Genomic DNA, 56,844 nt, shown 5'->3' on the forward strand with positions numbered 1-56,844 from the left:
CGAAGTCCCGCGCTTCTGCTTCCATGAACGACTGTCGGTGGCCGGCAATTGCCGTATGTGCCTCGTCGAGGTGAAGGGCGGTCCGCCGAAGCCGCAGGCTTCTTGCGCAATGGGCGTGCGCGACATCCGCGGCGGCCCGAACGGTGAGCTTCCGGAAGTTTTCACCAACACGCCGATGGTCAAGAAGGCCCGCGAAGGCGTGATGGAATTCCTGCTGATCAATCATCCGCTGGATTGCCCGATCTGCGACCAGGGCGGCGAATGCGACTTGCAAGACCAGGCCATGGCCTTCGGCATCGATAGTTCGCGCTATCAGGAAGACAAGCGCGCCGTCGAAGACAAATATATCGGCCCGCTCGTCAAGACCGTGATGAACCGCTGCATCCACTGCACGCGCTGCGTCCGCTTCACGACGGAAGTCGCCGGCATTTCCGAACTCGGCCTGATCGGCCGCGGTGAAGATGCTGAAATCACCACCTATCTCGAGCAGGCGATGACCTCCGAGTTGCAGGGCAATGTCGTCGACCTTTGCCCGGTCGGCGCGCTCACCTCGAAGCCCTTCGCCTTCACGGCCCGTCCGTGGGAACTGAATAAAACCGAATCGATCGACGTCATGGACGCTCTCGGCTCGGCCATCCGCGTCGACACCCGCGGCCGCGAAGTCATGCGTATCCTGCCGCGCGTCAACGAGCAGATCAACGAAGAGTGGATCTCCGACAAGACCCGCTTCATCTGGGACGGCCTGAAGACGCAGCGCCTGGACAAGCCCTATGTCCGCAAGGACGGCCGCCTGCAGGCCGCGACCTGGAGCGATGCCTTTGCCGCCATCAAGTCCGCAGTTGCCGCGACCAGTGGCGACAAGATCGGCGCGATTGCCGGCGATCTCGCTTCCGTCGAGGAAATGTACGCGCTCTCGGAGCTGCTGAAATCGCTGGGATCGGAAAATCTCGACTGTCGCCAGGACGGGACGGCGCTTGATCCGTCGCTTGGCCGCGCAAGCTACATCTTCAATCCCACCATCGAGGGCATCGAAGCTGCCGATGCGCTGCTGATCATCGGTGCTGTGCCGCGTTTCGAAGCGGCCGTGTTGAATTCGCGCATCCGCAAGCGCTGGCGCAAGGGCAAGTTCCCGATCGGCGTGATCGGCGAACATGCCGACCTGCGTTACTCCTACGACTATCTCGGCGCCGGTCCGGATACGCTGGCCGATGTCGTCAGCGGGTCTCACGCCTTCGCCGACGTTCTGAAGAATGCGCAAAAGCCGATGATCATCATCGGCCAGGGCGCGCTCATTCGCGAAGACGGCGCTGAAGTGCTGGCGAATGCCGCCAAGCTCGCTGCCGCTGTCGGTGTCGTGAAGGACGGCTGGAACGGCTTTGCCGTGCTGCATGCGGCAGCTTCCCGCGTCGGCGGCCTCGATCTCGGCTTCGTACCGGGCGCAAAGGGCGTCAATGCTGCGGCGATGCTGTCCTCGATGGACGTTCTGTTCCTGCTGGGCGCCGATGAACTCGACTTCACCCGCAAAGGCGCGAAGTTCACCGTCTACATCGGGTCGCACGGCGACAACGGCGCGCACAATGCCGACGTCATTCTTCCGGCCGCCACCTACACCGAAAAGTCGGGCACCTGGGTCAATACCGAAGGCCGCGTTCAGATGGGCAATCGCGCCGGTTTCGCGCCGGGTGACGCCCGCGAGGACTGGGCCATCATCCGTGCCCTTTCCGATGTGCTCGGCAAGAGGCTTCCCTTTGATTCGCTGAGAGAATTGCGCTCCAAGCTCTATGCCGCGTTCCCGCATTTCGCCGGCATCGACGAGATCGCAGAAGGCGATAGCGCCCAAATTGTCGCACTCGCGAAAAAAGCCGGCGCGATGGGCAAATCCGGGTTTGCTTCGCCGATCAAAGACTTCTATTTGACGAACCCGATAGCGCGTGCCTCTGCCGTCATGGCCGAGTGCTCGGCATTGGCCCGCAACAATTTCCAGGCTGCGGCAGAGTAAGGGCAGAGGACTATGGATTCATTCGTTTCGACCTATCTTTGGCCGGCGCTGATTATCATCGGTCAGTCCCTGCTGCTCCTGGTCTGCCTGCTGATCTTCATCGCTTATATCCTTCTTGCCGACCGCAAGATCTGGGCGGCGGTTCAGTTGCGCCGCGGCCCGAACGTCGTCGGTCCCTTCGGCCTGTTCCAGTCCTTCGCCGACCTGCTGAAGTTCATGGTCAAGGAGCCGATCATTCCGGCCGGCGCCAACAAGACCGTCTTCCTGCTGGCCCCGCTCGTCTCGGTGGTCCTGGCGCTCTCCACCTGGGCCGTCGTGCCAGTGGCGCATGGCTGGGTCATCGCTGACATCAATGTTGGCATTCTCTACATTCTGGCGATTTCTTCGCTCGAAGTGTACGGCATCATCATGGGCGGCTGGGCTTCGAACTCGAAGTATCCGTTCCTCGGGGCGCTGCGTTCCGCAGCGCAGATGGTGTCCTACGAAGTCTCGATCGGTTTCGTCATCGTTACCGTGCTGCTCTGCGTCGGCTCGCTGAACCTGACCGATATCGTCATGTCGCAGCAGACCGGCCTCGGCACCAAGCTCGGCCTGCCGAACTCGTTCCTCGACTGGCACTGGCTGTCGCTGTTCCCGATGTTCATCGTGTTCTTCATTTCGGCGCTCGCTGAAACGAATCGTCCGCCATTCGACCTTCCGGAAGCGGAATCGGAACTGGTTGCCGGCTTCATGGTCGAATACGGTTCCTCGCCGTATATGATGTTCATGCTCGGCGAATATGCCGCCGTCGTTCTGATGTGCTCGCTGACCACGATACTTTTCCTCGGCGGCTGGCTGCCGCCGGTCGATATCTGGATCCTCAACTGGGTCCCGGGCATCATCTGGTTCCTGCTGAAGTCGTGCCTCGTCTTCTTCATGTTCGCGATGGTCAAGGCGTTCGTGCCGCGCTACCGCTACGACCAGCTCATGCGTCTCGGCTGGAAGGTGTTCCTGCCGCTGTCGCTTGCCATGGTCATTATCGTTGCATTCGTGCTGAAGCTGACGGGATGGGCATGATGATGTCGTTCCTCGCTTCAAGCAGATTTGGAGGTTAAGATGGCCGGATTTTCCAACGCCGTCAGCTCGCTGTTCCTCAAGGAATTCGTCGGAGCATTCTTTTTGTCGATGCGCTATTTCTTCAAGCAGAAGGCGACGATCAATTATCCCTTCGAAAAGGGGCCGGTCAGCCCGCGCTTCCGCGGCGAACATGCGCTGCGCCGTTATCCGAACGGTGAAGAGCGTTGCATCGCCTGCAAGCTTTGCGAAGCCATCTGTCCCGCTCAGGCCATCACCATCGAAGCCGGGCCGCGCCGCAACGACGGCACCCGCCGCACGGTACGTTACGACATCGATATGGTGAAGTGCATCTATTGCGGCTTCTGCCAGGAGGCTTGCCCGGTCGACGCTATTGTCGAAGGGCCGAACTTCGAATTCGCCACCGAGACCCGCGAAGAACTTTATTTCGACAAAGCGCGGCTTCTGGAAAATGGCGACCGCTGGGAACGCGAAATCGCGCGCAACATCGCGATGGACTCGCCGTACCGCTGAGCGGAATTTTGAATATGCCGTGACGGGCGGCCGAGATTGTCGCCGTCGCGGTGGAATAGAGACCGGGGCTTTGCCGGACATTTGTCCAGCCAAGTCCCATCGGGCAGGGACACTCCCGGCTGCCCGGGGGAAGACGAAAAAGGCACCAACATGGGTCTGCAGGCTCTTTTTTTCTATATCTTCGCCTTTGTCGCGGTGGCGTCGGCGTTCATGGTTATCTCGGCGCGGAATCCGGTCCATTCGGTCCTGTTCCTCATCCTGGTCTTCTTTAATGCCGCCGGCCTCTTCCTCCTGATGGGGGCGGAATTCCTGGCGATGATCCTGCTGGTCGTCTATGTCGGCGCCGTCGCGGTTCTCTTCCTTTTCGTCGTCATGATGCTCGATATCGACTTCTCCGAGCTCAGGGCAGGCATTCTGGAATATGCGCCGATCGGCGCGCTGATCGGGATCATCCTTGCCGCCGAGCTGATCGTCGTCATCGGTGGCAGCGTGATTTCGCCTGTTGTCGCCAAGTCGGTCGCCATGCCGATCCCGGCGATAACGACCCGCACGAACACCGCCGCACTCGGCGACGTGCTCTATACCAACTACGTTTACTTCTTCGAGATCGCCGGTCTTGTGCTTCTGGTCGCGATGATCGGCGCGATCGTGCTGACGCTGCGGCATCGCACTCACGTCCGGCGCCAGAGCATTCCGCAACAGGTCGCCCGCACGCCCGCGACCGCCGTCGAGGTGGTCAAAGTCAAGCCGGGGCAGGGCGTCTAAGGCGCGGCACGAGGGTCAAAGGAACAAGAATATGGTCATCGGACTTTCCCACTACCTGACGGTCAGCGCCATCCTTTTCGTGCTCGGCGTTTTCGGTATCTTCCTGAACCGCAAGAACGTCATCATCATCCTGATGTCGATCGAGCTCATCCTGCTTGCGGTCAACATCAATATGGTCGCCTTCTCGTCGTTCCTCAACGATATCGTCGGCCAGGTCTTCGCTCTGTTCATTCTGACCGTCGCCGCTGCCGAAGCGGCCATCGGTCTTGCAATTCTCGTCGTCTTCTACCGTAACCGCGGTTCCATCGCAGTCGAAGACGTCAACGTGATGAAGGGCTGATACAGCTATGTTTTTATATAAGGCTATCGTCTTTCTTCCCCTGATCGGCGCAATCATTGCCGGCCTGTTCGGCCGCGGGATCGGTGCCAAGGCTTCGGAATACGTGACCAGCGGCTTGATGATCATCGCCGCGGTTTTGTCCTGGATCGTTTTCTTCACGGTCGCGCTCGGCCACACCGACGGTCCGATCAAGGTGGAAGTGCTGCGCTGGATCCAGTCCGGCGGCATCGACGTCTCTTGGACGCTGCGCATCGATACGCTGACCTCGGTGATGCTGATCGTCGTGAATACGGTTTCAACCTTAGTTCACGTCTATTCGATCGGGTACATGCATCACGATCCGCATCGTCCGCGTTTCTTCGCCTATCTCTCGCTCTTCACCTTCGCCATGCTGATGCTGGTGACATCCGACAACCTCGCCCAGATGTTCTTCGGCTGGGAAGGCGTCGGTCTGGCCTCCTATCTGCTCATCGGTTTCTGGTTCAAGAAGCCTTCGGCGTCCGCGGCTGCGATCAAGGCCTTCATCGTCAACCGCGTCGGCGACTTCGGTTTCGTGCTCGGTATCGCCGGCGTCTTCGTTCTCTTCGGCTCGATCAACTTCGACGTCATCTTCGGCAATGCCCAGAGCTTTGCCGCAGGGCAGGGCGGTCAGCCGGGCGATATCGTGCTCAACCTTTTCGGCATGCATCTTGATCGTGCACATGCGCTGACCGGCGTCTGCCTGCTGCTCTTCATGGGCGCCATGGGTAAGTCGGCACAGTTCCTGCTGCACACCTGGCTGCCGGACGCTATGGAAGGCCCGACCCCGGTGTCGGCGCTCATCCATGCCGCGACCATGGTTACCGCCGGTGTCTTCCTCGTCGCCCGCATGTCGCCGATCTTCGAACTTTCGCCTGACGCCCTGACCTTCGTTACCGTCATCGGTGCGATCACCGCTTTCTTCGCTGCGACGGTCGGTCTGGTGCAGAACGATATCAAGCGCGTCATCGCCTATTCGACCTGTTCGCAGCTCGGTTATATGTTCGTCGCACTCGGCGTCGGCGCTTATGGGGCGGCCATCTTCCACCTGTTCACGCACGCCTTCTTCAAGGCTCTGCTGTTCCTCGGTGCCGGCTCGGTCATTCACGCCGTCGACGGCGAGCAGGACATGCGTCACATGGGCGGTCTTTATCCGCACATCAACAAGACCTTCTGGATGATGTTTGTCGGTACGGTGGCGATCACCGGCGTTGGCATTCCCTTCACGCATATCGGTTTTGCCGGCTTTATTTCGAAGGATGCGATCATCGAGGCTGCCTATGCTTCGCACAGTACAGTCGCTGGTTTCGCGTTTACGCTTCTGGTCATCGCAGCACTGTTCACCAGCTTCTATTCCTGGCGCCTGATGTTCATGACCTTCTTCGGCAAGCCTCGCGCTTCGCACGAGGTCATGCATCACGTGCATGAATCGCCGAACGTCATGCTGATCCCGCTCTATCTGCTGGGCCTTGGGGCTCTCATCGCCGGCATGGTCTTCAGAAGCGATTTCGTTGGCGAGGCCTATGGCGAGTTCTGGAAGACTGCGCTGTTCACATTGCCGACCAACCATATCTTCGAAGAGATGGAACATGTTCCGGCTTGGGTGAGCATCAGCCCGTTCATCGCCATGCTGCTCGGCTTCGTGCTGGCCTGGTACATGTACATCAAGTCGCCGGAGACCCCGAAGGTTCTCGCACGGCAGCATCGCGTTCTCTATGAGTTCCTCTTGAACAAATGGTACTTCGACGAGCTCTATGACTTCCTCTTCGTTCGTACCGCCAAGGCGCTCGGTCGCTTCCTCTGGCAGAAGGGCGATATCGGGGTCATCGATACGCTCGGCCCGAATGGTGTCGCAGCCCGCGTCGTCGATGTCACCAACCGCGTCGTTCGCCTGCAGACCGGTTATCTTTATCACTATGCCTTCGCGATGCTGCTCGGCATTGCGGCCCTCGTTACCTGGATGATGCTCGGGAGTTCCCTCTGATGACCGATTGGCCTATTCTTTCAACGGTCACCTTCCTGCCGCTGGTGGGCGTCCTTCTCCTGCTGTTCATGCGGGATGACGGACCCAATGGCCGTCGCAACATCCTGAACGTATCGCTGCTGACCACGATCTTCACATTCGTCGTGTCGCTCTTCGTCTGGATTGGCTTCGACAATGCCAATCCGGGCTTCCAGATGATCGAGAAGCATGACTGGCTCAGCTCCGGCATCAGCTATCATATGGGCGTCGACGGCATTTCCATGCTGTTCGTCATCCTGACGACCTTCCTGATGCCCTTCTGCGTGCTGGCAAGCTGGCTCTCCGTAGAGAAGCGCCTGAAGGATTACATGATCGCCTTCCTCGTCCTCGAGACGATGATGGTTGGCGTCTTCACGTCGCTGGATATCGTGCTGTTCTACGTCTTCTTCGAAGCCGGTCTCATCCCGATGTTCCTGATCATCGGCGTTTGGGGCGGCAGGGATCGCGTTTACGCCAGCTATAAGTTCTTCCTCTATACGCTGCTCGGCTCGGTGCTGATGCTGCTCGCCATCATGGCGATGTACTGGCAGGCCGGCACGACGGATATTCCGACGCTGCTCGCCTACAAATTCCCGGCGCAGATGCAGACATGGCTATGGCTGGCTTTCTTCGCCTCCTTCGCAGTGAAGATGCCGATGTGGCCTGTGCACACCTGGCTGCCCGACGCGCACGTTCAGGCGCCGACGGCGGGTTCGGTCATCCTTGCCGGTATTCTTCTGAAGCTTGGTGGCTATGGTCTGATCCGGTTCTCGATCGGCATGTTCCCGAACGCGTCGGAATATTTCGCGCCACTCGTCTATGCCCTCTCGGTGATCGCCATCATCTACACCTCGCTGGTGGCGATGATGCAGGAAGACATGAAGAAGCTGATCGCCTACTCTTCGGTCGCGCATATGGGCTATGTCACCATGGGCATCTTCGCGGCCAACCAGCAGGGCGTTCAGGGCGCGATCTTCCAGATGCTGTCGCACGGCATCGTCTCCGGCGCGCTCTTCCTTTGCGTCGGCGTGATTTATGACCGCACCCATACCCGCGAGATCGCGGCCTATGGCGGCCTCGTCAATAACATGCCGAAATATGCCGTCGCGATGATGGTCTTTACCATGGCCAATGTCGGTCTGCCCGGCACCTCCGGCTTCATCGGCGAATTTCTGACCCTGATCGGCGTCTTCCGCGCCAACACCTGGGTTGCATTGTTCGCTGCCACCGGCGTCATTCTTTCAGCCGCTTACGCGCTTTGGCTCTATCGCCGCGTCATCTTCGGCGCGCTGGAAAAGGAAAACCTCAAGAAGCTGCTGGATCTGTCGCCCCGCGAACAGCTCATCCTTTATCCGCTGATCGCGCTGACGATCTTCTTCGGCGTCTATCCGGCTCCGATCTTCGATGCGACGGCCGCTTCGGTTGATCTGCTCGTAAACAACTACACCGCAGCCCTGCACGCCGCGCAGAATGTTGCGCTGTCGATGAATTGATGACGGGACTTATTCGACATGACTGCTGACACAATTCTTGCAAGCCTGCATCTTTCCATCCCGGAGCTTATCCTCGCGGTCGGTGCGCTTGTGCTGCTCATGATCGGCGTCTTTGCAGGCGAACGGTCGGGACCGACGGTCACCGGTCTTGCCATTGCGGTTCTCGCGGTGGCCGGTCTCTGGATCATCTTCGTGCCCGGCGAAGGCTTGGCCTATGGCGGCGCCTATCTCGCTGACGGCTTCTCGCGTTTCATGAAGGTCGTTGCCCTGGTGGGCTCGATCGTCGCCATGTTCCTGAGCATGGGACATGCGCGCGAGCAGCAGCTCGATCGTTTCGAATTTCCCGTGCTGCTGCTGCTGGCGACCCTCGGCATCCTGCTGATGATCTCGGCGCATGACCTGATCTCGCTTTACCTGTCGCTCGAGCTGCAGTCTCTGGCGCTCTATGTCGTTGCTGCCATCAACCGCGACAGCGTCAAGTCGACGGAAGCCGGTCTGAAGTATTTCGTGCTCGGTGCGTTGTCTTCGGGCATGCTGCTCTATGGCATGTCGCTGGTCTATGGCTTCACCGGCCACACGACCTTCGATGCGATTGCTGCGGCGCTCAGCGCCGAAACGCGCTCGCTCGGCCTTGTCTTCGGTCTGGTCTTCGTTCTCGCGGGCCTCGCCTTCAAGATCTCCGCTGTGCCGTTCCACATGTGGACGCCGGACGTCTATGAAGGTGCGCCGACCCCGGTCACCGCCTTCTTCGCTGGTGCCCCGAAGGTCGCGGCCATGGCGATCCTGACTCGTATCGTCGTCACCGCTTTTCATCCGGTGCTTGCCGACTGGCAGCAGATCATCGTCTTCATCTCGATCGCATCGATGCTGCTCGGCGCCTTCGCCGCAATCGGCCAGCGCAACTTCAAGCGACTGATGGCTTATTCCTCCATCGGTCACATGGGCTATGCGCTGGTCGGCCTTGCCGCCGGCAACAAGACCGGCGTTTCCGGTGTCATGCTTTACATGGTCATCTACATGGTCATGACGCTCGGCTCCTTCGCGATCATCATGGCGATGCGCCGCAAGGACGGCCGCCAGGTGGAAAACATCGACGACCTCGCCGGTCTTTCCTCGACCAATCCGTTCATGGCGGTCGTGCTGACGGCGCTGATGTTCTCGCTTGCCGGCATCCCGCCGCTCGCCGGCTTCTTCGGAAAGTACTTCGTCTTCGTCGCCGCCATCCAGGCTCATCTCTATGCGCTCGCCATCATCGGTGTTCTCGCATCCGTCGTCGGCGCCTATTATTATCTGCGCGTAATCAAGGTGATGTGGTTCGATGAAGCCAAGGACGAGTTCACCCGCACGGCCGGTTCGTTGCGTTTGGTCTTCGGCCTTTCGGGTCTCTTCGTCGTCACCTACGTCTTGTTCGGCGGCGCTATCGGCGGTGCGGCCGATCTTGCCGCCGCAACGCTGTTTTGATGGCGTCTGACATGAACAGCCGGAAGTCGCTCGCCGACTTCCGGCACGATGCCCTTTCAGAGACTGCGTCGACCAACAGCGAATGCCTGGCGCGGGCGCGGGCAGGCGATGCCGGCAATCTCTGGGTGACTGCGGATCGTCAGACAGGCGGTCGCGGGCGCCGCGGGCGCCCTTGGGTGTCCGAACGCGGCAATCTCTATGCTTCCCTTCTTCTGATCGATCCGGCTCCGATGGATCGCCTCGGCTCCCTGCCGCTGGCTGTGGCAATTGGCGTGCACCAGGCGGTGCGCGGCGTGCTGCCGCTGGCTGCAGAGCCTGTGGAGGTCAAGTGGCCGAACGATATCTTGATCGGCCGCAAGAAGACCTGCGGCATTCTGATCGAGGGAGAGGCGCTTGCCGATGGACGCTATGCACTGGTGATCGGCATTGGCATCAATATTGCCGTCAAGCCGGAAAATCCGCTCTATCCGGTCACCTGCCTGCATGAGCATGGCTCGGCAGTTTCGCCGGAAGAACTGTTTGCGCATCTCTATGCGTCCATGGCCGAGGCGTTGGCGGTCTGGAATAGCGGCAAAGGCATTCGGGAGGTGACCGCACGTTGGCGCGAGGTTGCCTGCGGCATCGGTGAAAAGATCACCGTAAACCTGCCGGACCGTTCGATTTCCGGCCATTTTACCGGAATCGATGATAATGGCTTGTTGATGCTCGATACCGGTGACGGCAAGATTTTGCCGATCGCCGCGGGCGACGTTTTTTTCAGATCGTAGGTAAAAGATAGATATGGCAAACCAAGACGAACTGGTGTTTTTGCCACTCGGCGGCGTCGGCGAGATCGGCATGAACCTCGCGCTTTACGGCTATGGCGCGCCCGAGCATCGCCAGTGGATCATGGTCGATTGCGGCGTCACCTTTCCGGGGCCGGACCTGCCGGGTGTCGATCTCGTGCTTCCCGACATCCGTTTCCTTGCCAAGGAACGCAAGAATCTCAAGGGCATCATCATCACGCATGCGCATGAGGATCACTATGGTGCACTGAACGATCTCTGGCCGGGCCTGAACGTCCCGGTCTATGCGTCGGCCTTCACTGCCGGTCTGCTGGAAGCCAAGCGCGACTATGAGAAGTCGATGGGCGAAATCCCGATCACGCCGTTCAAGGCCGGCGATCGTATCAATGTCGGCCCGTTCAGCATCGAAGGCGTCGGTGTCAATCACTCGATTCCAGAACCAATGTCGCTGATGATCCGCACGCCGGTTGGCAATGTCATCCACACGGGCGACTGGAAGATCGATCATGAGCCCTCGCTCGGGCCTGTGACCGACGAGGCGCGGTTCCGCCAGCTCGGTGATGAAGGCGTGCTGGCGCTTATGTGCGATTCCACCAATGCGTTGCGCGATGGTGTCTCGCCCTCGGAAAAGGATGTTTCCGAAAGCCTGCGCAAGATCATCGAGGATGCCGAGGGCCGGGTGGCGATCACCACTTTCTCCTCGAATGTCGGCCGTATCCGCACCATCGCCGAGGCCGCCGAGGCCGCAGGCCGCGAGATATTGCTGCTCGGTAGTTCGCTGAAGCGCGTCGTCGACGTCGCCCGTGACATCGGCATCATGGAGGGAATCAAGCCGTTCATCGCCGAAGACGAATATGGCTATATCCCGCGCGACAAGGTCGTCGTCATCCTGACCGGCAGCCAGGGCGAGCCGCGCGCTGCGCTTGCCAAGCTTTCGCGTGACGAAATGCGCAACGTCGCGCTTGCTGCCGGCGACATCGTCGTTTTCTCATCGCGCGCCATTCCCGGCAATGAGAAGGCCATTCAGGATATCAAGAATGGCCTCACTGAACAGGGCGTGCATGTGGTGACAGATGCCGAAGCATTAGTCCACGTCTCTGGCCATCCGCGTCGTAACGAGCTGCAGAGAATGTATGAATGGACGCGGCCGAAGGTCGTGGTGCCGGTGCACGGCGAAGCAACGCATCTGACCGCCCATAAGGAGCTGGCCGAACAATCCGGCATTTCCATTGTGCCGCGGGTTCGCAATGGCGACATATTGCGGCTGGCTCCGGGGCCGGTCGAGGTGATCGGCGAGGCGCCGCACGGCCGTATCTTCAAGGATGGCACGCTGATCGGCGATTTCGACGAGATGGGCATCGGCGAGCGTAAGAAGCTCTCCTATGTTGGCCATGTCGCCGTGAATGTCGTGCTCGATGCGCGTTATGATATCGTCGGCGATCCCGATCTCGTTGCAATCGGCCTGCCGGCCTATGACGATGAGGGCGAGGATATGGAAGACACGCTCTTCGACGCCGTTGTCAGCGCCATCGAAAGCATCCCGCGCGCTCGCCGCAAGGATATCGACATGCTGCAGGAGGCCGTGCGTCGCGCCGTGCGCGCCACTGCCAACCATGGCTGGGGTAAGAAGCCAGTCGTGACGGTGTTTGTCACGCGCGTGACCGGGCAATAGGTTACCATCCGGTTGGGGAGGAGGGAGAGCCATGCTCGGGCGCATCAATCACATCGCGATTGCCGTCCCTGATATCGCCGCCGCATCCGCCATCTATCGTGACACGCTCGGCGCCAAGGTGTCGGCGCCGCAGGCCTTGCCAGAACACGGTGTTACCGTCGTTTTCGTCGACTTGCCGAACACTAAGGTAGAGCTGTTGGAACCGCTCGGCGACGCCTCGCCGATATCGGCTTTCCTCGCGAAGAACCCTGACGGCGGCATGCACCATATTTGCTACGAGGTGGACGATCTGCTGGCCGCACGTGACCGGCTTGTCGACGCCGGCGCTCGCGTGCTTGGCAACGGCGAGCCGAAGATCGGCGCCCATGGCAAGCCGGTGCTTTTCCTGCACCCGAAGGACTTTTTCGGGACTCTCATCGAACTTGAGCAGAGCACATCCCCTTAGATCGGAGTGGATATAAGGAAAAGCCCGCGCATATCCAAAAGCGCTGCTGCCGTGTGACATTAGAGCGCTGAGCGGCGCTTTGAAACGCGGGAGCTTTGGTTCTATAAGATGACTGATGCATGTCGCGCAAAAGTGTGCCGCGGTTTTGCGAGAACGGCATGCAAAAACAAAGAGCTAAAGCATGGGAGCGAATCTGAAAGATCGCGACGAGCTTTAGAATGAGGAGAGGGCAGGCGCTTTGCGGCCTGTCTCGAAGGGAGCATAATGGCCCAGCAGATTTTTGCGACTTGCGCCGTCTATTTCGTTATCTGGTGGATCACGCTCTTCGCCGTCCTGCCGTTTGGTTTGCGCACCCAAGCCGAAGACAATCACGTGGTCCTCGGCACAATCGAAAGCGCGCCGACGAAATTCCGCGGTTTGAGGGTGGTACTGATCACGACGCTGGTATCCGGCGTGATCTACGCCGCATGGTATATCAGCTCGCACTATCTGGGTTTCGGCTTTAACTCGATCCCGCCGATTATTCCACGCTACGGCGGCTGACGTTTATTTCAAAATTATATGCAACTTTTAGACGAATATCATGCGCTTATTGAATAGCCTGCAATTCGTCATACTATTGTCATTTGTCTGAGGCAAAGAGGCTGCGCAACGGCGATTATCCAGTTGCGTTTAGCTTGGCTGCGGTTCGACAAGACTTCAAAGCCTTCCCGCTTAAAAAGCTGACGATGAAATGAAATAGAAAAGCAAAAAAAAACAAGGCTATAAGCCTTGTTTTTAAGTATCGCGTGATCCTTATCCGTTGCCGGGGCTGCGAACGAGCGCGCCTAAGATCTGATCCTCCCAAGACTTGACCGCGAAACGACAAGAATTAACCTTCTTGCCTCTTTTGTGAGCTAAAATTAGCTCAAAGATTGAGCTTTGTCATCTGTTTTTTTGCATTTTTGCTACAGTCGCGCAGAATTTTTCTGTTGACAGATTTTTCCGTCAAATCCTTATAAATGTGCATTTTTTCGAATTCATAGAAACATATGAGGTTCGCTCGCGCTGGTGGTGTTCGCTAGGTTTACTCGCGCTAAATGCGGGTTTCTTTCCTGCGCCGAAGCAGTTATGAACGCCTCCAGAAGTTAATTTCTAACGATTCCGCTGGTGCGGAACGTCAAACCATCTGGAATAAGCCCATGCGTCTGTCTCGTTACTTCATGCCCATTCTGAAGGAAAACCCTAAAGAGGCTGAAATTGTTTCTCATCGGCTGATGCTGCGTGCTGGCATGATCCGCCAGCAATCGCAAGGCATCTATTCCTGGCTGCCGCTGGGCAAGCGTGTTCTCGACAAGGTCAACAATATCATCCGCCAAGAGCAGAACCGTGCCGGCGCCATCGAGCTCTTGATGCCGACGTTGCAGTCTGCCGAGCTCTGGCAGGAAAGCGGCCGCTATGACGCCTACGGCAAGGAGATGCTGCGTATCCAGGACCGTCAGGAGCGCCCGATGCTCTATGGCCCGACCAATGAGGAGATGGTCACCGACATCTTCCGTTCTTACGTCAAGTCCTACAAGGACCTGCCGTTGAACCTCTATCATATCCAATTGAAGTTTCGCGACGAGATCCGCCCGCGCTTCGGCACCATGCGCTCGCGCGAGTTCATGATGAAGGATGCCTATTCCTTCGATTTGACGCTCGAGGAGGCCGTACACTCCTATAACAAGATGTTCGCCGCCTATCTGCGCACTTTCAATCGACTGGGCCTAAGAGCCATTCCGATGCGCGCTGACACCGGCCCCATCGGCGGCAATCTCAGTCATGAATTCATCATTCTCGCCGACACCGGCGAATCCGAGGTCTTCTGCCACCGGGATTTCGTCAATTTCGACATCCCCGCGGAAGACACGAACTTTGATGACGTCGCAGGCATGAAAGCCATCTTCGACAAATGGACGTCGGTTTATGCGGCAACCTCCGAGATGCACGACGAGACGGCCTTCAAAGCCATTCCGGAAGGCGAGCGCCTCTCGGCCCGTGGCATCGAGGTCGGCCATATCTTCTATTTCGGCACCAAATATTCCGAGCCCATGGGCGCGAAAGTGCAGGGACCTGACGGCAAGGAGCACGCCGTCCACATGGGTTCTTACGGTATTGGTCCGACACGCCTTGTTCCCGCCATCATCGAGGCATCGCATGACGAGAACGGAATTATCTGGCCGGCCTCGGTCGCACCGTTTGATGCCGTCGGGATCAATATGAAGGCTGGCGATCAGGCCTGCGACGCGGCTTGCGAGACGATCTATGCGGCGCTCTCGAAGGCCGGCAAGGACGTCCTGCTCGACGATACGGATGATCGCGCCGGAACGAAATTTGCTACTGCCGATCTGATCGGCGTGCCCATGCAGATCATCGTCGGGCCGCGTTCGGTCGCGAACGGCGAAGTGGAAGTCAAGGACCGTAAGACCGGCGCTCGCGAAACGATGACCATCGAAGCGGCGATCAATCGGCTGGCTGGCTGATAAACGATAGGATGAGAAGCGAATGGCGGCAGAGGCGGCAGTGAAGCAGCAGGACAAGGCTTTCAAAACCGGCCCGTCATCGCGTCCGTTCTCCGGCTTCGAACGGCTTGTCGCCTGGCGTTATCTGCGCGCCCGGCGCAAGGAGGCATCGATCTCGGTCATCGCCGGCTTCTCTTTGGTCGGCATCATGCTCGGCGTCGCGGCATTGATCATCGTCATGGCAGTCATGAACGGTTTTCGCGCCGAACTCTTCAAACAGATTCTCGGCTTCAATGGCCATATCGTTGTCCAGCCTGTAGATTCGCCGCTGAATGATTATGCCGCTCTGGCGCAGAGACTCGCCGCCGTCCCTGGTGTCACCATGGCCCTGCCGTTGGTCGAAGGCGAGACGCTAGCTTCCGGGCGCGGCGGTTCCGGTACTGGAGCGCTCGTGCGCGGCATCCGGTCCGAAGATCTCACCAAGCTCAAAACCGTTTCGGACCACATCGTCAACGGCGACATGGTAGGCTTCACCGCCGGCCAGGGCGTTTTGGTCGGTTCGCGCCTGGCACGGCAACTGGGTCTGACGGTCGGCGACCAGATTACACTGACTGCGCCGGACGGCGACGTGACGCCCTTCGGGGTCAATCCGCGCGTCAAAGCCTATACGATCTCCGGCATCTTCGAAGTCGGCATGTCGGAGTATGATTCCTCCGTGATCTTCATGCCCCTGGAGGAGGCGCAGCTCTTTTTCAATGTCGAGGGGATCGTCGAGAAGATCGAACTCTTCGTCAGCAATCCGGATGACGTCGACGCGCTGAGGCCGAAGATCGAAGCGGCGGCGGGACGGCAGGTCTTCCTGACCGACTGGCGACAGGTGAACGAGACCTTTTTCTCGGCGCTGCAGGTCGAGCGCAATACCATGTTCATGATTCTGACGCTGATCGTCATCGTCGCGGCGCTCAATATCATTTCCGGCCTGATCATGCTGGTGAAGGACAAGGGAAGCGATATCGCCATATTGCGGACCATGGGCGCGACATCGGGGGCGATCATGCGCATCTTCTTCATGACTGGCGCTGCGATCGGCGTGGTCGGCACCGTCGCCGGCGTCGCGCTTGGCGTCGTCGTCTGCCTCAACATCGAATCCATCCGTCAGTTCTTCTCCTGGATATCCGGCACCGTGATCTTCAATCCCGAGGTCTACTTCCTCAGCAAGTTGCCGGCGGAAATGAATCTCGGCGAGACTCTCTCGGTGATCGTGATGGCGCTGACGCTGTCCTTCCTCGCCACGATCTTTCCGGCCTGGCGTGCCTCGCGGCTCGATCCGGTGCAGGCGCTACGGTACGAATAAGGAATTCCACATTTGATCAAGCGCAACGTCGTTCTCCAGCTCACGGGCGTGGAGCGTCATTACGGGCAGGGCGAAACGCGGCTGTCGATCCTGAAGGGCGTCGATTTCGCCCTGACCAGCGGTGAGATCGTTGCGCTGGTTGCGCCGTCGGGAACAGGCAAGTCGACGCTTCTGCATGTTGCTGGCCTCCTCGAGCATCCCGATGGCGGCGAGGTGACGATCAATGGCCACGCCTGCGAGGGACTATCCGATGAAAAGCGTACAGCCGTCCGTCGCAGCGAGATCGGTTTCGTCTATCAGTTCCATCATCTGCTGCCTGAGTTTTCCGCGCTGGAAAACATCATGATGCCGCAGTTGATTTCCGGCCTCTCCAAGAAAGAGGCGAGCGCCCGCGCTGCCCAACTTCTCGACTATATGCGCATCGGCCACCGCGCCGATCACCGCCCGGCCGAGCTTTCCGGCGGCGAGCAACAGCGCGTTGCCATCGCCCGCGCCGTTGCCAACGCGCCGCTGGTGCTTTTGGCCGACGAGCCGACCGGCAACCTCGATCCCGATACGGCGCATTACGTCTTCGACGCGCTTGAGGCGCTGGTGCGCCAGTCCGGGCTTGCGGCGCTGATCGCCACGCACAATCATGAGCTGGCGGCACGCATGGACCGTCGCGTGACGATCCACGATGGCAAGGTCGTCGAATTCTGAAGGTGTCATTAAGGGACGATCAGCCCGCCGCGATAATCCAGTTCATACGCCTTGCGCCCATTCACTAGAATGACCTCATGGCCGATAAAATGGTCGCAGCCACCGGTGCTGCGATCGACATAGTGGCCGAATGAGTGAGCGAATTCGTAGCCGCCGAGAAAGCGTTTCTCATCAAGGTAGAGCCGCATCAGCGCCGCCTTGATGACCATCCCTGCGGCCGTTGCGTCGATCAGATCACGCTCGACGATCCGTCCGAAATAATTCATCGCCCAGACCGGTTCGTCATCGAGCCAGATCAGCTCCTGTCCGGCGAAATCCGTGCCGCCGAAATAGCTGTCGAGATACCGCCAGCGGCCGCTGGCATAGCCGATATCATGCGAACCGCTACGACAGGACGGCAGTCTCTCGCCATCGCCGACATAGGTTTCTGCCTTGGCAGCAACAATAAAATCGTTCAGCTCGGCAAGATCCGGCATGGGCCCCCTCCAATCATGATGAGGGATCAAAATGCCATGAGTATCGGTACAAGTAAAGAACAAATAGAGAACAAACAAAGGGAGCCACTACGGGTTTTCCCCGCAACCTTTGTGACCGATGTCGTCGTTCCAATCCTCGATCTTGATGGTTTTGGCTTCGGCCTTAAGGTCCTTGCCGCCCTTCGTCGCCTTGCCGGTCAGGACATTGTAGTCGCAGCTATAGCTGCCATCAGGATCGAGATTGTCTCGGTAGTCATAGGTGAAGCCGGCAACGACAAAGGCGTTGTTGCGGAAGGCGAGGGTGAGCGTCTGATGCCAGCGATCGCGCCCAATCGCGTCGTTCTGAGACATAACGGCGATCGAACCGTTCGGCATAGCCGCGATCGACGGCTCCTGGCCGAAGATACCGCCCGGCTCGCCGCGGCCCCATACCTTATCGGGCGCGGCGGCCAGCAGCTTGAGCAGCTGATGTTCTTTGTCGCGGAGATAAATGTAGATGCCGATCGCGGTCTCGTCGTCTGGCGGGGCCAATACCAGCAATGCGAGGTCCGGCTTACCGTCCTTGTTCCAGTCGCCGACCGCCGCGTCGATGATGCGGTCGGGCGCAATGGTATTTTCGGCATGAGCCGCCGATGTCACCGAAAGTAGAATGAGAGCGCAGGCAAGTGATTTCATCGTGATCTTCCCTCTGCGGTTTCATAGCCCAGGGTTGTGTCTTCGTCCATCGATACGCTCCAAAACATCGATGATGAAATTTATTGATGCAGCTATTGACTCTCGAACATAAATAGAACAAAAAAGAAACATAACGAGTAAGGAGCGCGTAAATGACCGATATCATTCGAGACGTTGCAGCATTCACCTCCATCGTCATGTTTGTCGCCAGCTTTTCCCTCATCATGATGGCGATGTGAATTTTATCCCCACGGGTGTCGCGATGCGCCCGTGATTCCTGAGGTCAACTTCTGGACTTTATCATCCGCTATGCCGAGAATGCAGCCGATTCATTTGGGCATGCGGAAAGGCATATGATGGCGGATATGGTGAGCAGCGGCGCAACGGGTGCGCCGGTCGGAGACACGCCGGAATTCGTGCATCTTCGCGTCCATTCCGCCTATTCGCTGCTCGAAGGCGCACTGCCGCTGAAGAAGATCCTCGCCAAGGCGGCCGGCGACAGTCAGCCGGCTATCGCCATCACCGATACGAACAACCTTTTCATCGCGCTGGAATTTTCCCAGAAAGCGATGGATGAGGGTCTGCAGCCGATCATCGGCTGCCAGGTGTCGATCGACATGGAAGATGGTGTCGAGGGCGAGAAGCGCGGGCCGCAACAGGCACTCGCCAAGCTGCCATCCATCGTGTTGCTTGCCGCCACCGAGCGGGGCTATGAGCGGCTGGTCGATCTCGTCAGCCGCGCCTATCTCGGCGGCGAAGGCAATCAGGCTGTCCATATCACCGCCTCCTGGCTGGAGGAGATCGGCACGGACGGCATGATCGCGCTCACCGGTTCGCTCGGCGGTCCGGTCGATATGGCGCTGAAGGAGGGCCACGCGCCGCAGGCGCTGTCGCGGCTACTGACGTTGAAAAGTCTGTTCGGCGACCGGCTCTATGTCGAATTGCAGCGTCACGGCACCTATGATCGCCGCCACGAACAGAAGATGATCGCGCTCGCCTATGAGCACGAATTGCCCCTGGTCGCGACCAACGAGGCCTTCTTCCCGACGCGAGACGATTACGATGCCCATGATGCGTTGATGGCGGTCGCCCACAATGCCATCGTCTCGGACGATACCCGCTTTCGCCTGACGCCGGATCATTATTTGAAGAGCCGCGCCGACATGGCGAAGCTCTTCGCCAACCTGCCGGAAGCCTTGGAGAACACCGTCGAGATCGCCCGGCGCTGCTCTTTCGTGCTGAAGACACGCAAGCCGATCCTGCCGCGCTTCACCGGCGCCACCGACGATCCGGAGGAGGCCGAGCGCGCCGAGGCGGCTGAACTGCGCGCCCAGGCGGTCGAAGGTCTCGACCGGCGTCTCGCCTCGCTCGGCATGGCATCGGGCTATGCGGAGAAGGACTATCGCGAGCGGCTGGAATTCGAACTCAGCGTCATCGAGCGCATGAAATTCCCCGGCTACTTCCTGATCGTCGCGGACTTCATCAAATGGGCCAAGCAGCACGACATCCCGGTTGGGCCGGGCCGCGGTTCGGGCGCTGGTTCGCTGGTTGCCTATGCGCTGACGATTACCGACGTCGACCCGCTGCGTTTCTCGCTGCTGTTCGAGCGCTTCCTCAATCCGTCGCGCGTATCGATGCCGGACTTCGATATCGACTTCTGCCAGGATCGCCGCGAAGAGGTGATCCGCTATGTCCAGGCCAAATACGGCCGCGAGCAGGTGGCGCAGATCATCACGTTCGGCTCCCTTCAGGCGCGCGCTGCCCTTCGCGACGTCGGCCGCGTGCTGGAAATGCCCTATGGTCAGGTCGACAAGATCTGCAAGCTGGTGCCGAACAACCCCGCCAATCCGACACCGCTCAGCAAGGCGATCGAGGAGGAGCCGCGCCTGCAGGAGGAGGCCGACAAGGAACCGGTCGTTGCCCGTCTGCTCGATATCGCCCAGAAGATCGAGGGCCTCTATCGCCACGCCTCGACGCACGCCGCGGGTATCGTCATCGGCGACCGGCCGCTGTCGAAGTTGGTGCCGATGTATCGAGACCCGCGCTCCGACATGCCGGTCACCCAATTCAACATGAAATGGGTGGAGCAGGCCGGCCTCGTGAAGTTCGACTTCCTCGGCCTGAAGACTCTGACGGTCCTGAAGACGGCCGTCGATTTCGTCGCCAAGCGCGGCATCACGCTTGATCTCGCCAGCATTCCGCTCGACGACAAGAAGACCTACGACATGCTCTCGCGCGGTGAAACGGTCGGCGTGTTCCAGGTGGAAAGCGCGGGCATGCGCAAGGCGCTGATCGGCATGCGCCCCGACTGCATCGAGGATATCATCGCGCTGGTGGCGCTTTATCGTCCGGGTCCGATGGAAAACATCCCGGTCTACAATGCCCGCAAGCATGGCGAAGAAGAGATCGAATCGATCCATCCGACGATCGATTATCTCCTGAAGGAGACGCAGGGCGTTATCGTCTATCAGGAGCAGGTGATGCAGATCGCCCAGGTCCTCTCAGGCTATTCGCTCGGCGAAGCCGATCTTCTGCGCCGCGCCATGGGTAAGAAGATCAAGGCCGAGATGGACCAGCAGCGCGAACGATTCGTCGACGGCGCCATCAAGAATGGCGTGTCGAAGGGCCAGGCGGACGTTATTTTCGACCTGCTCGCCAAATTCGCGAACTACGGCTTCAACAAATCGCACGCCGCTGCCTATGCCATCGTCTCCTACCAGACGGCCTATATGAAGGCGCATTATCCGGTGGAGTTCCTCGCCGCCTCGATGACGCTCGATATGGCGAACACCGAAAAAGTCAACGACTTCCGCCAGGACGCCAAGCGCCTCGGCATCGAAGTCATCGCGCCATCGATCCAGACCTCGTTCCGTCATTTCGAGACGGGTGAGAACCGCATCTATTATGCGCTGGCCGCCATCAAAGGTGTCGGCGAATCCGCCGTCGACCATATTGTCGAGGTGCGCGGCGACCAGCCTTTTGCGGGCATCGAGGATTTCTGCCTGCGCATCGATCCGAAGCAGATCAATCGCCGTGTGCTGGAAAGCCTGATCTGCGCCGGCGCCTTCGATTGTTTCGACATCGATCGCGCGCAACTGATCGGCGGACTGGACCGGATCATGGGCTATGCGCAAGTCGCGCAGGAAAACAAGCGAAGCGGTCAGTCCGACATGTTCGGAAGCGCCGCTTCGGGGCCTGAGAAGATCTCATTCCCGCCGTTCACTCCTTGGTTGGCTTCGGAAAGGTTGCTGCGCGAATTCCAAGTGTTGGGCTTCTACCTCACCGCCCATCCGCTCGACACTTACAAGAACGTGCTCAACAAGATGCGCGTGCAGACTTTCGCCGATTTTTCGGCGGCAGTGAAGCAGGGCGCCAGCAATGGCCGCTTGGCCGGCACGGTGATTTCCAAGCAGGAGCGCAAGACGCGCACCGGCAACAAGATGGGCATCTTCGTTTTCTCCGATGCCTCCGGCCAGTTCGAGACCGTGTTGTTTTCGGAAGTGCTCAATCAATATCGCGACGTGCTGGAGGTCGGCAAATCCTTCGTCATTACGGCACAAGCGGACGAGCGGCCGGAAGGCATCGGCCTGCGCCTGCAAACGGCGCAGTCGCTGGAGGAAAAGTCGCTGCAGATGCAAAAGGCGCTACGCGTCTATGTCCGCAATTCCGGCCCGCTGAAAGCGGTGGCAGCCCACCTCAACGCCAAGGGCGACGGCCTGGTCTCCTTCATCGTCATCAAGGAGGAGGGCAAGCGCGAAGTGGAGGTGGCGCTACCGGAGAAATACCGCATCACGCCGGAAATCGCAGCCGCGTTGCGCACCGCGCCCGGTGTGATTGACGTCGAGCTGGTCTAAAGCTCGTCGCGCGCACTTTTGCGCGACATGCATTAGCCGCTTTTCCCAAGCGCGCCACGATTGGTGATAGTGATGAAATCGGTGCCGTTGCCCGTTTCGGGGCCGATGCCGGTGTCGGAAATCGTCAGCGAGGAACCTGCCGTCAGCAGGTCCTGGATTTTGCGCCTGACGTCATCGGGTATGGTGATGCGGTCGAGTGCGCGGTCCGCGGCGTCGAGCGATTCTGCCTGTTCTTCGCTGGTAATGCCGAACCGCTTTTTCGTCTCCTTGGAAAGATCGTCTTCCAGCGTTACGCCGAACCAGTCCGCCTTGCCGTTCACCTTGTCGATCGTGTGGGCGGTGAAGAAATGTGTGCCGAGCGCTTCCTGCGGCTCTGCGATGATGGCGGGCGCTTCGAATAGCGGTTTGAAATTCTGCCGAACCATGATTTCGCCGTTCGGCGGCTCGCCCTTGCCGGCGAGGGCATAAACGGCCTTCATCAGCGCCGGGCTGACGAGCCCACCCGATGTCGTGATGTTGTGAGCCTTCTTGAAATCCCCGATCGCCTGCACCGTAGCTGGCCCGAGCATGCCGTCCGGCGTCCCGGTCGCAAAGCCCATGTCGTTCAGGATGCCCTGCAGATCGCGGACATTTTCCCGCAGTCCCCGGCGGGTGATGAGGATGCCGAGCGGCGCCTGATCGACCGGCGGCGACTGTATGGCCTCTGGCATGGGCAGGGAAGCGACATCGTTTGTGGCGACCTGCACCGGCTGCGCTTGCGGCAGGAAGGCTGCTGTCGACGGGCGCAGTTCGATATCGGAGAACAGGGCAGCGGCTGGTGCGACTTCTGGCTGGAACAGCATGGCATGTTCGAAAGGCTGCGGCACCAGCGGCTGATCGGCGATGACGACATGCACGCCGCGTTCCGTCATCTGGTAGAGCATCTTGGCAAAGGCCTTGGGCATGCGCACGCAGCCGTGCGAGGCGGGATAGTTCGGCACTGAATTGGATTCATGCAGGGCGATGCCGGACCAGGTCAGCCGCTGCATGAAGGGCATCGGCGACGCCGAATAGAGGTTGGACTCGTGATAGACCTCTTTTTCCAGAATGGAAAAGATGCCGCTCGGCGTCGTGTGACCGCGCTTGCCTGTCGAAACCTTGGATGTCGCCACCACTCTGTCGCCGTCATAGACGGCAAGCGACTGCCGGTCCTTCGATACGACTATCTGCAATGTGCGGGCATCTTCCTGGCCGAAGGCAGGATGAACGAGAGCTGTGGCCGAGAGCAGGCCAAGCCCGAAAAGGAAACGCGGCTTCATATACACATACCAAAACGCAATACTCGTATCGCCCGACGTTAGACGTCGAAGTTTAAGGAAGACTTGCAGGCAAGCCGTCCACTTGAATAGCTTTTTTGCCGATTCAGCAGCAAAGGCCTGTCCGATAGGCGCAATTGCGACAGGAAGTATTTTATGTAAATCTTAAATTGTAGGATGCGGAGTGGGGCGGGCATTCGACATGCATGTGGACGTGATCGAAAAGCTGGAAGATCTGCGGGGGCTGAAAGACAACTGGGATCGGATCTATGAGATCGACCCGGAAGCGCACTGTTTTTTATCCTGGACCTGGATATCGAGCTGGTTCGCCTCTCGTTCCCTCGCCTGTCTCGTGCTGGCGGCAAGGGAAGATGACGGGGGCGCCTATGCGGCCTTCTTCCCGCTCCAGCTTGGTACCGGGCTCGATAGGGGCAACGGCTTTTACAATACCATCGTCATGGGCGGCTCCTATTTTGCCCCATATACGGGTATCCTCTGCGATCCGGCCCATGCCGATGCTGCGGTTTCAGCCTTTGCCGATCACATTCACACCCTTCATTGGAGCAGCCTGCATCTCGACGATATCGATCGATCCTCCACGCGCATCGAGTCCTTTATCGAGCGCTTTCCGCCGACGGACTTTGTCGGCGACAGGGTCAAGCGCCCGGCACAGATAACGGATGCGGCCGAAAGGATCGATCCGGAGATCCACGTCCATGTGACGCTGCCTGCGGATTTCGATTCATTCCTTCACGAGAAACTGCATTGGCGGGCGCGGCGCAATATCCGCCACTGCCTGCGAAAGCTCGAAGGCTCGGCGGCACTGCGGATAACGCATACCGAGACAGCAACCATCGACGAGAACCTTGCGACGCTGCTGAGCCTTTGGGCGAAGCAATGGGGATGTCGCAATCACGCCTATATGCGCTACATCCTCGACAATTCCCAATCGGTTCTGCCGAATTGCTTTCGCAACGGCGATCTTTTTCTGCCGGTTCTATGGCGGGACGGGGTAGCAATAGCCGCTTCCGCCGTCCTTCTCGATCGTCCGCGTAAGAGCCTGATCTGTTTTCTCATCGCGCGTGATGTCTCGATCCGAGACCTGTCCCCGGGCTTGACGCTGCATGCCTATACGATCCGCTGGGCGATAGAGAACGGTTTTCGAATCTATGATCTCGGAGCCGGCAATTATGAGCATAAGTATATTTTCGGCTCCGTCAGCCGGCGCATCGAGCGCTATCGGATCGACACAAGGACGGGGCGGAATCTGGGCGAGCGGCTGGACGAACATTGCCTCCCCTTCGTGCTTGCCCGCATCAAGAGCCTGTACGCCGCCGGTGATCTGGCGGATGCCGAAATCGGCTGCCGGCAGGTTCTTGCGATCGAACCCGAGCGAAGTGAGGCGCTGTCACTCTATCGCGAAGTCGTGGCCTCACGGACGCTCTGGCAGGCGATCTCGCCCGATGCTCCTGCGGATATCAGCTCGGACGATCAAGGAGTGATCGACCGCGCCGAGGCGGAAAAGCAATGTCGCGCCACCATCGCCGAAAATCCGGGAGATTTCGATGCCGTGCATCGGCTGAGCATACTTCTATTACTGCGCGGCGAGGCCAGGGAGGCGGAGGCCGAGATCGGGCGGGCGCTGGAGCTGCGTCCCGACTCCGCTGCGGCCCATTGCACATATGGCAATATCCTCGCCGCGGTTAGGGATTTCGAGGGCGCTGTCGTCCGCTACGAACGCGCAATAGCCCTGGAGCCAGCCCATGCGATTGCCTATAACAACAAGGGCAACGCATTGCGCCGTCTGGGGCGCACGGACGAGGCGCTGGCAAGCTATGAAAAAGCGATTGCGATCAGGCCGAACTACGAGCAGGCGATTGCCAATCGCGCCGCACTTTTCGACGAAGAGACCGATATGCTGCCGGCCGTAATTCAGCTCTCGCGTTTGCCGCCGAATGTGTAGCCAGTTTCGACCGTCTTGTTGCCGAACTTTTCCCTGAGCTTGTCCATCGCCGCTTCCGCCGCGGCGCGGCGCGTCGCCTGTTCGTCGATGAGATCAGGCGGATCGGCGCGGGCGGCGTCGCAGAGATCGGTGACGCCGATGCCGATCAGGCGGAATTTCGTGCCGTCGGTTTCATGTTCGAGCAACCGCAGGCCGGTGCGGAAAATGCGGTCGGCGAGCTGGGTTGGATCTTCCAGGCGACGGTTCCGGGTACGGCTTTTGAAATCGGCCGATTTCAGCTTCAACACGACAGTCTGTCCGGCAATGCCGCTGCGCTTCAGCCGGCGCGATACTTTTTCCGAGAGATCGCGCAGGATAGGCACCAGATCGTCATGGCGGGAAATGTCGTCGAAGAAGGTCGTCTCGGACGATACGCTTTTTGCCGCATCGTTCGGATGCACCGTGCGATCGTCGATGCCGCGCGAAAGGCGGAAGAGCCGCTGGCCGATGACGCCATAGCGGCGCATCAGGTCGCCTTCCTCCATGGTCTGCAATTGGCCGATGGTGCGGATGCCGTCGCTTTCCAACGTCGCCGCAAAGGCCTTGCCGACGCCCCAGATGGTGGTCACCGGACGCGGCTCCAGAAACGATAGTGCCTCCTGCCGTCCGATGACCGAAAAGCCGCGCGGCTTCTGCAGGTCGGAAGCGACCTTGGCGAGGAACTTGCAATAGGAAAGGCCGACCGAAATGGTGATGCCGATCTCGCTTTCGATACGCTTGGCGAATTTCGCCAGGATGCGGGCCGGCGGATCATGGTGCAGGCGCTGCGTGCCCTCGAGCTCCAGAAAGGCTTCGTCGATCGAAAGCGGCTGCACCAGCGGCGTCAACTCCTGCATGAGCGCACGTACCTCGCGGCCGACGCGGACATATTTCTCCATGTTCGGGCGGATGACGACCGCCTGCGGGCAGGCCTCCAGCGCCTTGAACATTGGCATGGCCGACCGGACGCCGTGAATGCGGGCGATATAGCAGGCGGTGGAGACGACGCCGCGCTTGCCGCCGCCCACGATGACCGGCTTGTCGGCCAAGTCCGGATTGTCGCGCTTCTCGATCGAGGCATAGAAGGCATCGCAATCGATATGGGCCAGCGTCAGGCCATAAAGTTCGCGGTGATAGACAAGGCGCGGACTGCCGCAGGCCCGGCAACGCGTGCGCTCGGCCGATTGCTCGCTCAGGCAATCACGGCAAAAACCGGAAACTTTGTCGGGCGCGCTGGTCATGAAAATAGAACAAAAATTGAACATCGCTACCTTATGTTTTAAGCTCGTGAGTCTCAAGACGGAAAAAGCGGGGAGGAGATGTTGGAGGAATTGAAAGCCGTGCCTTTGACGGCGGATCGCTGGGGCGATTTCGAAACGCTCTTCGGGCCAAGTGGTGCCTGTTATGGCTGCTGGTGCACCCATTTCCGCGTTCCGACATCCGACCGCAAAACGATGGATGGCGGAGCGAAGAAAGAATTCATGCAAGCCCGCGTCGCCGCAGGTCCGCCGCCCGGCCTTCTCGGCTATATCGGTGGGCGCCCCGTCGCCTGGACGCAAGTCGGACCGCGATCGGAACTGCCGCAATGGAATTCTCCGAAAACCGTATCGCGGCCGCTCGATCTCGGCGACGCCGAAGACAGCTCGGTCTGGGCCGTCAGTTGCTTTTTCATGAATTCGCGTGATCGCGGCAAGGGATACAGCCATCGCATGCTGTCGGAGGCGGTGAATTTCGCCAAGGCTTCCGGTGCGCGCATTCTCGAGGGCTGTCCGATCGAACGGACGAAACAATCAAAATCCGTCGGCCTCTATGTCGGCTCGCTCAACATATTCGAGGCGGCCGGATTTTCTGAGGTCGCGAAACGAAAGGACGGGCGCCCCCTGATGCGCCTTGTCCTCTGATGCCGGGGCGGGCGAGCTTAGCGGGCGATATGGGCGCGGATCAACGGCGCCACCTCTGCCCAATGGTTCGCCTGGGGAATATCGGCAGCTACAGCCGGCGCCATGCGATGGACGATCGAATCCGGCTTCAGGTTGATGAGAAGGCAGCTTGCGAGATGGTCGCGGACCGAATGCAGATTGTGCGCCATATCGTCGACGAAGGCGACGGGCAAGGTGCGCTTGCCGTGCAGCGCCTGCACGATCGGTCCCTTCGGCTGCAGCGAGGCGAGCAGCGGATAGGCGAGGCCCAGCCTGTCGAGAAGACGGCGGCGCTGCGCGGAGAATTGCGGCGGCATGGCGGTGAGAAAGACGATATCAGCATTCTTGGAGAAGCCGCCGAGGGTGTCGATGGCGTGATCCAAGGGTGTCTGCCACTGCTCCTGCGCTTCGAAAAAAGCGTCGATCAGGCGATGAACTTCCGTTTCCTCCAGCGCCGCGCCGCTTGCTTTCGAAATGATGTTGCCGGTCAGCCGAAACGAGCGCGGCAGGAATTCATGGCCTTCACTGTCAAGAAAGGTCAGGAAGGGCGCAAAGAAGTGCAACACGACATCATCGACGTCGCAGACGATCAACGGCCGGTCGCCGAGCCGGACATGGGATGTGTCCAATTCGACCGGGGCGTCCATCGTCAATATTCCCCTGAGGAAAGACCTGGTGGCGAGAAGTGCGCCGAGGCGGCGGCAACCGTTTCCGGCGCGATGCCGCTTGCCTCACAGAACGCAAGCAATGTCGGCTCGTGGTTCATCAGAAAATCCAGCATGCCGGCAAGAAAAGCGGGTTCGTTGATGGCATTGCGCACCTGTGCCGGTTCGACACCGGTCAGGGCCAGGAAGCGGCCGAACATATCCGGCTCATTGGCCAGCCAGCCAAGTACGGCAATTGCGGTTTCCTGCGGATCGGCGGCCGCCACCTTCGAGTTCTTGAAGTTACTTTGCATTTTGAGGGGTAAGTTACCTATTTTTCAACCAAATGCCGCTAGCGTCGGATTCAAGTATTTCTGGAATCGATTTCAAGCGACGTTATATTTTCATAGAATGGATGCAATACCGGATGCAGGGACAGCTCTCCATGCCTAAGCAGGTGATGATTGTAGAAGACAACGAGCTGAATATGAAGCTCTTTCGCGATCTTATCGAGGCGTCCGGTTACACCACGATCCACACGCGGAACGGCATGGAAGCGCTTGATCTCGCTCGTAAACATCGCCCCGACCTGATCCTCATGGACATCCAGCTTCCGGAAGTTTCCGGGCTGGAGGTGACGAAGTGGCTGAAAGAGGATGATGATCTGCACGTCATCCCGGTGATCGCGGTCACCGCCTTTGCGATGAAGGGCGATGAGGAGCGAATCCGCCAGGGCGGCTGCGAAGCCTATGTCTCCAAGCCGATCTCGGTTCCGAAATTCATCGAGACCATCAAGACTTATTTGGGCGACGCTTGAGCGCGGGGAAAAACTTATGACCGCGCGTATACTGGTTGTCGACGATGTTCCCGCAAACGTAAAGCTGCTCGAAGCAAGACTGCTGGCCGAATATTTCGACGTGCTGACGGCGGAGGATGGGTTGAGGGCGCTCGCCATCTGCGAGAGCACCCAGGTCGACCTCGTCCTGCTCGACATCATGATGCCCGGCATGGATGGGTTCGAGGTCTGCGAGCGGCTGAAGTCCGATCCGCGCACTTCGCATATTCCTGTGGTCATGGTCACGGCGCTGGATCAGCCGGCCGACCGTGTGCGCGGTCTGAAGGCTGGCGCCGACGATTTCCTGACTAAGCCGGTCAACGACCTGCAGCTCATTTCCCGGGTCAAAAGCCTGCTGCGCCTGAAGACGCTCAGCGACGAGCTGCGCATGCGCAACGAGACGGCGCGCAATTTCGGTATTGACGACCTCCTGCGCGTCGGCGAAGGCCGCGCCGACGAGAGCGGCCATGTGTTGCTGGTCGACGGTCGCGCCAATTCGCAAGAGCGTATCATTCGTGCTCTGAAGCCGATCGCCGAGGTGACGGTGACATCCGATCCGCAGGGCGCCTTGTTGGAGGCCGCGGAAAAGCCGTTTGAACTTGTCGTCGTCAATTCGAATTTCGATGATCACGATCCTCTGCGGCTTTGCTCGCAGCTCCGCTCCCTGGAGCGCACGCGGTTCCTGCCGGTGCTGCTGGTGACGGAGCAGGGGGCTGACGAGATGATCGTCCGGGCGCTCGATCTCGGCATCAACGACTATATTGTCCGCCCGCTCGATCCGAACGAACTGGTGGCCCGCTGCCTGACGCAGATTCGCCGCAAGCGCTATAACGACCGCCTGCGTGCCAGTGTGCAGCACACGATCGAGCTTGCCGTCACGGATGCGCTTACCGGGCTCAACAACAGGCGCTATCTCGACAATCACCTGAAAATCCTCTTCAACCGTTCGTTGACGCGCGGACGGCCGCTCTCGGTCTTGATTACCGATATCGACCGCTTCAAGCAGGTGAACGATACCTATGGCCATGACGCCGGCGATGAAGTGCTGAAGGAATTTGCCGCCCGTATTCGCTCCACTGTACGCGGCGCGGATCTCGCCTGCCGGTATGGCGGCGAGGAATTCGTCGTGGTCATGCCGGATACGCCCCCAGAGATTTCAGCCGCCGTTGCCGAGCGCCTGCGCGCTGCCGTAGAGACCGCGCCCTTCACGCTGCGAGAGGCAGGGGTTGCGCTCAATGTCACTGCCTCCTTCGGCATTTCGTCCCGTTTGGAGACGGTCGAAACACCCGAGCAGTTGATGAAGCAGGCCGATCGTGCCCTTTATGAAGCCAAACATTCCGGCCGCAACCGGGTTGTCGCGGCGGCGGCTTGATCAAAATTACGCTATGGCGGCCCATTAGTATTCATGGGCTTTTGCAAGTTTTGAACAGTGATTACAGATTTGTAATCTTTGTTCCGCAGCGGCGCATGCAGATTTCCACAGGAGAATAAGCTCTATAGTTGCTGTAGTAAGTTCGTAGAAAATACTTATTATATTTGACGGAAATCCCATGTATAATGGGTATTTGTTGTGATAAATTTGCAATATATAAAATATAATTGGAGAGAATCTGCGAGTATTTCATGAATAACATGATTGTCATTATGTTGTGAAAAGGTGGTTAAGTATCTGTAGTCAGAATTTGCTACGCATACGATAGTTACCTCTTTGTTTTTGGGATCTACTCGCTTTCAGATTGTTGTTTTTTCAGATCACAAGAACCGGATGGCGGCGGGAATTTTAACCATTCGGGCAGACGAGAGCTTTTTATCATTAAGAATTTGTTGATTTTCTTTCGATTTCGCGCAAATTTAGTCTCATACAAGGACAGGCCCGCAAGGGCGTGGGAATACCCCATGATGCTCAGGTCCGCCGCATCTCCTGGGTCGTGGGGTCGGTCGGCTGGCAAGCAATTTTAAGCGGTTCCTCGTGCCGTTTTGCAGGCTAGCCGACCCCCAATTCGAAACGCCGCCTTCTAAAGGAAGTGCGGCGTTTTTCGTTGTTGATATCAGAAAGTTTAATTTTAGCTCCATCTGTTTTTTTGATGCCTTTATGAGGTTTTGCACAGAAAAAGAAGCCGCCAAAAGAAAAAGGCGCTAACCTTCCGGTTGCGCCCTTTTGTAATCATAAGTTTAGGAAACTTACTTGATCTTCGTTTCCTTGAATTCGACGTGCTTTTTAGCAATCGGGTCGTACTTCGTCTTCGTCATCTTGTCCGTCATCGTGCGGCTGTTCTTCGTCGTGACGTAGAAGAAACCGGTGTCGGCCGTCGACAGCAGCTTGATCTTGATGGTGGTAGCCTTGGCCATGGTCGTCCTGCCTTTAAGAAAAATGAAAGCCGTGGACGGCCAGTGCGGAGGTCCACGGCAAATTCTGGCGCGAAACTACAAATCGCGCCCGAAAAGTCAACCCCTGCTGCCCATGAAAAGAAGCCGTATCGCCGAAAGCAGGACATATAGTCCAAAGAAAAAGGCGATTGCCCAGGCAAAACCGCTGGGGTTGGCCAAATCCATGGCAGTACCGATCGTCGGCGGACCGAGGACCATGCCGACTGCATAACAGAAAACGAAGGCGGCATTGGCTGCGACAAGGTCCGCGCCCGTCAGCCGCGTTCCGAGATGACTAAGGCCGACCGTGTACATGCCGGAGACGCAGCCGCCCCAGAACAGCAGAATGACCGCCAGAAGTATCCAATTCCAGGCCAGTGAGGGCAATAGAAGCGCGCCGACCAGCCCGATGGCAGCCATGATCGACAGCAGCGGCCGCTTGTCGCGCAGGTGGTCGGCAAGCAGCCCCAGGGGGATCTGGAAGACGAAGTTGCCGACGCCCATTACGGTCAGCAGCAATGCGGCCTGTGATTCGTTGAAACCAAGCCGAGTCGCATAGCTGGTGAATAGCGATCCGCCGCCGACGGTCACGGCACCGAACACGAAAACGGCGGCGGTCGCCGTAGGCACCAGGAAGACGTAGCGGATGAAGTGCAGCTCCGGCTTTTCGTCGACGATGGGGCTTTCGTTGCGGGCGATGAAGATCGGGATCGTTGCCGCCAGAATGATGCAGGCGCCGATGAGGAAGGGCATCAGCCCCTCGCTGCCGACCAGCGAGAAAAGCAGGGGACCGGCCGCGAAGCCGAGCGAGAAGACCGTGGAGTAGAGGCCGAGCACAAAGCCGCGCTTGGAGGGCGGGGAGGCGGCGTTGATCCAGAATTCCGACAGGATGAAGAGGGTGGTGGTAGACCCGTGGAAGATCAGGCGCAGCGGAAACCAGAGCAGCAGGCTTTCCGCATAATAGAACCCAAGCGAACTCAGCGCGGAGAGTACGACAGCCCAGATCATGGTCTGCACGACACCGAATCGGTGCGCGAGCTTCGTGGTGATCAGCGCCGCTATCATCGCGGCGATCCCCATCATTGCTGTGTTGAGCCCGATCAGGCTCGAGGGAATGCCGCGTTTTTCGAGGATGATGCTGAGAAGCGGAAGGCCGAGGCCGATGGCGATGCCCACAGCGGAAACGGACGAAATGGCGGCGACGAGCGAAGGCCAGTGAATTTCTTCGACATGGCCGGCCTTGCCGTTCGTCGGTTCAAACATGAATTGATCCTTAGAGCATGTGGCGAACGAATCGTTCGCAACGCGGGAGACAGAAAGGCACGGCTCGGCCAAATCCAGGTGACGGGTCGGCTTTCATGGGATCGATCATGTCCTCCACAATGCTCCTTTCGACGCCCGGCATGTTCAGACAAGAAATGTCGCCGATGTCAAGCCATTGGAGATCAAGCAATTCCCGCGAATCATGAATATGAGGCGGATCGATACCAGTTCCATCCAAAGGGAGTAAGGGCGCATACCCGCTCCTGCCGGCCGGCAGGGCTGGTGATATCAGCTCAGGCATATGGTTCACGATGGGCCGTTTCCCCGATCCCATTCTTCGGGACTGTCGTCATGGCCGCCGAAGCCATGCATCCGCAGCGCCCATTGCAGGCCGATGACGCCGCCCTTGATCGGTTGGATTGCGGCCAACGCCGTTATCACCGTAATCGGCGCCCAGATCGCAAGATGCGCCCAGATCGGCAGATGAAAGGCCAAATCCGTCATCATGTAGCCGCCGACCATGACATGGCCGAGCAGAAGGACCACCAGATAGGGCGGCAGGTCGTCGGCGCGCTGATGGAACAGCTCCTCGTCGCAGACAGCGCAACGGTCGACCGGTTTCAAGAAGGCCTTGAAGAGATTTCCCGTGCCACAGCGCGGACAGCGGTTCAGCAAACCGCGGGCAATCGAACGTCCGAGCGAGCGCTCGGCCTCGTCGGGGCCGCCAAAGCGGATCATTGGATCGGACGGGCTGCTCGTCATGGGCTTTCCTTCCTGCCGGCAGCTCCCGTTTTATCGGCGTCCGCGCGGCGGTCTTGTTCCCGGCGCTTTGCGCGCCGGAGTCTTGTTGCGTCGCGTCGCCTTGTGGAAGGAGCGCACCGCCGTGGGCATGGCGCGGCCGTCGCTCAACATTTCGAAGCGCAGGGCGCCGGCAAGCGGGATCGCTTCCGCAAGACGCACCGTGACGCTGTCGCCGAGACGAAAGCCGAGCCCCGTCTTTTCACCCGTCAGCGCCTGATGGGCCTCGTCATAGATGAAATAGTCGGAGCCGAGCGTTGATATAGGGATGAAGCCGTCGGCGCCATAGTCAGGCAGGGTGACAAAAAGTCCCGATTTGGTGACACCGCCGACGCGGGCTTCGAATTCCTCGCCGATGCGCCCGGCAAGATGATGCGCGATGAGCCGGTCGACTGTCTCGCGTTCGGCAGCCATGGCCCGGCGCTCGAAAGTGGAAATTTCGGCAGCGATATCGTCGAGCGTTGCTTCCTCGTCCGGCGTGATGCCGCCTTCGCCGAAGCCGAGCGAGCCGACGAGCGCGCGATGCACGATCAAATCCGCATAGCGGCGGATCGGCGAGGTGAAATGCGCGTATTTCATCAGGTTCAGGCCGAAATGCCCGATATTGTCGGGGCTGTAGATCGCCTGGCTTTGCGAGCGCAGGACCATCTCATTGACCATGGTCTGATGCGCCGTGCCCTCGGCCTTTGCCAGGATGCCGTTGAAGCTGTTGGCGCGGACATTGCCGCCCTTGACGAGCGAGATGCCGAGCGTCGCGAGGAATTCGCGCAGCACTTCCTGCTTGGCAAGCGTCGGCCCGTCATGGATGCGATAGATCAGTACTTGCCGTTTCTTTTCCAGTGTTTCGGCGGCCGCGACATTCGCCTGGATCATCATTTCTTCGATGAGTTTGTGGGCATCGAGGCGTGCTGGCACGAAGACGCGGTCGACCGTGCCATCCGGCTTCAGCAGGATCTTGCGTTCAGGCATGTCGAGCTCGAGCGGCTGGCGCCGGTCGCGGCCGCGCTTCATGACTTCATAGGCATGCCAGAGCGGCTTCAGGATCGGCTCCAGCATCGGTCCCGTCTTGTCATCCGGCTTGCCGTCGATCGCAGCCTGCGCCTGTTGATAGGAGAGCTTGGCGGCACTCTTCATCATGATGCGATGGAAGGCATGGCCCGCCTTGCGGCCTTCTTTGGAAAAGATCATCCGCACGGCAAGGGCAGGGCGGTCAACACCTTCCTTGAGGGAGCAGAGATCGTTGGAGATGCGCTCGGGGAGCATCGGCACGACGCGATCCGGGAAGTAGACGGAATTGCCACGCTTCAGCGCCTCTCGATCCAGCGCCGAGCCTGGGCGGATATACCAGGAGACATCGGCGATGGCGACAGTGACGATCACACCGCCGGGATTGTCGGGCGAGGGGTCCATTTCCGCATAGACCGCATCGTCATGGTCTTTGGCGTCGGCCGGATCGATGGTGATCAGCGGCAGGCTGCGCCAATCTTCGCGATGCGACATGGTGGCGGGCTTGGCAGCGTCCGCCTCGGCGATTGCCGCGGCCGGGAAGACATGCGGAATGCCATGTGCATGGATGGCGATCATCGAGATCGCCTTTTCGGAAGCCACGGAGCCGACGACCGACAGCACCTTGGCGCGCGGCAAGCCGAAACGGCCGAGACGGGCCACCTCGACCTCGACCAGATCGCCGTCCTTGGCATCGCCGGTATAATCTGGATCGATAACCATTTCCTCGCCGCGTCGCTCGATCGGCATCAGCCGTCCTCCACCGCCCGGCGTCTCTCGAAAGACGCCCATGGTCGCGGCCAGGCGCTTGTCGATGACCCTGATGATGCGCGCGGTATAGGCCGGGCCGCCGCGATCGACAGCCGGAAAGATCTTGGCGAGGATGCGGTCGCCCATGCCGGCGACCGGAGCCTTGCCCTTGCCGTTACGGCCGGCAGGAGAAGAGGACTGCTTGATCATCACGGCCGGCGCCACGCCGTCTTCCTCCGGCCATTCGGTCGGGCGGCCGATCAGCCCGCCGTCCTTGTCGCGCGTGGTGATGTCGAGGACGGCGATCGGCGGCAGCGCTCCAGGGCGGATGAGCGACTTGCGGCTCTTCTGCACCATGCCGTCTTCTTCAAGCTCGCGCAGGAGAGTCTTGAGCTCGACACGGCTCTCGCCCTTCAATCCGAAGGCCTTGGCAATCTCACGCTTGGAAGCCTGCTGCGGGTGATCGGCGATGAAGCGCAAGAGGACTTCGCGCGGCGGCAGGACACCGTGCACGATCGCCATCATCGGTTCCTGGTCACCGCTGCTTTTTGCCGCACGCCCGGCCTTGCCGGGGCGTTGCTCCGACGATGAAATCCTGCCGCGCGGTTTTCTGCTCACTCTGCGCTCTTCTTCGTTGTCTTGGCCGTCTTCGCCTTGGCGGCAGGGGCCTTTGCAGCCACCTTTGCCTTCGGTTTGGCGGCAGTCTTGGTCGTCTTGGTGGCGGCAGCCGCGGTCTTAGCCTTGGCCGGCGCTTTGGCCTTCGTGCCGCCGGACTTGCCGGCTTTCGCCGCGATCAGCGCCAACGCTTCTTCAACCGTGATCGCCTGCGGATCGCTGCCTTTCGGCAGGGTCGCATTGACCTTGCCCCAGTTCACATATGGTCCATATTTGCCGTCGCGAACCGTGATCGCACCGCCATCCGGGTGCTGCCCGAGATCCTTCAGCGCCGCTGGCGTGCCGCCGCGGGCTCCGCCACCGCCGGCCTTGCTCTGTTTCTCAGCGAGAACAGTCACGGCACGGTTGAGGCCGACGGTGAAAACATCCTCGACCGTCTCGAGATTGGCATAGCTGCCGTCATGCAGCAGGAACGGCCCGTAGCGGCCGATGCCGGACGAGATCATCTTGCCGCTTTCTGGATGTTTGCCAATATCGCGCGGAAGCGAGATCAACGCCATGGCCTTTTCATAGTCGATATCCTCGGGCTTCCAGCCCTTCGGCAGCGAAGCGCGCTTGGCTTCCTTTCCGTCGCCGCGCTGGATATAGGGCCCGAAGCGGCCGGAGCGCAGGGTCAGCTCTTCGCCGGTTACCGGATCGGCGCCGAGCGCCTTCGGTTCGTTCAGCCCGCTGGCTTCGGCCTCCGCGCCGCCTTCGGAGGAAAGCTGGCGCGTGTAGTTGCATTCCGGATAGTTTGAGCAGCCGATGAAGGCGCCGTATTTGCCGAGCTTCAGCGAGAGATTGCCCGTGCCGCAGACCTGGCAGATACGCGGATCGCTGCCGTCTTCGCGCTTCGGGAAGACCAGCGGCGCGAGCGCCTCGTTCAGCGCGTCAAGGACATTGGTGACGCGCAGTTCTTTCGTGTCCTCGATCTGGGCGAAGAAATCGCGCCAGAAGTCGCGCAATACGTCCTTCCAGTTCAATTCGCCGGCGGAGATGCGATCGAGCTTCTCTTCGAGGTCGGCGGTGAAGTCGTATTCGACATATTTCGTGAAGAAGCTTTCCAGGAAGGCGGTGACGAGCCGGCCCTTGGCCTGCGGCACCAGCTTGCGCTTGTCGATCGTCACATAGTCGCGGTCGCGCAGCGTCGCCAGCGTTGCCGCATAGGTCGACGGGCGGCCGATGCCGAGTTCTTCCATCTTCTTGATCAGCGATGCTTCCGAATAGCGCGGCGGCGGCTCGGTGAAATGCTGGGTCGAATTGATCTTCTGCTTGGCGAGGTTTTCGCGCACATTGATCTCCGGCAGGCGGCCATCCTCGTCGTCGGCATCGTCGCTCTGCTCGCCATCTTCCTTCTGGTCGGTGTAGGCGGCAATGAAGCCGTCGAAGCGGATGACGGAACCGACAGCGCGCAGACCGGCCTTCTGGCCGGCATTGTCAGCGAGGATTTCGACGGTGGTCCGCTCGATCTCGGCCGAGGCCATCTGGCTGGCAATGCCGCGCTTCCAGATGAGGTCGTAGAGCCTGATCTGATCGGCATCGAGGAATTTGCGGACGCGATCCGGCGAGCGGTCGAAATCGGTCGGGCGGATCGCCTCGTGCGCTTCTTGAGCGTTCTTCGCCTTGGTGGAATAGAAGCGTGCCTTTTCCGGCAGATAGCGATTGCCGAACTGATCGGCGATGGAGCGCCGCGCCGCGTCGATCGCTTCGGGCGCCATCTGCACGCCGTCCGTACGCATATAGGTGATGAGACCGACGGTCTCACCGCCGATATCGACACCTTCATAGAGCTTCTGGGCGATCTGCATCGTGCGGGATGCCGAGAAGCCGAGCTTGGAGGAGGCGGCTTGCTGCAGGGTGGACGTGGTGAAAGGCGGGCTCGGATTGCGCTTGACCGGCTTTGCCTCGACCGTCTCGACGACGTAAGCCGCGCCTTCCAGAAGCGCCTTCAACTTACCGGCCTCTTCGCCATTGCCGATCGAACGCGGCTGCAGGCGCTTGCCGTTGGCGGCGACGAGCCGCGCTTCGAATTCGTCACCGCGCGGTGTCTTCAGGATCGCCGAGAGGTTCCAGTACTCTTCGGAGATGAAACGTTCGATCTCCGACTCGCGGTCGCAGACGAGCCGCAAGGCCACCGACTGCACGCGGCCGGCCGAACGCGCGCCCGGCAGCTTGCGCCACAGCACCGGCGAGAGATTGAAGCCGACGAGATAGTCGAGGGCGCGGCGGGCAAGATAGGCGTCGACCAGTGGCACGTCGATATCGCGCGGCTCCGCCATGGCGTCGAGCACCGCCTTCTTGGTGATGGCGTTGAAGACGACGCGCTTTACGGGCTTGCCGTTGATGACGCGCTTCTTGTTCAACAGGTCGAGCACATGCCAGGAAATCGCTTCACCTTCGCGATCCGGGTCGGTCGCAAGAATCAGGCCGTCGGAGGATTTCACTGCGTCGGCGATGTCCTTCATGCGCTTTTGCGAAGCGCCATCGACTTCCCAGAGCATCTCGAAGTCTTGATCGGGCAGGACCGAACCGTCCTTGGCAGGCAGGTCACGCACATGGCCGAAGGAAGCAAGAACCTTATATCCGGGTCCCAGATACTTATTGATTGTCTTGGCCTTGGCAGGCGATTCCACCACTACAACGTTCATCACAAATCTCTGAATACGAGGTCGCGCCGGAAAAAGGCGCGGGAGAGACGGGGTATTTTTAGTTTCCCCGGCCTTCCGACATGGACAGGGAATTCGTCGCGGTCAAGAGGCGAAGTTGATTTTTGCAATCGGTGCGGCGATGCGATCCTGCAAGATGACATCTATGCTACAATTGCAGATAAACGCCTTCGGGCGCTCCTGGCGGGATACGGCCATCATATCGGAATGGTCGGCAACACTTTCAATCCAACATCGAGATCGACACCAGTCCACCGGGATGCCGATGCAGCCGGCCGGCCATGTCGAGTTCCAAAAGCACGGAATGGACCGAGGATACCGAAAGGCCGGTATGCCGGATGATATCGTCGATCTCCACCGGCGTCTGTCCGAGCGCATCGATGATCTCCCAGCGATCGGTATCATCCGGCGGCAATGACATCGGTTTGTCGCTCTTTTCAGCGGGCGCCTCGGCAAGCTGCGGACGGAAAAGATCCGGCTCGGCCAGCGGTCTCAAGGCTTCGATGATGTCATCCGGCCTGGTCACGATCATTGCGCCATCCTTCAGCAAGCCGTTGGTGCCTTCGCAACGCGGATCGAGCGGGGAGCCCGGCACGGCAAACACCAGCCGGCCGAATTCGCCCGCGAGCCGCGCGGTGATCAGAGAGCCGGAGCGCGTTGCCGCCTCCACCACGACGAGGCCCAGCGAGATGCCTGCTATCAGCCGGTTGCGGCGCGGGAAATCGCGTGCGCGCGGTTCCCAGCCGAACGGCATTTCGCTGACGGCGAGGCCGTTGCCGTCCCATATTTCATGCAAAAGGCCGACATTTTCCGGCGGGTAGGGTTGATCGAGCCCGCCGGCCATGGCGGCGATCGTGCCGGTTTCAAGGCTGGCGCGGTGAGCCGCCGTGTCTATGCCGCGGGCAAGGCCGGAGACGACGGCATAGCCGGCTTGTCCGCAGGCGCGGGCGACCATTGCAGTGAACTTCGCGCCGCTGATCGAAGCATTGCGCGAGCCGACGAGGCCGATCGCCGGCCGGGTTGCCGTCGGCAGACTGCCTTTGACGGCGAGAAGCGGCGGCGCGCCATCGATCTCCCTCAGTACCTGCGGATAGTCCGGTTCGCCGATGCCGACGAAGCGCGCGCCGAAGCGATGCGCGGCTTCCAGTTCACGCAGCGCATCCTGCTCGCTGGCGATGCGGATCACCCGCGTCGAACCGCCGCGCTGCGACAGCTCCGGCAATGCGGTAAGTGCGGCTTCGGCTGAGCCGTAGTGACGGATGAGGTCGCGGAAGGTGGATGGGCCGACATTGTCGGAGCGGATCAGGCGGAGCCAGGCGATCCTTTGTTTTTCCGTCAGCGCAATTCCGGTTCGTCCTGCGCTGCTTCTTCCCATTACCCCTTCGCTCCGATCTTGGTTTCCGTGCCGGCGGTCAGCCGGCCGATATTGGCTCTGTGCTTGTACCAGGCGATGATGGTCATCAGCGCCATGGCCGCGGCGATCTTATCGGCGCCCAATATCCACAATGCAACCGGAATGACAAGGGTTGCAACCAATGCGGAAAGAGAGGAGTAGCGGGTCGTAAAGGCGATCGCCAGCCAGACGATGGAGAAGATCAGCGCCATCAACGGCGCGAGGCCAAGGAGAATGCCGAGATAGGTCGCGACGCCCTTGCCGCCCTTGAAACCGATCCAGACCGGAAAGATGTGGCCGATGAAGGCGGCAAAACCGGCGAGCACGCTCGCATCATCACCGAAGAAATGCGAGACGATCAGCACGGCGACCGTCCCCTTGAAGGCGTCGAGCAGCAGCGTTGCCACCGCCAGCGGCTTATTGCCGGTGCGCAGCACATTGGTTGCGCCGATATTGCCGGAGCCGATCTTGCGGACGTCGCCGAGGCCGGCCATGCGCGTCAGAACCAGGCCGAAGGGAATGGACCCGAGCAGATAGCCGATGACAATAGCTGCCAGTGCCGTTGGCAGGGTGAGCTGCCATGTCCAGAAATCCGCCATCACTTCTTATTCCCCATAAGCCCGAGCTTTGCCTAGAGACTGTGAACCAGCTTGCCGGCGACATAGGTCGCGACCGCCCTGCCGGTCATTCTTGCATCTTCGAAAGGTGTATTCTTCGAGCGCGACAGAAGCATGTCTTTGGCAACAAGCCAAGGCTCGTCGAGATCGATCAAGGCGATATCCGCTTTTGCACCCGGCTTCAGCGTCCCGGCATCAAGACCGAAGATCTGGGCAGGCCGTGTCGACAAGGCATCGATCAGCCGCATCAGGCTGACTTCGCCGCTGTGATGCAAGCGAAGCGCGGCAGCCAGCAGCGTCTCCAGACCGACCGCGCCGTCTTCGGCCTCGCCGAAAGGCAGGCGCTTCGTATCCACATCCTGCGGGTCGTGCGCCGAGACGATGATGTCGATGGTGCCGTCCGCAAGTGCCTCGATCATGGCCGTGCGGTCATCTTCGGAGCGCAGTGGTGGATAGAGCTTGAAGAAGGTGCGATATTCGCCGATGTCGTTTTCGTTGAGCGCCAGATTATTGATCGAGATGCCGCAGGTGACCTTGGCGCCGCGCGAGCGGGCAAGACGGATAGCCTCTGCCGATTCGGGCACCGAGATCATCGCTGCGTGATAATGGCTGCGGGTCAGAGCCGCGATTCTGAGATCGCGCTCCAGCGGGATGAGCTCGCTTTCCTTCGGAATGCCGGATAGGCCGAGCCAGCTTGCCAGCAGCCCCTCATGCATGACGCCGTTTGCGCCGAGATATTTGTCGCGGGTTTCGCAGGAGACAACGGCGCCGAATTCGCGGGCATAGGTCATGATGCGGCGCAGGACCTGCGTGTCGTAGACGCCGGAATGCGCGTCGGTGAAGACCACGGCGCCGGCTTCCTTGAGGAGACCGATTTCCGTCATCTCCTCGCCGGCGAGTCCTTTCGTGATTGCCGCTGCCGGATAGACATTGACGACGGCCGTGTCACGCGCCGTCTTCTTAACGAATTCGACGAGGGCGATGTCGTCGATGACGGGATCTGTGTCCGGCATCATGATGAAGGAAGTCACGCCGCCGGCCGCTGCGGCACGGCTCGCCGAAGCGATGGTCTCGCGATGTTCGCCGCCCGGCTCGCCGACGTGGACACGGGCATCGACAAGACCGGGCACGGCGACGAGGCCGGTGCAATCACGCACTTCAGCCCCCTTCGGCGCAGCATGCCGGTGTGCATCCTTGTCGGCGGCGACGATGACGCCGTTTTCGACGATGATCGTGCCGACATCATCGAGATTGCGCGAGGGGTCGATGATGCGGACGTTCTGGAGGACGATCGAGTTGCTCATGCGCCAGCTCCCTCGGTGCGCGGCCCTTGGTTTTGCGATATCAGCAGCGCCTCCATGACCGCCATGCGCACAGCGACACCCATTTCGACTTGCTCGGCGATGACGCTTTGCGGTCCGTCGGCGACTTCAGAGGCAATCTCGACGCCGCGGTTCATCGGACCCGGATGCATAACCAGCGCATCCTCCTTGGCCGCCTTCAGCGTCTCGGCATCGAGCCCGTAGAAGTGAAAATATTCGCGCACCGACGGCACAAAGGCACCGGACATGCGCTCGCGCTGCAGGCGCAGCATCATCACCACGTCGGCATCCTTCAGCCCCTCCTTCATCGAATGGAAGACCTCGACGCCCATGTCGGCGATCCCGGCGGGCAGCAGCGTGGCTGGCGCCACGACCCGGACCCGGGCGCCCATGGCATTCAGCAGCAGGATGTTGGAGCGTGCGACGCGCGAATGCAGCACGTCGCCGCAGATCGCGACAATGATGCGCGACAGCTTGCCCTTGGCGCGGCGGATGGTCAGCGCGTCGAGCAGTGCCTGTGTCGGATGCTCGTGCTGGCCGTCGCCGGCATTAACGACGGAGCAGGAGACTTTCTGTGCCAGCAGCGAGGCGGCACCGGCGCTGGAATGGCGGATGACGAGGACATCGGGACGCATCGCATTCAGCGTCATCGCCGTGTCGATCAGCGTTTCGCCTTTCTTCACGGAGGAATTGCCGACCGACATGTTCATGACGTCGGCGCCAAGGCGCTTGCCGGCCAGTTCGAAGGAGGCCTGTGTGCGGGTCGAAGCCTCGAAAAAGAGGTTGATCTGCGTCAACCCGCGAAGCGTCGATGTCTTCTTTTCGCGTTGCCGGCTGATCTTCACCGCCTCGTCGGCCTTGTCGAGAAGATAGGTGATATCTTGTTCGGTGAGGCCCTTGATGCCGATGAGGTGGCGGTGGGGGAAGAAGACCATGACGTGCCCTCCGGATTTCGTCAGGGGGTCTATAAAGAGGGAGTGCCTCAGGGGCAAGCGCGGCTTTCGTCACATCGGTTTGTTCCCCATGCAATTTCGCCCGAATCCCGCTACAGCAGCTATGCTGTTGGGAGACGAAACTTCCAGTTTCCTTTTGCAATCCTCTTGCTCTACAAGCGATCCATGACCCAACCGACCCGGACTGACGACACATTTGCCGAACTGAACCAGCCGAGCCTCTGGTCCGGCATCAACGCCTATCGTTCCGATCCGCTGATCGTCGATTTGACGTCCGGCCTGCCGCGCTCGACGCGTGACGATCTGGAGCAGATGGGCCGCTACGTCACCTCGCACGAGGCGCAGGAACTGGCGCGCATGGCGAACCAGGGCGTGCCGCAACTGCGCACCCACGGTCCGCGTGGCGAACGTCTGGATGTCGTCGAATTTCATCCCGCCTGGCATGCGCTCATGCGCCGCTCCATGTCGTCGGGTCTGCATTCCTCGATCTGGGATCCGCAGGCCGACCCGGAAGCGAAAGGCCAGTCGCACAAGGTCCGTGCCGCGCGCTTCTATCTGACGGCACAATTGGAATGCGGCCATCTCTGCCCGCTCACCATGACCAGCGCCTCAGTCGCGGCAATGATGGCATCTCCGGCGGTGCAGAAGGATTGGGCGCCGAAGATTCTTTCGCGCAAATATGATTCGTCCAACAAGCCTGCCATGCAGAAGAGCGCCGTCACCATCGGTATGGGCATGACGGAGAAGCAGGGCGGCACGGATGTGCGCGCCAACAAGACGACCGCCGACAAGGTCAGCGACGGTATCTATCGGCTCTCGGGTCACAAATGGTTCATGTCGGCTCCGATGAGCGATGCCTTCATCATGCTGGCGCAGACCAAGGACGGCATGGGCTGTTTCCTGGTGCCACGGCTGCTCGAAGACGGTTCGGCCAATGGTTTGCAGTTCCAGCGGCTAAAGGACAAGCTCGGCAATCGCTCGAACGCGTCCTCCGAAGTCGAATTCAGCGATACCTTCGGCTTCCTGCTCGGCGCGCCCGATGGCGGCATTCGCACGATTCTCGATATGGTGACACTGACGCGCCTTGATTGTGCGCTGGCGTCCGCCGGCATCATGCGGGCTTCGCTCGCCGAAGCCGTGCACCATGCGCGCGGCCGAAGCGTCTTCGGCAAGATGCTGGTCAATCAGCCGATCATGACGCGCGTGCTTGCCGACATGGCGCTCGATGTCGCCGCCGCGACCGCACTCGCCTTCCGTTTGGCGGAAGCTTTCGATAAGGCAAGCAGCAGCAGCGAAGATGCCGCCTATGCCCGCGTCATGACGCCGGTTGCGAAGTACTGGTGCTGCAAGATCGCGCCCGCGCTGATCTACGAGGCGATGGAGTGCATCGGCGGCAGCGGCTATATCGAAGAACGCCCGATTGCCCGGCATTACCGGGAAGCCCCGGTCAACGCGATTTGGGAAGGCTCCGGTAATGTCATGGCGCTCGATCTGCTGCGTGTCCTGAACCGGGGCAGGGACCTGTTCGAAACCGTCTTCGCCGGCCTTGCCCGCGATCTCGGTCCGGCCGGCAAGAAAACCATTGATGTTCTGCGCGCCGCCATGGCGCTGTGCGAACAGGATGAGGGGGCGGCCCGCCTGCTGATCGAGCAGATGGCACTCGCCGCCGGCGCTGCCGAACTCTATCGCCTGGGCGCAGGCAAGATCGCCGATGCTTTCATCGAAACCCGCCTGGCGGGCGGCTGGCGCGCCACCTATGGCATGCTGGATGCACGCTTCGATGCGAGCTACATCGTCGATCTGCTCTATCCGCCGGCGACATGAAGCTGTCATTTCAACGGAGACGGCGGTTCGCGGCGGCATCTATAGTTGATGTGGTACCAATAATTATTATATATTGGTATCGACGAGGAGCTGCCTATGGCCCGCAATACATCCATTTCCCTTGGTGACCATTTCAACGCCTTCATCGATACGCAAGTGAAAACGGGTCGATATGGCTCCGCCAGCGATGTTGTCAGAGCAGGTTTGCGTCTGCTGGAAGAACACGAGACAAAGGTCAAGGCTCTTCAGGACGCGCTGATCGCAGGGGAAGAATCCGGGAAGCCAGATCCCTTTGATAACGCCGCATTCCTCAAGCGGATGCGAGCTACATATGGCGAATAAGTCCGGTAGGTATAGAAGAAGTCTCAATGATCAATCTCCGAACCGTCCAAGCCGATGACATCGATCAGCTCTATGTCATCTCCTTGGTCACTGGCGATGCCGGCAGGGATGCGACAGCGCTCCATCGCGATGGACGGATGATTGGGCATATTTACTCGGTGCCCTATGCGGCACTCAGCCCCGAAACTGTCTTTGTCGCCGAAGACGGGGAGGGTGTCTGCGGCTATATTGCCGGCGTCTTCGACACCGTTGCTTTCGAGGAAAGACTGGAGCGCGAGTGGTGGCCGGAGCTGCGCAAACGCTATGCGGAGCCATCCGGCGATGCTTCGGCCTGGGATGCGGATCAGCAGAGAAGTTTTACGATCCATCATCCGAAGCGAACGCCCGCTGCTCTCACCGATCCTTTCCCGGCACATATTCATATGAATCTCCTGCCGCGCACGCAGGGGCAGGGTATCGGCAGTGCACTTCTTGACCGATGGCTCTCGAATGCTCGCGCCCACGGCGTCAAAGGCGTGCATCTGGGAGTAAATGTCGGCAACCACAACGGGATGCGCTTCTGGGCATCGCGCGGATTTTCCCGGCTGGAGCTGCCGCCGGGGCTGACATCAGGAAACACCGTCTGGTTCGGCCAATCTCTCTAAATCTGTGGATTCCACAGTTTTAAATCTATCGAAGCGCATCGCCTCGTTGTTCATTCGGATACGGCTTGTTATTCACCGGCTGGTGACAGATTGGGGCCGAGAAGATGCCAAGCGCAAACGCCGTTTTGAGAAAACCAATCGAAATGCCGGCTGAACCGGAGAAGCGGGTGCGTAATCGCGCCGCCACCGAGCAAGCGATCCTGGATGCCGCGAAACGGCTGTTGGCGGAAGAGGGATTCCAGAATTTCGGCATTAACGCCGTCGCCCGCGGCGCTGGCTGCGACAAACAACTGATCTATCGCTATTATGGCGGTCTCGACGGCCTTGTGGAGGCGATCGGCACCGATCTTGGAAGCTGGGTGCAGGATCGCATCCCCAACGATACCGGCGGCATGTTCCTGCTGACCTATGGCGATCTCATGGAACGGCTGGCGCTGCTTTTCCTCGATGCATTGCGTGCCGATCCGCTGATGCGCCGCATCGTCGCCTGGGAGGTGTCCGAAAATACCGAGCAGGTGCGCCGGCTGTCGGAAGCCCGTTCGAAGGCGCTTGCTGGCTGGATCGAGCGCATGCGAGGTTCGCTGACGCCGCCAAAGGGGATCGATACGGTCGGCGTCAACGCCATGATCTTCGCTGCCATTCAGCATCTCGTTCTTTCGGCGACTGTCAGCGGCCAGTGCGCCGGTCTTGCTCTGAAAACGGCGAAGGATTGGGAAAAGGCCGCCACCGCGCTGAAGCGGATCGTCCGCGGCGTCTACGGCTGACGTCAGCACGGTGCAGGAGATATCCACAGCCCGGCTTGGCCGTTAACCTTAACAATTGGTTTACATTGCGCAGCAACGGTTAACTGGCCACTGTATGTCGACCGATTGTTAACTATCAAGCGTGCAGCCATGGGGTCCAGACCCGTAAAAATCGTGCTTCTTGTGACCGCGATGATGTTCTTCGCCGTTCTGGCGCTGGATATAGCGGTACCGGCACTGGTGTTGAGCGCCATGGCACTGTCGAACTGGCTGATCCTTTCGACTGAAGCGACGCGATACCAGCGTCGAAGGGGAACCGCATGAAGTGGTTGCTGATATTCTGGGCCGCGCCCGTCTCGTTTCTCGGGGCGTGGTACTATCTATCCTACTACGACATGAGTTTCGGCGTCTTTATGTTCACGCGACAGACGCATGATCTCGTTTTTCAGGTCTACGGCAAAATTCTCGGCATCCCGCCAGAGACCATTCCGCCCTTGGTCGCTCGTGCCATTGCCTTTGACAGCCTGCTGGTCTTTGCAATCTGCGGCTTTCGCAAGCGCGCCGTCATTCTGGAATGGTGGAAGAGCCGTCAAGTCTCGAGATCGGGAAAGACCGGCCTGCCAAGCGCCGAAAGCCTGTCCAAAGCTCCCTGAAGAATGAAGCTTGCGGCGGCCGAGTCGATGCGCTCGGCACGCTTGGCGCGTGAGACGTCCATTTCCAACAACGCCCGTTCCGCGGCGACCGTCGATAGCCGCTCGTCCCAGAAGACGAAGGGTAGGGTGGTTTTCTCGGCCATACTGCGCACGAAAGCCCGTGTCGCCTGCACGCGAGGCCCTGCAGAACCGTCCATGTTCATGGGCAGGCCGATGACGAAAGCGGCGACTTTTTCCTTTTCAGCGAAGGCAAGCAGTATCTGCGCATCCTGGGTGAACTTCACGCGCTTGATTACGGGGCGGGGCGTCGCGAACCGCCGGCCGAGATCGGACATGGCAAGCCCGATCGTCTTGGTGCCGAGATCGAGCCCGGCAATCGGCTGGCCGGGCAGGAGCATTACGGCGAGGTCTTCGATGGTCAGCGTCGTCATCAGTTCTCGTCCCCCGTCAAAACAAATTGAAGTCCGACCGCTTTTCTTTGTGACGGTTTCGGATATGTCCTAAGACACCAGTCTTGCATTAGAAATCAAGTATTAAGGAGAAAATCCATGAAGATCACGTGGCTCGGCCATGCCGCTTTTCGCATCGAAACGACCAAGGCCAAAATCCTTATCGACCCTTTTCTAAGCTATAATTCATCCTTCACCGGCGCGGGGCTCAACATCAAGGATGCAGCCGCCGGCGTCACCCATATTCTCTTGACCCACGGCCATGGCGACCACGTCGGAGACACTGTCCAGATCGCCAAGGATACCGGCGCCGTCGTTCTCGCCAACGCCGATCTTGCCGCCTGGCTCGGCAGCAAGGGTGTCGAGAAGCTGGAAATGGGCAATACCGGCGGCACCGTCGGTCTGGGCAGCTTTTCGGCCACTTTCACGAATGCCCTGCACTCCTCTGCCCAACTCACCGAAGACGGTGTTTCGCATTCTCTCGGCAACGCGAATGGTCTGATGCTGCATTTCGATGATGAGCCGACGCTGTTCCACATGGGCGATACGGACATCTTCTCCGACATGGGCCTGATCAACGAATTGCATCAGCCTGATATCGGCATCGTGCCGATCGGCGACCGCTTCACCATGGGCGGTGCCGTTGCCGCGCTCGCCTGCCGGCGCTTCTTCAACTTCAAGACCGCCATCCCCGGCCACTACGGCACTTTCCCGATCATCGATCAGACCCCGGAAAAGTTCATCGCCGGCCTGGAAGGCTCAAAGACGGCAGTCTCGGCACCGAAGCCTGGCGAGAGCATCTCGGAGTAACGATACCCGTTGCGTATGGTGGACATGGCCTTTATAGCGATAGGAAAAATCCTACCCGGAGAATGCCATGTCCGTCGATCTCGCCACTGTCAAACGCGTCGCCCATCTTGCCCGCATCGCCGTCAGCGATGACGAGGCGGAGCGGATGATGGGCGAACTGAACGGGATCTTGGGCTTCGTCGAGCAGCTTTCCGAAGTGAATGTCGATGGTGTCGAAGCCATGACCTCCGTTACGCCGATGGCGATGAAGAAGCGGACGGATGGCGTCACCGACGGCAACAAGGCTGCCGACATCGTCGCCAATGCGCCGAATACCGACCAGAATTTCTTCCTGGTTCCCAAAGTCGTTGAATAACGGCCGCACGAGCCTGTTCCGACCCGTTGCCCTCATTAGATCTGAAGCGAAACAAGATGAGTGAACTGACCAGCCTGACCATTGCCGAAGCCCGCGACAAACTGCGCGCCAAGGATATCACCGCCACCGAATTGACCGAGGCCTACATTTCGGCGATCGAGGCGGCCAATGCTCAGTTCAATGCCTATGTGAAGGTGACGCCGCAAAAGGCGCTTGCAATGGCCAAGGTGTCGGATGCCCGCCTTGCGGAAGGCAAAGGCGGCGCGCTGGAAGGCATTCCGCTCGGCATTAAGGACCTGTTCGGTACCGAAGGCATTCATACCCAGGCCTGCAGCCACATCCTGGACGGTTTCGAGCCGCACTATGAATCGACCGTCACGCAGAACCTCTGGGATGACGGCGCCGTCATGTTGGGCAAGCTCAACATGGATGAGTTCGCCATGGGGTCCTCCAACGAGACCTCCTATTACGGCCCGGTGATCAACCCATGGCGCGCCGCAGGCTCCAACCAGCAGCTCGTTCCCGGCGGCTCCTCGGGCGGTTCGGCCGCTGCCGTTGCCGCGCATCTGTGTGCCGGTGCGACCGCCACCGATACCGGCGGCTCCATCCGCCAACCCGCCGCCTTCACCGGCACGGTCGGCATCAAGCCGACCTATGGCCGCTGCTCGCGCTGGGGCGTGGTCGCCTTCGCCTCCTCGCTCGACCAGGCCGGCCCGATCGCCCGCGATGTGCGCGACGCAGCCATCCTGCTGAAGTCGATGGCGGGCGTCGATGCCAAGGACACCACCTCGGTCGATCTGCCCGTGCCGGATTACGAAGCCTCGCTCGGCCAGTCGCTCAAGGGCATGAAGATCGGTATCCCGAACGAATACCGTGTCGATGGCATGCCGGAAGAGATCGAGACTCTTTGGCAGCAGGGCATTGCCTGGCTGAAGGATGCAGGCGCCGAGATCGTCAATATCTCGCTTCCGCATACGAAATACGCCTTGCCGGCCTATTACATCGTCGCGCCTGCCGAAGCCTCTTCGAACCTCGCCCGTTACGACGGCGTGCGCTACGGCCTGCGCGTCGACGGCAAGGATATCGTCGACATGTATGAAAAGACGCGTGCTGCCGGCTTCGGCCAGGAAGTGAAGCGCCGCATCATGATCGGCACCTACGTTCTGTCGGCCGGCTATTACGACGCCTATTACCTGCGCGCCCAGAAAGTCCGCACGCTGATCAAGCGCGACTTCGAGCTCGCCTTCAACGCCGGCGTCGATGCCATCCTGACACCCGCCACACCGTCTTCGGCCTTCGGCATCGCCGACGAAAACCTCGCGTCCGATCCGGTCAAGATGTACCTCAATGACATCTTCACGGTGACGGTCAACATGGCGGGTCTGCCCGGCATCGCCGTCCCCGCCGGCCTCGACTCAAAGGGCCTGCCGCTCGGCCTGCAACTCATCGGCAAGCCGTTCGATGAGGAAACCCTGTTCAAGACCGCCCATGTCATCGAACAGGCGGCCGGCAAGTTCACGCCGGCGAAGTGGTGGTAAGCAGCGGCGAGTAGCGCCGGCGTCTGGACTATGCTAGGCTTTGTTTATGTGCGATTTGAAACGGAAATCGGATTTTGAGAGCCACGAGCGCTCATTGACCGGCCCAGCCTCCGCTGAGCCGGGCTACGATGATTGGGTAAAGACAACGATTGAAACTGCAGTGGCCGAAGCTGACGCGCATCCGGAGGATTGGATTCCTCTTGAAGAGATAATGAAAAAGTTTGGCCTTGAACGTTAGTTTTACGCCTCGGGCTTCTTCTAATCTGGAAGCCATCCATCAGTATATCTCTGATGCTGATGTGGGTGCAGCGGAACGCGTTATCGCAAGGATAGTGCAGGCAATTATCATGCTGGAGCGTTTTCCAATGCTGGGGCGGATTGGCCGAGTGCCTGGAACCCGCGAACTGCCAATAGTCCGTCTACCCTATTTCGCCGTTTATCGTATTGTGAGCGAGACCGAGATTAATGTTCTCGCTGTGATCCATGAACGGCAAAAATTCCCCAAATTATAATTGTGAGAGACGGAGCGGCATCCACAGGGACGCCGCCATACTTGTTTACCTATTATCCAACTGCGCTCTCACCAGCCGCAATCCCTGCTCCGTGATCCGATAAGGATGACCGTCCGAGGATTTGATGGCCCTCAGGCGTTTGAGTTTTCGGAAGAGATCGAGGCCGAAGCCGGGATAGAGCCAGCCGTCGCGCGTGAAGCAACGGACGGTCTCGATCTTCCTGTTTTCGGAGCGGTTGATTTCGATGCGGCCGCCTTGGGCGAGCAGATGCAGAATGCGCTGTTCGGCGCGGGAAATATCCATGGTTTCAAGATCCGGAAAGCGCCGTAAGGCGCGACAAAACGATCCGACATTCCCTTGGGGAAGTCGGGGCTTCGTTTCGGGCCCAGCGCGCAAGAAAGACTTGCGGGCAGGGCCTTTACCGGGTCTGAGACAAGGTGGACATCAAGACTCCATTGATGCCTAATGTCTAAAGCAGGTTGTATTCACGGTCAAGTTTCACGCTGTTAAACATAGGTCGCCATCCTGCGCCTGTTCTCATTTGGCGGCTGGAAAAAGCCCTTTTCCGGTGTTTTACTGCTGAAAACGGCGGGGGCCTGATGATCCATATTCGCAATGCCCACGAGGGAGAGACGGAGATATTGGTCAATATCGGCCTGCGGTCGTGGCAGACGGCTATGCGGTCGATCGGCGGCACGGATGCGCTGCTCGATGGTGCCAGAGAAGCCTTCTCGAATTTCACCCGCGGCTCCTGGCTGACGATCACGATCGTGGAGCTGAACGGACTGGTTGCCGGCTGGGCGGCTCGTGAAGCGCTTGACGAGAATATTTCCGATTTCTGGATCGATCCCGATCACCTTCGGCAGGGACTTGGTTCGGCATTGCTGGCGCAGATCGAGAAAGACGTTCTGGAGCAGGGGCTGGAGAAGGTCGCGGTACAGACCCACGCCAGCAACACCGATGCGATCGAATTCTTCAAAGCGCACGGCTATGCCATTCATTGGCTCTCCGTCGACTATTCTCCGAAGCTCGATCGCGACGTGCCGACGGTCGGCCTTTCGAAACCGCTGCTCGACAGCGGTGACGGGACCTATGGCACGGGCATATAACGGCAGCGGGGCGCTGAAAGTCTTGCGCCGCACCGCCAATTGCTCTACCTCACAGAGTTCAGAAGAACAGCATTTCAAGAGCCTCTCATGACCATTGTCGACGTCCGCACGCCAGATCCGAAGCGCTTCATTCCCGGTGCCACCGGTGATTGGGAAGTTGTTGTCGGGATGGAAGTCCATGCCCAGGTGTTGAGCAAGTCCAAGCTCTTTTCCGGTGCTTCGACCGAGTTCGGCAAGCCGCAGAATTCCAACGTCTCGCTCGTCGACGCCGCCATGCCCGGCATGCTGCCCGTCATCAATGAGGAATGCGTCAAGCAGGCGGTTCGCACCGGCCTCGGTCTGAAGGCTCAGATCAACAAGCGCTCGGTCTTCGACCGCAAGAACTATTTCTATCCCGACCTGCCGCAGGGCTATCAAATCTCGCAGTACAAGGATCCGATTGTCGGCGAAGGCAAGATCGTCATCTCGCTCGGCCCGGATCGCCAGGGGCAGTTCGAGGACATCGAGATCGGCATCGAGCGTCTGCATCTGGAGCAGGACGCCGGTAAGTCGATGCACGACCAGCACGCCACCATGTCCTATGTCGACCTCAACCGTTCCGGCGTGGCGTTGATGGAAATCGTCTCCAAGCCGGACATGCGTTCGTCGGACGAGGCGAAGGCCTATATGACCAAGTTGCGCTCGATCGTGCGTTATCTCGGCACTTGCGATGGCAACATGGACGAAGGCTCCATGCGCGCCGATGTCAACGTCTCTGTCCGCCGTCCGGGTGGAGAGTTCGGCACACGCTGCGAAATCAAGAACGTCAACTCGATCCGTTTCATCGGCCAGGCAATCGAATACGAAGCGCGCCGCCAGATTGCCATCCTCGAGGATGGTGGCACGATCGATCAGGAAACCCGCCTGTTCGATCCGAATAAGGGCGAAACGCGGTCCATGCGCTCGAAGGAAGATGCGCATGATTACCGCTATTTCCCCGACCCGGACCTGCTGCCGCTCGAATTCGACGACGCATTTATCGATGCCTTGAGGGCCAATCTGACGGAACTGCCCGACGACAAGAAGGAGCGTTTCGTTCGCGAGCTGGGCCTGTCCGTCTACGACGCCTCCGTGCTCGTCTCGGAAAAGGCGATTGCCGATTATTTCGAAACGGTCGCCGCCGGCCGTGACGGCAAGATCGCGGCAAACTGGGTCATCAACGACCTCTTGGGCGCCTTGAACAGAACCGGCAAAACCATTGAGGAGACTCCGGTTTCGCCCGCCCAGCTCGGTGCCATCATCGACCTGATCAAGGCCGAAACCATCTCCGGTAAGATCGCCAAGGACCTGTTTGAAATCGTGCTCAACGAGGGTGGCGATCCCGCCGAGATCGTTGAGGCCCGCGGCATGAAGCAGGTCACGGACACCGGCGCCATCGAGAAGGCCGTCGACGAGATCATCGCCGCCAATCCGGATCAGGTCGCCAAGGTCAAGGCCAAGCCGACGCTTGCCGGCTGGTTCGTTGGTCAGGTGATGAAGTCGACCGGTGGCAAGGCCAATCCGCAGGCAGTACAAGCCCTCGTCAAGGCCAAGCTCGGCATCGAAGAGGAATAGCTCACGTGTATTTCGTCCGCACGGCCGGCGAGCAGGATCTCGAGAAGGTCCGCGACCTTCTCGTGGAGACATGGCACGCGGCTTATGACCGGCACTTTGGCGTGGCGAAGGTTGATGAGCTGATTGAGCTACTGCTGTCGCCGGCCAAGCTGAGAGCGCGGTTGGCAAAGCGGCAATCCGAATTCCTGGTCGCCGACAACGGTGAGGATATTGGCGGCATGGGCTATGCCGTCATGTCCGAGCAAATGACCAAGACCGTTCTCCTTCACATGCTCTATGTCCGTCCGTCACTGCAGCGCAACGGCATCGGCCGCGATATCTTCGCCGAGCTGGAAACCTGCTTTCCGGATGCCGAGGTCATGCGCCTCGACGTCGAGCCCGACAATGCCGAAGCGATCGCCTTCTATCAGGCCCACGGTTTTGCCGAGGTCGGCCGCAACGAGAATGCGGGACCAGGACAGTCGGGTATTCCGGCGCTGGTGTTTGAGAAGCGGCTGGCGAGCCATTAAACGGACCAGAAGAATTTGGCGACCAATACAACCGATCTGTTGATCCGCGAAGCCCAGGAGGCGGACCTCAGCGCCTTGATCGCCCTCTTCGCCGCCGATGCTCTCGGCGATCACGGTGACACCACCGATCCCGCCGCTTACGATGATTATCTCCGCGCCTTCCGTGCGATCCAATCATCGCCCGACCAGACGCTTTATGTCGCCGAACTCCGCGGCGAGGTCGTCGGCACTTTCCAGACCATGATCACCACATCGCTGACTGGCCGCGGGTCTTCCGCAATGATTATCGAAGCGGTTCAGACACGCTCGGAGCTGCGCGGGCAGGGGATTGGGGCAGCGATGATCAATTTTTGTATTGCCGAGGCAAAAAGCCGCGGCATGCGGCTGGTGCAGTTGACATCGAACGCCGCGCGCAAGGATGCCCATCGATTCTATGAGAGATTGGGTTTCAAGCCCAGTCACCTCGGCTTCAAGATGGCTTTGAAATGACCGCTTTTCCCGCTGGAATCACTGGACAAGGCGGCATAGTGGCGGCATAAGCAAGCGATCGAATTCTGGTTTCGCCTGCTCCCAACGGGCACAAGGATAAAGACATGTGGAATTTACTCGTTCAAACCTTTACGTGGTGGAACAGTCAGACGATGGGAACTCGCTTCGCGACCTGGCGGTTCGGCAAGCGCGTCGGCGAGGATGAATTCGGCAATGTCTACTATGAGGGCGGTACGTCCTCCTACGGTCTTCCGAAGCGCTGGGTGATCTACAAGGGTTATGCCGAAGCCTCCGCCATTCCTCCGGGCTGGCACGGCTGGATGCACCACCGCACCGATGTTCCGCCGACCAAGGACAATTACGTTGCCAAGGAATGGCAGAAGCCACACCGCGCCAATCCGACCGGTTCGCCGCAGGCCTATCGTCCGCCGGGATCGCTGGCCGTTGCCGGCGAACGTCCGCGCGTGACCGGCGATTACGACGCCTGGACGCCGGGCAACTAAGCACGGAGGGGCCGGCTCGTCCTTTGGCCACAATTGGCCTCTAGAGCAGTTCCAGGAAAAGTGCGAAGCGGTTTTCCGTCCTGAATGCGTAAAAAAACAAAGAGATAGAGCGGGGAAAGCGATTCCATGAAACGCTGAACCGCTCTAGGCGCAGAACATGCCGGCTCGTGCTCGGCGCTTTGACCGAGACCAAGCGGAGATTGGCGGATATGACGTTTTTCACGCGGAGCGCTTCTTTGCGTGTGATATCAGGAGTGGCGCTTGCCCTTGCTGCGGGCGCTGTCTTGCCGCCGTCCGCCGAGGCTGCCCGCATCTCCAACCCCGTCGCCGTCTTCTCCGGCCTCGACAAGATCACCGGCCGCATCACTACGTTCGATGTCTATATCAACGAGACCGTGCAGTTCGGCGCGCTGCAGGTGACGCCGAAGGCTTGCTATTCGCGTGACGATACCGAGCAGCAGAAGGTCGACGGCTTTGTCGAAGTGGACGAGATCACCCTCGACCGCCGCATCCGCCGCATCTTCACCGGCTGGATGTTCGCCGACAGCCCCGGCCTCAACGCCGTCGAACATCCGATCTATGACGTCTGGCTGAAAGAGTGCAAGCAGAAGTCGGATATCCCGCCGCCGGACAGCGCTGGCGCCAAGTAGACACGTTCTCTTCCAAACGTTGACCATGCCGCAAGATTGGCGCGCAAAGATCAGTCTGTTACGAGCAATCTTGTGGCAAGCCAGTCAGCCGATCTCCTTACCCGAGGCGGCGGCTTTGCATATCAGGTATCGATCGGCTTCGCCGGACAGGTCGACGACAACGCGCGTGCCGTCTTTGATCCTGCGCCGCATGATATCGGCGCAATCCGGATGGAGCAAAAGTTTCGCGCGTTCGTGCAGAGCCTGAAGCCGGGATCGTGAGATGCCCAATTCAGATGCGAGCAGGCGATCGAGGCGCATGCTGAAAGGAAGCGCGATCGCTAGATCGATCTCCAGCACTGACCCGCTATCCGTCTCGCCCAGCACCTCTCTTTGAACATCAGCATCGGCAAATTCGTCAACGCGTTGAGCCTTGCGTCTCAATGCGTCGAGATCGAATTCCCGCGCCCGTATCCACTCGGGATCGTTGCCTTGAAGTGCCTCCAGAGTAGGGGGATTGAGATCACGGATAGCCTGGCGCTCGAAGAGCGTCCGGTTCCATGTCTTGTCGCAGCCCACGCATTTATAGATGAGCCAGGCATCGAGTTTCTTGCCGTTGGCGTTGAGCCTGATCTTACCGCTCGACTTGAAAGGCTTGTGGCATCCGCATCCGCTGCAGGCGATCCATGGCTTAGGAGCAGTTCGAGGATTGATGGTCCATCGGACCTTGAGAATATTGCACATACCGTCTTGGTCTTCCGTTCGGAAGTTCACCAAGTTGGCGGTAAGACATGCCCATTACGGGCGCGGCATGGCGATGTTTCGGACGGCTGAAGAGCTGAGACAGCAATGGCTGCGCATGGCGCATTTCAACAATGCCAAACCGGTCCCAGGCCACCACCCGATGAACATGATCATACGTCCGGCAGCGATGACGCTGCCCTGACATACAGGGTGAAATTGGATGAGACCGGTATTTACGACGGCAAAGTGGAACCTCGATGCGCCAATGCTCTTTAAGCGAGTGTTAGCAGATAAAAACGAGGATTTGAAGCCTGAACGGCTCGAAAAAGCCTCTGGCCTTTCCGCACACCTAGACGGCCGGAGCGGTTCTCAGGCGTCAGTGCTTTTATCCCGGCGAAACGCACCAAGGATCTTGCGTCCCAGGGCGGCAACGCCGGCGACAACGACGATCAGCCCTTTCTTCAACGCCAGGAGCGCTACGCCGAAGCTCTTGAAGAAGCCGAGGATGATCGCCAGGAAGCCGAGTTTTGCAGCAATCTTCACGCCGGCACCGGCGGCGATCATGCCCGCCATGCTGTAGGCGGCGATCTTGTCGCCATTGACAAAGTCGGCATAGCGCTTGCCGCTGTCATATTGCACGGCGTTGATGACATTCGGGATGGCATCGTTGATTTCTTTCAACTGATTGAGGCCGGCCACGAAATCGAGCTCCATGACGCCTTCGCGACCGAGCACGCGCACGGAATAGTTCAGCGTATGCGGACCATTGGGATCCTTGCCGAAGATAAGGTCGCGGGCCCAGTGAAGCGCATGGGTTGCCTTGTCGTA

56 protein-coding genes (2 of these 56 running past the window's edge) are annotated in these 56,844 nt (G+C 59.6%); 37 read left to right on the forward strand and 19 right to left on the reverse strand.

From position 1 onward, the window contains the following. The 15 genes from nuoG to QA646_RS04750 all read left to right on the forward strand — a co-directional run. Window positions 1-1,999 carry the 3' portion of an NADH-quinone oxidoreductase subunit NuoG gene (gene nuoG, locus QA646_RS04680; RefSeq protein WP_283057875.1) on the forward strand. 83 nt of this gene lie to the left of the window's left edge, so the window shows 1,999 of its 2,082 coding nt (coding positions 84-2,082); its start codon lies off the left edge, out of view; the stop codon is at window positions 1,997-1,999. A gap of 12 nt (window positions 2,000-2,011) precedes the next feature. Beyond that, window positions 2,012-3,055: an NADH-quinone oxidoreductase subunit NuoH gene (gene nuoH, locus QA646_RS04685; protein WP_283057876.1), complete on the forward strand. Its 1,044-nt coding sequence runs from the start codon at window positions 2,012-2,014 to the stop codon at window positions 3,053-3,055. 39 nt (window positions 3,056-3,094) lie between these two features. Further along, complete coding sequence (nuoI, locus tag QA646_RS04690; RefSeq protein ID WP_283057877.1) at window positions 3,095-3,586, forward strand: NADH-quinone oxidoreductase subunit NuoI; 492 nt, start codon at window positions 3,095-3,097, stop codon at window positions 3,584-3,586. 150 nt (window positions 3,587-3,736) lie between these two features. Further along, complete coding sequence (locus QA646_RS04695) at window positions 3,737-4,351, forward strand: NADH-quinone oxidoreductase subunit J (RefSeq protein ID WP_283057878.1); 615 nt, start codon at window positions 3,737-3,739, stop codon at window positions 4,349-4,351. A gap of 31 nt (window positions 4,352-4,382) precedes the next feature. Next, window positions 4,383-4,691: an NADH-quinone oxidoreductase subunit NuoK gene (nuoK, locus tag QA646_RS04700; RefSeq protein WP_004122490.1), complete on the forward strand. Its 309-nt coding sequence runs from the start codon at window positions 4,383-4,385 to the stop codon at window positions 4,689-4,691. 7 nt (window positions 4,692-4,698) lie between these two features. Next, complete coding sequence (gene nuoL, locus QA646_RS04705; RefSeq protein WP_283057879.1) at window positions 4,699-6,693, forward strand: NADH-quinone oxidoreductase subunit L; 1,995 nt, start codon at window positions 4,699-4,701, stop codon at window positions 6,691-6,693. Further along, the gene (locus tag QA646_RS04710; RefSeq protein WP_283057880.1) at window positions 6,693-8,204 is read left to right on the forward strand and encodes an NADH-quinone oxidoreductase subunit M; all 1,512 of its coding nucleotides are present in this window, start codon (window positions 6,693-6,695) and stop codon (window positions 8,202-8,204) included. The genes nuoL and QA646_RS04710 overlap by 1 nt, the downstream gene beginning before the upstream one ends. A gap of 18 nt (window positions 8,205-8,222) precedes the next feature. Further along, the gene (nuoN, locus tag QA646_RS04715) at window positions 8,223-9,665 is read left to right on the forward strand and encodes an NADH-quinone oxidoreductase subunit NuoN (RefSeq protein ID WP_283057881.1); all 1,443 of its coding nucleotides are present in this window, start codon (window positions 8,223-8,225) and stop codon (window positions 9,663-9,665) included. Beyond that, the gene (locus QA646_RS04720) at window positions 9,665-10,432 is read left to right on the forward strand and encodes a biotin--[acetyl-CoA-carboxylase] ligase (protein ID WP_283057882.1); all 768 of its coding nucleotides are present in this window, start codon (window positions 9,665-9,667) and stop codon (window positions 10,430-10,432) included. Before nuoN ends, QA646_RS04720 begins: the two co-directional genes overlap by 1 nt. A gap of 13 nt (window positions 10,433-10,445) precedes the next feature. Continuing rightward, window positions 10,446-12,122: a ribonuclease J gene (locus tag QA646_RS04725; protein ID WP_283057885.1), complete on the forward strand. Its 1,677-nt coding sequence runs from the start codon at window positions 10,446-10,448 to the stop codon at window positions 12,120-12,122. Window positions 12,123-12,153: 31 nt separating this feature from the next. Then, window positions 12,154-12,567 (forward strand): methylmalonyl-CoA epimerase, encoded by a 414-nt coding sequence (gene mce / locus QA646_RS04730; protein WP_283057887.1) that lies wholly within the window; start codon window positions 12,154-12,156, stop codon window positions 12,565-12,567. Between the two features lie 264 nt (window positions 12,568-12,831). Next, the gene (locus QA646_RS04735) at window positions 12,832-13,110 is read left to right on the forward strand and encodes a DUF1467 family protein (protein WP_283057889.1); all 279 of its coding nucleotides are present in this window, start codon (window positions 12,832-12,834) and stop codon (window positions 13,108-13,110) included. Between the two features lie 638 nt (window positions 13,111-13,748). Beyond that, window positions 13,749-15,071 carry a proline--tRNA ligase gene (gene proS / locus QA646_RS04740; protein ID WP_283057890.1) on the forward strand — a complete coding sequence of 441 codons (1,323 nt, stop codon included), beginning with the start codon at window positions 13,749-13,751 and terminating at the stop codon, window positions 15,069-15,071. 22 nt (window positions 15,072-15,093) lie between these two features. Further along, the gene (locus QA646_RS04745) at window positions 15,094-16,404 is read left to right on the forward strand and encodes a lipoprotein-releasing ABC transporter permease subunit (RefSeq protein ID WP_283057892.1); all 1,311 of its coding nucleotides are present in this window, start codon (window positions 15,094-15,096) and stop codon (window positions 16,402-16,404) included. Between the two features lie 15 nt (window positions 16,405-16,419). Next, window positions 16,420-17,103 (forward strand): ABC transporter ATP-binding protein, encoded by a 684-nt coding sequence (locus tag QA646_RS04750; RefSeq protein ID WP_283058968.1) that lies wholly within the window; start codon window positions 16,420-16,422, stop codon window positions 17,101-17,103. 8 nt (window positions 17,104-17,111) lie between these two features. On the opposite strand, the gene QA646_RS04755 is transcribed toward QA646_RS04750, so the two are convergent. Together QA646_RS04755 and QA646_RS04760 are read right to left on the reverse strand one after the other, a co-directional pair. Further along, entirely contained in the window at window positions 17,112-17,579 is a 468-nt protein-coding gene (locus QA646_RS04755; RefSeq protein ID WP_283057895.1) for a DUF5680 domain-containing protein, read from the reverse strand. A gap of 87 nt (window positions 17,580-17,666) precedes the next feature. Further along, complete coding sequence (locus QA646_RS04760) at window positions 17,667-18,254, reverse strand: hypothetical protein (protein ID WP_283057896.1); 588 nt, start codon at window positions 18,252-18,254, stop codon at window positions 17,667-17,669. 356 nt (window positions 18,255-18,610) lie between these two features. Here QA646_RS04760 and dnaE point away from each other — a divergent pair, with 356 nt between their 5' ends. After that, a complete protein-coding gene (gene dnaE / locus QA646_RS04765) occupies window positions 18,611-22,108 on the forward strand; it encodes a DNA polymerase III subunit alpha (protein ID WP_283058969.1) in 3,498 nt (1,165 codons plus the stop codon). A 32-nt stretch (window positions 22,109-22,140) separates the two neighbouring features. On the opposite strand, the gene QA646_RS04770 is transcribed toward dnaE, so the two are convergent. Next, window positions 22,141-23,406 (reverse strand): L,D-transpeptidase family protein, encoded by a 1,266-nt coding sequence (locus QA646_RS04770; RefSeq protein ID WP_283057898.1) that lies wholly within the window; start codon window positions 23,404-23,406, stop codon window positions 22,141-22,143. Window positions 23,407-23,587: 181 nt separating this feature from the next. Here QA646_RS04770 and QA646_RS04775 point away from each other — a divergent pair, with 181 nt between their 5' ends. Then, window positions 23,588-25,366 carry a GNAT family N-acetyltransferase gene (locus tag QA646_RS04775; RefSeq protein ID WP_283057900.1) on the forward strand — a complete coding sequence of 593 codons (1,779 nt, stop codon included), beginning with the start codon at window positions 23,588-23,590 and terminating at the stop codon, window positions 25,364-25,366. Here QA646_RS04775 and QA646_RS04780 read toward each other — a convergent pair. Next, complete coding sequence (locus QA646_RS04780) at window positions 25,336-26,625, reverse strand: DNA polymerase IV (protein WP_283058971.1); 1,290 nt, start codon at window positions 26,623-26,625, stop codon at window positions 25,336-25,338. The genes QA646_RS04775 and QA646_RS04780 overlap by 31 nt on opposite strands. 78 nt (window positions 26,626-26,703) lie before the next feature. On the opposite strand from QA646_RS04780, the gene QA646_RS04785 reads away from it, so the two are divergent. Continuing rightward, window positions 26,704-27,285 (forward strand): GNAT family N-acetyltransferase, encoded by a 582-nt coding sequence (locus tag QA646_RS04785; protein ID WP_283057902.1) that lies wholly within the window; start codon window positions 26,704-26,706, stop codon window positions 27,283-27,285. A 17-nt stretch (window positions 27,286-27,302) separates the two neighbouring features. Here the strand turns inward: QA646_RS04785 and QA646_RS04790 are convergent, their stop codons facing one another. Together QA646_RS04790 and QA646_RS04795 are read right to left on the reverse strand one after the other, a co-directional pair. Continuing rightward, window positions 27,303-27,950 carry a hypothetical protein gene (locus tag QA646_RS04790; protein ID WP_283057904.1) on the reverse strand — a complete coding sequence of 216 codons (648 nt, stop codon included), beginning with the start codon at window positions 27,948-27,950 and terminating at the stop codon, window positions 27,303-27,305. A gap of 2 nt (window positions 27,951-27,952) precedes the next feature. After that, complete coding sequence (locus tag QA646_RS04795; protein ID WP_283057905.1) at window positions 27,953-28,261, reverse strand: DUF3572 domain-containing protein; 309 nt, start codon at window positions 28,259-28,261, stop codon at window positions 27,953-27,955. A gap of 131 nt (window positions 28,262-28,392) precedes the next feature. Between QA646_RS04795 and QA646_RS04800 the strand changes: the two genes are divergently transcribed. After that, complete coding sequence (locus QA646_RS04800) at window positions 28,393-28,764, forward strand: response regulator (RefSeq protein WP_283057906.1); 372 nt, start codon at window positions 28,393-28,395, stop codon at window positions 28,762-28,764. A gap of 16 nt (window positions 28,765-28,780) precedes the next feature. Next, complete coding sequence (locus QA646_RS04805) at window positions 28,781-30,154, forward strand: PleD family two-component system response regulator (RefSeq protein ID WP_283057907.1); 1,374 nt, start codon at window positions 28,781-28,783, stop codon at window positions 30,152-30,154. A gap of 809 nt (window positions 30,155-30,963) precedes the next feature. Here the strand turns inward: QA646_RS04805 and rpmG are convergent. The 9 genes from rpmG to QA646_RS04850 all read right to left on the reverse strand — a co-directional run bounded on the left by rpmG (window position 30,964) and on the right by QA646_RS04850 (window position 42,552). Next, the gene (gene rpmG / locus QA646_RS04810; protein WP_003587245.1) at window positions 30,964-31,131 is read right to left on the reverse strand and encodes a 50S ribosomal protein L33; all 168 of its coding nucleotides are present in this window, start codon (window positions 31,129-31,131) and stop codon (window positions 30,964-30,966) included. Between the two features lie 96 nt (window positions 31,132-31,227). Continuing rightward, window positions 31,228-32,412 carry an MFS transporter gene (locus QA646_RS04815; RefSeq protein WP_283057908.1) on the reverse strand — a complete coding sequence of 395 codons (1,185 nt, stop codon included), beginning with the start codon at window positions 32,410-32,412 and terminating at the stop codon, window positions 31,228-31,230. A gap of 306 nt (window positions 32,413-32,718) precedes the next feature. After that, complete coding sequence (locus QA646_RS04820; RefSeq protein WP_283057909.1) at window positions 32,719-33,174, reverse strand: DUF983 domain-containing protein; 456 nt, start codon at window positions 33,172-33,174, stop codon at window positions 32,719-32,721. A gap of 30 nt (window positions 33,175-33,204) precedes the next feature. Next, a complete protein-coding gene (gene rnr, locus QA646_RS04825) occupies window positions 33,205-35,583 on the reverse strand; it encodes a ribonuclease R (RefSeq protein WP_283057910.1) in 2,379 nt (792 codons plus the stop codon). Beyond that, window positions 35,580-38,267 carry a type I DNA topoisomerase gene (gene topA, locus QA646_RS04830; protein ID WP_283057911.1) on the reverse strand — a complete coding sequence of 896 codons (2,688 nt, stop codon included), beginning with the start codon at window positions 38,265-38,267 and terminating at the stop codon, window positions 35,580-35,582. Before topA ends, rnr begins: the two co-directional genes overlap by 4 nt. Window positions 38,268-38,508: 241 nt before the next feature. Beyond that, complete coding sequence (gene dprA, locus QA646_RS04835; RefSeq protein WP_283057912.1) at window positions 38,509-39,660, reverse strand: DNA-processing protein DprA; 1,152 nt, start codon at window positions 39,658-39,660, stop codon at window positions 38,509-38,511. Next, complete coding sequence (gene plsY / locus QA646_RS04840; RefSeq protein ID WP_283057913.1) at window positions 39,660-40,280, reverse strand: glycerol-3-phosphate 1-O-acyltransferase PlsY; 621 nt, start codon at window positions 40,278-40,280, stop codon at window positions 39,660-39,662. Before plsY ends, dprA begins: the two co-directional genes overlap by 1 nt. Before the next feature lie 29 nt (window positions 40,281-40,309). Beyond that, the gene (locus QA646_RS04845) at window positions 40,310-41,599 is read right to left on the reverse strand and encodes a dihydroorotase (RefSeq protein ID WP_283057914.1); all 1,290 of its coding nucleotides are present in this window, start codon (window positions 41,597-41,599) and stop codon (window positions 40,310-40,312) included. Continuing rightward, on the reverse strand, window positions 41,596-42,552 hold the full coding sequence (locus QA646_RS04850; RefSeq protein ID WP_283057915.1) for an aspartate carbamoyltransferase catalytic subunit: 957 nt from the start codon (window positions 42,550-42,552) through the stop codon (window positions 41,596-41,598). Before QA646_RS04850 ends, QA646_RS04845 begins: the two co-directional genes overlap by 4 nt. Before the next feature lie 183 nt (window positions 42,553-42,735). Here QA646_RS04850 and QA646_RS04855 point away from each other — a divergent pair, with 183 nt between their 5' ends. From QA646_RS04855 to QA646_RS04880, 6 genes are all read left to right on the forward strand, one after another. Next, complete coding sequence (locus tag QA646_RS04855; RefSeq protein WP_283057916.1) at window positions 42,736-44,394, forward strand: acyl-CoA dehydrogenase family protein; 1,659 nt, start codon at window positions 42,736-42,738, stop codon at window positions 44,392-44,394. A 96-nt stretch (window positions 44,395-44,490) separates the two neighbouring features. After that, entirely contained in the window at window positions 44,491-44,736 is a 246-nt protein-coding gene (locus tag QA646_RS04860; RefSeq protein WP_283057917.1) for a type II toxin-antitoxin system ParD family antitoxin, read from the forward strand. Between the two features lie 26 nt (window positions 44,737-44,762). After that, the gene (locus QA646_RS04865) at window positions 44,763-45,380 is read left to right on the forward strand and encodes a GNAT family N-acetyltransferase (RefSeq protein ID WP_283057919.1); all 618 of its coding nucleotides are present in this window, start codon (window positions 44,763-44,765) and stop codon (window positions 45,378-45,380) included. 104 nt (window positions 45,381-45,484) lie between these two features. Continuing rightward, window positions 45,485-46,144, forward strand: coding sequence for a TetR/AcrR family transcriptional regulator (locus QA646_RS04870; RefSeq protein WP_283057920.1), 660 nt, complete (start codon window positions 45,485-45,487; stop codon window positions 46,142-46,144). Window positions 46,145-46,273: 129 nt separating this feature from the next. Continuing rightward, window positions 46,274-46,447, forward strand: coding sequence for a hypothetical protein (locus tag QA646_RS04875; protein WP_283057921.1), 174 nt, complete (start codon window positions 46,274-46,276; stop codon window positions 46,445-46,447). Then, entirely contained in the window at window positions 46,444-46,776 is a 333-nt protein-coding gene (locus tag QA646_RS04880) for a DUF6105 family protein (protein WP_283057922.1), read from the forward strand. Before QA646_RS04875 ends, QA646_RS04880 begins: the two co-directional genes overlap by 4 nt. On the opposite strand, the gene ruvX is transcribed toward QA646_RS04880, so the two are convergent. Then, window positions 46,713-47,207 (reverse strand): Holliday junction resolvase RuvX, encoded by a 495-nt coding sequence (gene ruvX / locus QA646_RS04885; protein ID WP_283057924.1) that lies wholly within the window; start codon window positions 47,205-47,207, stop codon window positions 46,713-46,715. The two genes, QA646_RS04880 and ruvX, sit on opposite strands and share 64 nt — an antisense overlap. A 117-nt stretch (window positions 47,208-47,324) precedes the next feature. Between ruvX and QA646_RS04890 the strand changes: the two genes are divergently transcribed. The 4 genes from QA646_RS04890 (at window position 47,325) to QA646_RS04905 (ending at window position 50,440) form a co-directional block, all read left to right on the forward strand. Continuing rightward, on the forward strand, window positions 47,325-48,035 hold the full coding sequence (locus QA646_RS04890; RefSeq protein ID WP_283057925.1) for a metal-dependent hydrolase: 711 nt from the start codon (window positions 47,325-47,327) through the stop codon (window positions 48,033-48,035). 67 nt (window positions 48,036-48,102) lie between these two features. After that, window positions 48,103-48,390: an Asp-tRNA(Asn)/Glu-tRNA(Gln) amidotransferase subunit GatC gene (gene gatC / locus QA646_RS04895; RefSeq protein WP_283057926.1), complete on the forward strand. Its 288-nt coding sequence runs from the start codon at window positions 48,103-48,105 to the stop codon at window positions 48,388-48,390. Between the two features lie 56 nt (window positions 48,391-48,446). Continuing rightward, window positions 48,447-49,928, forward strand: a complete 1,482-nt coding sequence (gene gatA / locus QA646_RS04900; RefSeq protein WP_283057927.1) for an Asp-tRNA(Asn)/Glu-tRNA(Gln) amidotransferase subunit GatA — start codon at window positions 48,447-48,449, stop codon at window positions 49,926-49,928. A 221-nt stretch (window positions 49,929-50,149) separates the two neighbouring features. Beyond that, the gene (locus QA646_RS04905; protein WP_283057928.1) at window positions 50,150-50,440 is read left to right on the forward strand and encodes a type II toxin-antitoxin system RelE/ParE family toxin; all 291 of its coding nucleotides are present in this window, start codon (window positions 50,150-50,152) and stop codon (window positions 50,438-50,440) included. 45 nt (window positions 50,441-50,485) lie between these two features. Here the strand turns inward: QA646_RS04905 and QA646_RS04910 are convergent, their stop codons facing one another. Continuing rightward, complete coding sequence (locus tag QA646_RS04910; protein WP_283057930.1) at window positions 50,486-50,743, reverse strand: YjhX family toxin; 258 nt, start codon at window positions 50,741-50,743, stop codon at window positions 50,486-50,488. A 296-nt stretch (window positions 50,744-51,039) separates the two neighbouring features. Here QA646_RS04910 and QA646_RS04915 point away from each other — a divergent pair, with 296 nt between their 5' ends. From QA646_RS04915 to QA646_RS04940, 6 genes are all read left to right on the forward strand, one after another. Beyond that, window positions 51,040-51,549, forward strand: a complete 510-nt coding sequence (locus QA646_RS04915) for a GNAT family N-acetyltransferase (RefSeq protein ID WP_283057931.1) — start codon at window positions 51,040-51,042, stop codon at window positions 51,547-51,549. A gap of 87 nt (window positions 51,550-51,636) precedes the next feature. Then, window positions 51,637-53,142 carry an Asp-tRNA(Asn)/Glu-tRNA(Gln) amidotransferase subunit GatB gene (gatB, locus tag QA646_RS04920; RefSeq protein ID WP_283057932.1) on the forward strand — a complete coding sequence of 502 codons (1,506 nt, stop codon included), beginning with the start codon at window positions 51,637-51,639 and terminating at the stop codon, window positions 53,140-53,142. 5 nt (window positions 53,143-53,147) lie between these two features. Continuing rightward, the gene (locus QA646_RS04925; RefSeq protein ID WP_283057933.1) at window positions 53,148-53,651 is read left to right on the forward strand and encodes a GNAT family N-acetyltransferase; all 504 of its coding nucleotides are present in this window, start codon (window positions 53,148-53,150) and stop codon (window positions 53,649-53,651) included. Window positions 53,652-53,666: 15 nt separating this feature from the next. Further along, the gene (locus tag QA646_RS04930) at window positions 53,667-54,140 is read left to right on the forward strand and encodes a GNAT family N-acetyltransferase (RefSeq protein WP_283057934.1); all 474 of its coding nucleotides are present in this window, start codon (window positions 53,667-53,669) and stop codon (window positions 54,138-54,140) included. A 104-nt stretch (window positions 54,141-54,244) separates the two neighbouring features. Next, window positions 54,245-54,643: an NADH:ubiquinone oxidoreductase subunit NDUFA12 gene (locus QA646_RS04935; RefSeq protein ID WP_283057935.1), complete on the forward strand. Its 399-nt coding sequence runs from the start codon at window positions 54,245-54,247 to the stop codon at window positions 54,641-54,643. Between the two features lie 209 nt (window positions 54,644-54,852). Continuing rightward, window positions 54,853-55,293, forward strand: a complete 441-nt coding sequence (locus tag QA646_RS04940; RefSeq protein WP_283057936.1) for a DUF2155 domain-containing protein — start codon at window positions 54,853-54,855, stop codon at window positions 55,291-55,293. 84 nt (window positions 55,294-55,377) lie between these two features. Here the strand turns inward: QA646_RS04940 and QA646_RS04945 are convergent, their stop codons facing one another. Further along, window positions 55,378-56,016, reverse strand: a complete 639-nt coding sequence (locus tag QA646_RS04945; protein ID WP_283057938.1) for a DUF1062 domain-containing protein — start codon at window positions 56,014-56,016, stop codon at window positions 55,378-55,380. Window positions 56,017-56,050: 34 nt separating this feature from the next. Here QA646_RS04945 and QA646_RS04950 point away from each other — a divergent pair, with 34 nt between their 5' ends. Continuing rightward, the gene (locus tag QA646_RS04950) at window positions 56,051-56,218 is read left to right on the forward strand and encodes a hypothetical protein (RefSeq protein ID WP_283057939.1); all 168 of its coding nucleotides are present in this window, start codon (window positions 56,051-56,053) and stop codon (window positions 56,216-56,218) included. A 167-nt stretch (window positions 56,219-56,385) separates the two neighbouring features. Here QA646_RS04950 and QA646_RS04955 read toward each other — a convergent pair whose 3' ends face one another. Beyond that, window positions 56,386-56,844, reverse strand: the 3' end of a protein-coding gene (locus tag QA646_RS04955; RefSeq protein ID WP_283057940.1) for a DUF2167 domain-containing protein. The gene runs 498 nt beyond the window's last position; 459 of the gene's 957 nt are visible here — the last part of the coding sequence; its start codon lies beyond the right edge, outside the window; the stop codon is at window positions 56,386-56,388.

The sequence above is a fragment of the Rhizobium sp. CB3090 genome, from assembly GCF_029714285.1.
In the GTDB taxonomy this organism is placed as follows: domain Bacteria; phylum Pseudomonadota; class Alphaproteobacteria; order Rhizobiales; family Rhizobiaceae; genus Rhizobium.

Coding starts and splice junctions, on each gene's coding strand:
- QA646_RS04890 (WP_283057925.1), top strand. CDS start 47,325: ATGAAGATCACGTGGCTCGGCCATGCCGCTTTTCGCATCGAAACGACC.
- QA646_RS04845 (WP_283057914.1), bottom strand. CDS start 41,599: ATGAGCAACTCGATCGTCCTCCAGAACGTCCGCATCATCGACCCCTCG.
- dnaE (WP_283058969.1), top strand. CDS start 18,611: ATGGCGGATATGGTGAGCAGCGGCGCAACGGGTGCGCCGGTCGGAGAC.
- nuoK (WP_004122490.1), top strand. CDS start 4,383: ATGGTCATCGGACTTTCCCACTACCTGACGGTCAGCGCCATCCTTTTC.
- rpmG (WP_003587245.1), bottom strand. CDS start 31,131: ATGGCCAAGGCTACCACCATCAAGATCAAGCTGCTGTCGACGGCCGAC.
- QA646_RS04800 (WP_283057906.1), top strand. CDS start 28,393: ATGCCTAAGCAGGTGATGATTGTAGAAGACAACGAGCTGAATATGAAG.
- QA646_RS04735 (WP_283057889.1), top strand. CDS start 12,832: ATGGCCCAGCAGATTTTTGCGACTTGCGCCGTCTATTTCGTTATCTGG.
- QA646_RS04720 (WP_283057882.1), top strand. CDS start 9,665: ATGGCGTCTGACATGAACAGCCGGAAGTCGCTCGCCGACTTCCGGCAC.
- proS (WP_283057890.1), top strand. CDS start 13,749: ATGCGTCTGTCTCGTTACTTCATGCCCATTCTGAAGGAAAACCCTAAA.
- QA646_RS04770 (WP_283057898.1), bottom strand. CDS start 23,406: ATGAAGCCGCGTTTCCTTTTCGGGCTTGGCCTGCTCTCGGCCACAGCT.
- QA646_RS04780 (WP_283058971.1), bottom strand. CDS start 26,625: ATGACCAGCGCGCCCGACAAAGTTTCCGGTTTTTGCCGTGATTGCCTG.
- dprA (WP_283057912.1), bottom strand. CDS start 39,660: ATGGGAAGAAGCAGCGCAGGACGAACCGGAATTGCGCTGACGGAAAAA.
- nuoH (WP_283057876.1), top strand. CDS start 2,012: ATGGATTCATTCGTTTCGACCTATCTTTGGCCGGCGCTGATTATCATC.
- mce (WP_283057887.1), top strand. CDS start 12,154: ATGCTCGGGCGCATCAATCACATCGCGATTGCCGTCCCTGATATCGCC.
- QA646_RS04790 (WP_283057904.1), bottom strand. CDS start 27,950: ATGGACGCCCCGGTCGAATTGGACACATCCCATGTCCGGCTCGGCGAC.
- nuoL (WP_283057879.1), top strand. CDS start 4,699: ATGTTTTTATATAAGGCTATCGTCTTTCTTCCCCTGATCGGCGCAATC.
- QA646_RS04820 (WP_283057909.1), bottom strand. CDS start 33,174: ATGACGAGCAGCCCGTCCGATCCAATGATCCGCTTTGGCGGCCCCGAC.
- QA646_RS04940 (WP_283057936.1), top strand. CDS start 54,853: ATGACGTTTTTCACGCGGAGCGCTTCTTTGCGTGTGATATCAGGAGTG.
- QA646_RS04710 (WP_283057880.1), top strand. CDS start 6,693: ATGACCGATTGGCCTATTCTTTCAACGGTCACCTTCCTGCCGCTGGTG.
- QA646_RS04855 (WP_283057916.1), top strand. CDS start 42,736: ATGACCCAACCGACCCGGACTGACGACACATTTGCCGAACTGAACCAG.
- nuoN (WP_283057881.1), top strand. CDS start 8,223: ATGACTGCTGACACAATTCTTGCAAGCCTGCATCTTTCCATCCCGGAG.
- QA646_RS04875 (WP_283057921.1), top strand. CDS start 46,274: ATGGGGTCCAGACCCGTAAAAATCGTGCTTCTTGTGACCGCGATGATG.
- QA646_RS04910 (WP_283057930.1), bottom strand. CDS start 50,743: ATGGATATTTCCCGCGCCGAACAGCGCATTCTGCATCTGCTCGCCCAA.
- QA646_RS04755 (WP_283057895.1), bottom strand. CDS start 17,579: ATGCCGGATCTTGCCGAGCTGAACGATTTTATTGTTGCTGCCAAGGCA.
- ruvX (WP_283057924.1), bottom strand. CDS start 47,207: ATGACGACGCTGACCATCGAAGACCTCGCCGTAATGCTCCTGCCCGGC.
- QA646_RS04725 (WP_283057885.1), top strand. CDS start 10,446: ATGGCAAACCAAGACGAACTGGTGTTTTTGCCACTCGGCGGCGTCGGC.
- gatB (WP_283057932.1), top strand. CDS start 51,637: ATGACCATTGTCGACGTCCGCACGCCAGATCCGAAGCGCTTCATTCCC.
- QA646_RS04880 (WP_283057922.1), top strand. CDS start 46,444: ATGAAGTGGTTGCTGATATTCTGGGCCGCGCCCGTCTCGTTTCTCGGG.
- QA646_RS04915 (WP_283057931.1), top strand. CDS start 51,040: ATGATCCATATTCGCAATGCCCACGAGGGAGAGACGGAGATATTGGTC.
- QA646_RS04945 (WP_283057938.1), bottom strand. CDS start 56,016: ATGTGCAATATTCTCAAGGTCCGATGGACCATCAATCCTCGAACTGCT.
- QA646_RS04870 (WP_283057920.1), top strand. CDS start 45,485: ATGCCAAGCGCAAACGCCGTTTTGAGAAAACCAATCGAAATGCCGGCT.
- QA646_RS04795 (WP_283057905.1), bottom strand. CDS start 28,261: ATGCAAAGTAACTTCAAGAACTCGAAGGTGGCGGCCGCCGATCCGCAG.
- gatA (WP_283057927.1), top strand. CDS start 48,447: ATGAGTGAACTGACCAGCCTGACCATTGCCGAAGCCCGCGACAAACTG.
- QA646_RS04760 (WP_283057896.1), bottom strand. CDS start 18,254: ATGAAATCACTTGCCTGCGCTCTCATTCTACTTTCGGTGACATCGGCG.
- QA646_RS04695 (WP_283057878.1), top strand. CDS start 3,737: ATGGGTCTGCAGGCTCTTTTTTTCTATATCTTCGCCTTTGTCGCGGTG.
- topA (WP_283057911.1), bottom strand. CDS start 38,267: ATGAACGTTGTAGTGGTGGAATCGCCTGCCAAGGCCAAGACAATCAAT.
- QA646_RS04865 (WP_283057919.1), top strand. CDS start 44,763: ATGATCAATCTCCGAACCGTCCAAGCCGATGACATCGATCAGCTCTAT.
- QA646_RS04860 (WP_283057917.1), top strand. CDS start 44,491: ATGGCCCGCAATACATCCATTTCCCTTGGTGACCATTTCAACGCCTTC.
- gatC (WP_283057926.1), top strand. CDS start 48,103: ATGTCCGTCGATCTCGCCACTGTCAAACGCGTCGCCCATCTTGCCCGC.
- QA646_RS04785 (WP_283057902.1), top strand. CDS start 26,704: ATGTTGGAGGAATTGAAAGCCGTGCCTTTGACGGCGGATCGCTGGGGC.
- QA646_RS04815 (WP_283057908.1), bottom strand. CDS start 32,412: ATGTTTGAACCGACGAACGGCAAGGCCGGCCATGTCGAAGAAATTCAC.
- QA646_RS04745 (WP_283057892.1), top strand. CDS start 15,094: ATGGCGGCAGAGGCGGCAGTGAAGCAGCAGGACAAGGCTTTCAAAACC.
- QA646_RS04935 (WP_283057935.1), top strand. CDS start 54,245: ATGTGGAATTTACTCGTTCAAACCTTTACGTGGTGGAACAGTCAGACG.
- QA646_RS04805 (WP_283057907.1), top strand. CDS start 28,781: ATGACCGCGCGTATACTGGTTGTCGACGATGTTCCCGCAAACGTAAAG.
- nuoI (WP_283057877.1), top strand. CDS start 3,095: ATGGCCGGATTTTCCAACGCCGTCAGCTCGCTGTTCCTCAAGGAATTC.
- QA646_RS04850 (WP_283057915.1), bottom strand. CDS start 42,552: ATGGTCTTCTTCCCCCACCGCCACCTCATCGGCATCAAGGGCCTCACC.